This window comes from Nocardioides endophyticus (genome assembly GCF_039543845.1).
Lineage (GTDB): Bacteria > Actinomycetota > Actinomycetes > Propionibacteriales > Nocardioidaceae > Nocardioides > Nocardioides endophyticus.
On the sequence record NZ_BAABKN010000015.1, the window covers coordinates 334716 to 391312 of the forward strand.

A 56597-nucleotide genomic window follows, 5' to 3' on the forward strand; every position below is an offset into this window, starting at 1 on the left:
TTCCTGGTGTACGGCGCCGACGGCGAGGTCTACGAGTCGGACGGTCCGGTGTGGGACGAGACGCGGGTGCAGCGGTCGCGATGACCGGGCTCGAGATCGTCGAGCTCGACGTGCACGACGACGAGGCGTTCGACGCCTGGCACCACGCGTACGAGGCTGCTGAGCGGGCTTCGGGACCCGACGTCGCCGCGCCCTGGCAGCTCGAGGAGGTTCGGGCGCTCATGCAGCGCACGGGTCAGCGGTCCTGGGACGGTGGCTACTCCGGGGCGGTCGAAGGGCGCCTCGTGACCGTCGGGTGGATCCGGCTCTCACTCCTCGACAACACCGACCGCGCCCAGTTGGCCGTCTACACGCCTCCGGAAGCACGTCGTCGCGGCTATGCGACCGCGATGCTCGCCCACCTCGAGGCGGTCGCTCGCGAACGCGGCCGCACAACCATGTCCGGCGAGAGCTCCTGGCCGTACGCCGTGGGCCCGTCCGGCGCCGGACAGCCGGGTCCCGAGTTCGCGCGGACCGCCGGCTACGCCCTCGCGCTCGGCGACGTGAAGCGCCGACTCGAGCTGCCCGTGCCTGACGAGCTCCTGGACCGGCTCGCGGTCGAGGCGGCCGGCCACCACGAGGGTTTCACCTTGCACTCGTGGGTCGGCCCGGTCCCCGACGAGCTGGTCGACGGGTGGGCCCAGCTCACCGGGACCCTGATCACCGAGGCGCCCACCGGCGAGCTCGACGTCGAGCCGGAGTACGCCGATGTCGCAACCGTGCGCGAGGGCGAGGACCTACTGGTCGCCCAGGGACGCACGAAGTACAACACCGTCGCGCTCGGCGCCGACGGCGACGTGGTCGCGTACTCCGACCTCGTGACCACCGTGCACGAGCCGGGCAGGGCCTACCAGTGGGGCACGCTGGTCCGCCAGGACGCGCGGGGACATCGGCTCGGGCTGGCCGTCAAGGTCGCCAACCAGCAGCTGCTCCAGCGCGAGCGACCCGACGTGCGAGAGCTGATCACCTACAACGCCGAGGTCAACAGCCGGATGATCGGCGTCAACGAGCGGCTCGGCTTCGTGCCGGTGGCTCGGCTCGGGGAGTTCCAGAAGGTGCCCAGGAGATAGACCAGTGAAAAGGGCTCCACCGGCTGACGGGAGACGGGCCGGTCAGCCGGTGGAGCCCCAGGCCCCTGCCTGTCTTGGGCGCAGGCAGGGGCGGTCTGGTGGGTCAGGACTTGGACGTGGTGGCGTCCGAGTCGAGGGTGAGCTTCGCGGTCTTGGCGTCGCCACCGCTCGTGTAGGTCACGGTGACCTCGTCGCCCGGACGGTAGGACCGGATCGTCGCGACCAGAGAGTCGGGGCCGGTGATCAGCCGGTCGTCGACCTTCGTGATCACGTCGCCCTTCGCGATGCCCGCCTTGTCGGCGGTGGATCCGGCCGTGACGTCCTGGACCGAGGCGCCCTGTACGACCTCCGCGCCCTCCTTGCTGGCGACGGGGCCGACGGAGATGCCGAGGCGGGCGTGGGTCGGGGTCTCGCCCTTGCTCATCTGGTCGACGATCGGGAGCACCTCGTCGATCGGGATCGCGAAGCCGAGGCCGATCGAGCCGGCCTCGCCCTCGCTCGAGCTGGCGGTGCGGATCGAGGAGTTGATGCCCACGACGTTGCCGCTCATGTCGACCAGCGCACCGCCGCTGTTGCCGGGGTTGATCGCGGCGTCGGTCTGGATGGCGGGGTACGTCGTGCTGTTGCCGGCGCCGTCGGAGCCGACGTCGACCGGGCGGTTCAGCGCGCTCACGATGCCGCTGGTGACGGTGGAGTCGAGACCGAACGGCGAGCCGATCGCCACGACGCCCTCGCCGACCTTGAGGTCCTCGGACTTGCCGATGGTCGCCGGGGTCAGGCCCGAGACGCCTTCGGCCTTGATGACCGCGGTGTCGGTCAGCGGGTCGGCGCCGACGACGCTCGCCTTGGCAGAGGAGCCGTCGTTGAAGAAGACGGTCATGGTGCCGCCGTCGCCGGCGATCGCCGCGACGTGGTTGTTGGTGAGGATCTCGCCGTCCGAGCTGAGGATGATCCCCGAGCCGGAGCCGGCACCCTCGCTGCCACTGACGTCGATCTTGACGACCGACGGGAGCACCTTGGCCGCGACCTGCTCGACCGAGCCGTCGGCGACGGGGGACTCGGGGGTGTCGACGACCTGGGAGGTGCTGTGGTCACTCGGGCCGGCGGAGCCGCCGGAGGCGTCGTCGTCGTACGCGTTCCAGGCGGCTGCGCCACCGACGCCGGCTGCGCCACCGACGACCAGGGCGGTCGCGACGACCGCGGCGGCCAGGCCGGCGCGACGGGGACGCTTCTGGGCCGGGAGGGTCGCGGTCTGCGGGGCGGCGGCGTACGGCGAAGCCGGGGGGCCTTCCGGGCGGGGACCCTGCGGGGCAGGGTACGAGAAGTACGGGTTCTGCGGTCCTTGCGGGGGAGTCGTCGGCTGGTCGGTCATGCCTCCACTGTGTGGGCGTTGCCTGTGATCAACCTGAGACGTCCCTGGACGCGCTAGAAGAATCGGTCTCGGTCGCCAGCGTCATCTTCTTGAGCAGCGCCGCCAGGGTGGCGCGCTCCTCGTCGTCGAGAGCGTGCACGATCTCGTGCTCGGTCCGGCCGCGCAGGTCCATCGCCCGGCGCCAGATCGCGGCTCCGCTCCGGGTGATCTCGATGCTGACGCGGCGCCGGTCGTCAGCATCGGCGCTGCGCTGGATCCAGCCCGCGTTCTCGAGCGCGTCCAGGCGGCCCGTCATGCCGGCGTTGCTGATGCCGAGGTCGGCGGCCAGCGCCGAGGGGCTCGCGAGGCCGGGGGTGTCCCGGATCATCAGGTGGTGGAGGGTGTCGTACTCGAAGTCCTGGAGCCCGACCTCGACCAGGGCCTGCTGGGTCGTCAGCTTGAAGTACTGCTTGAGGCGGCCGATCCGGACCACGATCGCCTCGACGTCGTCCTCGAACGCGACGTCGATCCAGTGGTCGCGCCAGCGCGCGACGTGTCGGTCGGTCCAGTCCTCGCCTTCGGTCACGGGAAAATGCTACTCCCTTCGGTGGCGAATAGTTCGCCAGCGAAGTAATATCCGGCGGGTGCACGATCGTCTGCCCGCCTTCCGCCACCGGGACTTCCGGTTCCTCGTCGCGGGTACGGCGTCCAGCTCGCTCGGCAACGCGATCACCCCGATCGCCCTCGCCTTCGCCGTGCTTGACCTCGGCGGCTCGGCCACGGACCTCGGCCTGGTCGTGGGCGCCTTCGCGCTGGCCGACGTCGTCACCGTGCTCTTCGGCGGCGTGCTCGGCGATCGGCTGCCACGCAAGCTGATGATGGAGGGCTCGGCGGCCGGCAGTGCCCTGACCCAGGCGGTCCTCGCGGCGTCGTTGATCGCGGGCTTAGCCACGATCCCGATGCTCGGCATCGTCGGCGCGCTCAACGGCTGCCTGTCTGCGCTCAGCCAGCCGTCGTCGCGGGCGATGACACGCGAGACCGTCCCGCCCGAGCACCTGCCCTCGGCGGTCTCGGCCCGATCGCTTCTCCAGACAGGTGCGGCCACGGTCGGGTACGCCGTCGGCGGCGTCCTGGTCGCGGTCGCCGGCTCGGGCTGGGCCATCGGCGTCGACGCGCTGACCTTCGCGATCGCGGCGTACTGCTACTCCCGGCTCCGGGTGCCGCACACCCGCGCGGACGGACCACGCGCCTCGATGCTGGCCGACCTCGGCGACGGTGCGCGCGAGGTGCTCTCGCACCCGTGGCTGTGGCTGCTCATCGGGCAGGCGATGCTCTACCACCTCTTCTACGGCGGTGCGCAGACCGTGCTCGGCCCGATCGTGATCGGCGACGAGTTCGGTCGCTCCTCCTGGGGGCTGGCGATGGGCACGCTGATGGCCGGTTTCGTGGTGGGTGGCCTGGTGTGCCTGCGCTGGCGTCCGCGCCGCAGCCTGCTGATCGGGACCATGCTGCTCAGCCTGACCGCGCTCTTCCCGATCGCGATGGCGCTGTCCGACCAGCTCTGGGCAGTGCTCCTCGGTGCGTTCCTGCACGGCTTCGGGCTCCAGGTGTTCGACGTCTTCTGGGACCTGTCGATCCAGCAGAACGTCGCGCCCGACAAGCTGGCCCGGGTCTACTCGTTCGACATGGTCGGCTCGTTCGTGGCGCGTCCGCTCGGGCTCGCGCTCACCGGTCCGATCGCGGTCCTGGTCGGCTACCAGGAGTGGCTGCTCGTCGTCGGTTGCGTGATGGGCGCCTCGTCGCTCCTGGCGCTGACGTCAGCCGACGTACGTCGTCTCGTCCGCGATCCTGCGCCGGAAGTCGACCCGGAGCGGGTCGCGGCCTGACCGTCGGAAACTCAGATTTCCCGCAAGGTTGGCCGGCGAGCGCCGGTTCAGTTGTCGGCGCGTCGGTATTGCTGCCAGGGTTGAACCCAACGACCTAGCTGGGGGGTTACCGTCGTGGGGGGAACTGCTGCACGCCAGCGCGCTGTCAGCGCGCTGAGGGTGCCGATCATCATGTCCGTGGTCGCGTCCGCGGCGCTCGTGGCCGCCGTCGCGCCGCTCAATGGCCGCGCCGACGCGACCACGACATGCACGTCCGGCGTCACCACGTCCAACGCGTTCGGTGCCGCCACTGGCTGGACCGAGTTCGTCGAGGGCAACGGCACGCGCGGCTCCGAGTCCGAGGGCGCCATCGCGTACGGCGGCAACCACACCGCGGGCGGCATGACCGTCGGCACGCGGCTGCCCTCCGGGTTCGCGGCGTCGTCGCCCGCGCTGGTCGTGGCGGGCACGCAGGGCAGCTACAACCTGCAGAAGGGCAGCGCCTACCTCTCGCCGGAGTCGGGCGTGAACTTCAACGGCGGGTCGGGCACCGGCTACCTCACCGGCAACCCGATCGACTTCGCGACGGCCTTCGGCCACCTGCGGACGCTGTCGATCCAGTGGGGCGCGGCTGCCGCGACGGGCACGGTCTCGGCGGGCGTGACCGGTGGCAACAACGCGCTGGTCCTGTCGGGGTCGAGCGCCTCGCTCAACGTGTTCAACCTGTCGACCAGTGACGCCGCCGCACTGGCGAGCGGCCGGCACCTCGGCCTGAGTGTCCCGGCGGGCTCCGTCACGATCATCAACGTGCCGGGCGCGACGCCGACCATCGGTGGGCAGGCCTGGCTGGGCAGCGGCTCGAGCTGGGGCCAGGCCAACGACAACAACATCAAGGACGACTACGCGGGCCTGGTCTGGAACTTTCCCCAGGCCAGCACGGTGACCGTCAGCTACGGCTCGGCGTTCCCCGGCACGATCCTGGCGCCCAACGCCGCGGTCACGATCGCCTCGGCCGGCCACACGATCGGCCAGGTCGTCGCGCAGAGCTTCGTGTCGGGCTTCGAGACCCACCAGAACCTCTTCCCGGGCGAGGCCTGCGTCCCGTCCCCGCCGAGCACGCCTGGCACCTCCGACGTCACGATCACGAAGTCCGCGTCCAGTGCAACGCCCTCCGGCGGTGCCACGGTCACCTACGCGCTGACCGCGACCAACATCGGCAACGCCACCGCGACCGGCGTCGTGATCCGCGACGACCTCCCCGCCGACGTGACGTTCGTGTCGGCCCAGTCGCCGTGCACCCAGTCCGGCGGTGTGGTCGCGTGCAACGTCGGCTCGCTCGCGGCCGGTGCCTCGGTGAGCAAGACGATCACCGTGACGGCCAACCCGATCGCCGGGGCCGGCGCCAGCTCCGACCCGCAGGCGACGCACTGGCTGACGCCGTACAAGGCGGAGGCCCAGGTCGACCTCGAGGCCGGCCAGCAGCGCACGATCGCGCTGAGCTGCCACAGTGGCGACTACCTGAGCGACGGCCAGTTCCGCGTCGACCACGTCGACCAGGGCACCGGGACGATCCGCGACGTCAAGATCCTCAGTGCGCGAAGCGACAGCGCGTCGTCGTGGAAGGGCGTCATCCGCAACGACGCCGCCGGTCGCGCCCAGGCCAAGGCGTTCATCGTGTGCCTGCCGAAGCAGACCGAGGCCAACGGCGGCCACAGGCACAGCCTCTCGGTCGACACGGCCGTCGTGACGACCTCAGGGTCGTACGGCGTGGGCCGGTCGACCGCGAGCGTCACCTGCCCGGCCGGCACCGTCCCGGTCGCGCCCGGCTACGACCTCTCCTCGGCGAGCGCCGAGCTGGCCGGCTCCGAGCACACGTCGTCCGTGCCGCGGAAGTGGACCTTCACGATCGACGCGACGGCCCCGGTCACCGCGACGTTCTCTGCTCGCTGCCTGCGTACGACGGTCGACCCGGTCAACGGCCACACCCACGAGCTCAAGCTCACGCACGTGGTGCAGACCGTGTCGGTGCCGGGCACGACCGCGGCCGAGGGCAACGAGTTCCAGGTCATCTGCCCCGACGACGCGAAGGGCGTCGTGGCGACGTTCGACCTCCCGCCGGGCGTGCACACGTTCGGCAACGACCCGCGCCTCAAGGCGCGCGCGTTCCGCCTGTTCAACGACACCGGGATCGCGCAGAACGCGACGGTCGACCTCGTCTGCCTGCACGACCGGACCGGCACCGAGCGGTCGGGCTCGCCCTCGCCGGTCGAGGTCGTCAACGTGGCGACCGTGACGTCGACGTCCGCCGACGCCAATGCGACCAACAACGCGGCGAGCGCGACGATCACCGTGCAGCCTGGTGGCGCGACCGTGGCCGCGAGCGGGTTCCTCCGGATCAAGGGCTCGAAGGCGAAGGTCGCCGTGCTCTCGTCGCTCAAGGGCAAGGGGCACGTCAAGGTCAAGGTGGGCAAGAAGGTCGTGGCCACCGGCAAGGTGAAGCTGCGAGCCGGCAAGGCCACCGTCGCCACCCTGAAGCTGTCGAAGAAGGACAAGCGGAAGGTCGCCGAGGCCGGCACCGTGCGGGTCGTGGTCGACCCGGCGCGTGGCAGGACGATCACCACCAAGGTGAAGGTGCGCCGCTGACCAGACCGGCCGCTCAGACCGGCAGGCCGCGCCTGCGCAGCTCGGCGCGCAGCGTGTCCGCGTCGGTGAACACGATGGCGTCCATGCCCAGCCCGGCCGCGGCGTCGACGTTCGCCTGCCGGTCGTCGACGAAGACCAGGCGCTCCAGCGGCAGCCCGCTGCGCTCGGCGACGATCTCGTAGGCGCGCGGGTCGGGCTTGGCGGCCGAGACCTCGCCGGAGACGACGACGTCGTCGAAGAGGGCGAGGAAGTCGAACCGGGCCGGTGCGTGCGGGTAGAGCTCCGCGGACCAGTTCGTCAGGCCCAGCAGCGGTACGCCGCCGGCGTGCAGCTCCCGGACCACGTCACCCATCCCGGCGACCTCGCCGAGCAGCGAGTCGGCGAAGTGTGCCCGGTACGCCAGCGCGTGCTCGACCCAGTGGGGGTGCGTGCGGCGTACGGCGTCTTCGGCATCGCCCCAGCTGCCGCCGGAGTCCGGGCCGTGGTTCCAGGCCATGAAGTCGAAGTCGGCGGCGTCCAGGAAGCGGCGCGCCTCGACCGGGCCCACGCCCGCCGCGATGGCGGCGTACGGGTCCCAGTCGATCAAGACGTTCCCCAGATCGAAAACGACCCCGGACGGCGTGCCGTCCGGGGTCGTCTCGTAAATCTCGGGGTGAGCTCCGCTCACTTCCAGCGCTCGGACGCCGGCACGAATTCCAGGCCGCGGTCGCCCATGTAGAGCTGCTTCGGGCGCGCGATCTTCTGCTCCTTGTCCTGGACCAGCTCGGACCACTGGGCCAGCCAGCCCGGGGTGCGGCCGATCGCGAACAGGACCGTGAACATCTCCGGCGGGAACTGGAAGGCCTCGTAGATCAGGCCCGAGTAGAAGTCCACGTTCGGGTAGAGCTTGCGCTTGATGAAGTACTCGTCCTCGAGCGCGATCTTCTCGAGCTCCTTGGCGATCTCGAGGAGCGGGTTGACCCCGGTGACCTCGAAGACGTCGTCGCAGGCCTTCTTGATGATCGTGGCGCGCGGGTCGAAGTTCTTGTAGACCCGGTGGCCGAAGCCCATCAGCTTCTCGTTGCCGTTCTTCACGCCCTCGATGAACGCGGGGATGTTCTCCTTGGTGCCGATGCGCCGCAGCATCCGCAGCACCGCCTCGTTGGCTCCGCCGTGCAGCGGACCGTAGAGGGCACCGACGCCGGCCGCGACCGCGGAGTACGGGTCGACCTGCGAGGAGCCGACGGAGCGGACCGCGTTGGTCGAGCAGTTCTGCTCGTGGTCGGCGTGCAGGATGAAGAGCACGTCGAGGGCCTTCACCAGGCGCGGGTCGGCCTCGAACTTCGACTCGCTCATCTTGAAGAGCATCGACAGGAAGTTGGCCGTGTAGCTCAGGTCGTTGTCGGGGTAGACGTACGGCTTGCCCTGCGCGTGCCGGAACGCCCAGGCGCCCAGCGTCGGCATCTTCGCGATCATCCGCACGATCTGGATGTGCCGGTTCTCGGCGTCGCTGATGTTGCGCGCGTCGGGGTAGAACGTCGACAGGGCCCCCACCGACGCCATCAGCATCCCCATGGGGTGCGCGTCGTAGCGGAAGCCCTGCATGAACGACTTGACGTTCTCGTGCACGAACGTGTGATAGGTGATCTCGTGCACCCACGCCTCGTACTCCGCCTTGCTGGGGAGCGTGCCATGGATGAGGAGATAGGCGACCTCGAGGAAGTTGGACTTCTCGGCCAGCTGCTCGATCGGGTATCCCCGGTACTCCAGGATCCCCTTCTCGCCGTCGATGTAGGTGACGGAGCTGCGACAGGACGCCGTGTTGACGAAGCCCGGGTCGTAGACCGCGAGCCCCGGGGAGTCGTCGCCTGCCTTGATCTTGCCCAGATCCGCGGCCTTGATGGCGCCGTCGGCGATCGGGACGTCGTACTCCTGTCCGGTGCGGTTGTCACGGACGGTGAGAGAATCAGTCACCCTCTCAACTTAGTCGGCGCTGTGTCGGCATGCGAACCCGGTGTCCGTAGATGGCACTGTGATGTTTTCGTCAGCGGCAATTCGACACCGTCCGTACGGCGCCCGTACTCTTGTCAGTCGCGCCTCCTGCCGCGCTCCGACCCCGCCACGGGATCGGGGTGCAGACCCGAACGCTCTGCTCATCACGAGCGGCGAGCCGGGCAGTGTTCGTCAGAGGGCGTCGCATCATCACCCGTGCGGCACAGGGTCACACGGGACCTACGAACGAAGGAAGTTCCTCCGTGCGCACGTACGCCCCCAAGGCCGGCGACATCACGCGTGAGTGGCTCGTCATCGACGCCACCGACGTGGTCCTCGGCCGCCTCGCTGCTCAGACCGCCAATCTCCTGCGCGGTAAGCACAAGGCGATCTTCGCTCCCAACGCTGACACCGGTGACTTCGTCATCATCATCAACGCTGAGAAGGTCGCGCTCTCCGGTGACAAGAAGGTCACCAAGATGGCCTACCGCCACTCCGGCTACCCGGGTGGTCTGTCTGCCACTCCGATCGGTGAGGTCCTCGAGAAGGACGCCCGCAAGGCCATTGAGAAGGCCGTGTGGGGCATGCTGCCGAAGAACAAGCTCGGCCGCCAGGTCCTCAAGAAGCTGAAGGTCTACTCGGGTCCCAACCACCCGCACCAGGCCCAGCAGGCCACTCCGTACGAGATCAAGCAGATCTCCCAGTAATCGCCCCCATCTCGAGCAGAGTTCTGTCGAGAAAGTCTGAGTGAGGAACATCCATCGTGGCTGACACCACCGAGGTCGAAGAGACCTACGAGACCGACGAGCAGGGCATCGCCTACAGCTCCGAGAGCGCTCCGTCCGCTGACACCCCCGCCCGTCCGGCGACCATCGCTCCTGCTGCGGCCACCGGCCGTCGCAAGGAGGCTGTCGCCCGCGTCCGCATCGTCCCCGGCACCGGCCAGTGGACGGTCAACGGCCGGACGCTGGACAACTACTTCCCCAACAAGCTGCACCAGCAGGTCGTGAACGAGCCGTTCGCCAACCTGCAGCTCGAGGGTCGGTTCGACGTCATCGCCCGCATCCACGGCGGCGGCATCACCGGTCAGGCCGGCGCGCTGCGCCTCGGCGTGGCTCGGTGCCTGAACGCGATCGACACCGAGACCAACCGCCCGTCGCTCAAGAAGGCCGGGCTGCTCACGCGTGACGCCCGCGTCATCGAGCGCAAGAAGGCTGGTCTCAAGAAGGCCCGCAAGGCGCCTCAGTACTCGAAGCGCTGACGCACTGCGTATGCCGCGCATCTTCGGCACGGACGGGGTCCGGGGTCTGGCGAACGGTCATCTGACCGCAGAGCTGGCCCTGGACCTCTCCGTGGCCGCAGCCCGTGTCCTGGCAGACCGCGGCGAGTTCGAGGGCCATCGCCCACTCGCCGTCGTCGGCCGGGACACACGTATCTCGGGACAGTTCCTCGAGCACGCCGTCGTGGCCGGGCTGGCCTCGGCCGGCGTCGACGTCCTTCGTCTGCGGGTGCTGCCGACCCCGGCGGTCGCCTACATGACCCAGGCGCTCGGTGCCGACCTCGGCGTCGTCATCAGCGCCTCGCACAACCCGATGCCCGACAACGGCATCAAGTTCCTCGCCAGCGGTGGGCTCAAGCTCGACGACGCCGTGGAGCGGGACATCGAGAAGCACCTCGACGAGCCGTGGGAGCGACCGCTCGGCGGCCACGTCGGCCGCGTCACGCCGTACGCGACCCCGGTTCAGGAGTACGTCGACCACCTCGTCGGCACCCTCTCCCAGCCGCTCACCGGGATCAAGGTCGTCCTCGACTGTGCCCATGGGGCGGCGTCCGAGGCCGGTCCGATGGCGTTGCGCGCCGCCGGCGCCGAGGTGATCGCGATCAACGCAGAGCCGGACGGCCTGAACATCAACGACGGCTGCGGCTCCACGCACCTCGAGCCGCTGAGAGCCGCCGTGCTCGAGCACGGTGCCGATGCGGGATTCGCCCTCGACGGCGACGCCGACCGGTGCCTGGCCGTGGACGGCTCGGGCGAGATCGTCGACGGCGACCAGATCATGGCGATCCTCGCGGTCGGCATGTCCGAGTCGGGTCACCTGCCCAAGAACACGGTGGTCGCGACCGTGATGAGCAACCTCGGCTTTGTGCAGGCGATGAAGGCCAACGGGGTCGGCGTACGCCAGACCAAGGTCGGCGACCGCTACGTGCTCGAGGCGATGCGCGTCTCCGGCTACGGCCTCGGCGGCGAGCAGTCGGGCCACGTGATCATGAGTGAGTACGCCACCACCGGTGACGGCACGCTCACCGCGCTGCACGTGCTCGAGCGGATGGCCGTCACCGGTCAGTCGCTGCAGTCGCTCGCGTCGGTGATGCGTCGCCTCCCGCAGGTGCTGATCAACGTCCCCGACGTGGACAAGGCCCGCGCCGACGAGGACCCGATCGTGGCGGCCGCGGTCGCCGAGGAGGAGGCCGCGCTCGGTGACACCGGCCGGATCCTGCTCCGCCCCTCGGGCACCGAGGACCTGGTGCGGGTGATGGTCGAGGCCACCACGGCCGACGAGGCCCGGTCGGTGGCCGAGCGGCTCGCCGACGTCGTCAAGCGGCAGCTCAGCCTGTAGGGAACCGTAGCGGCGCGCTGGCCACGGCTCGTGCGGGCTCCGGGGACACGCGGACGCTGCATGCCGCGAGCTGGATGATCGTCGTCCAGATGCGACGCGTCGATCCTGGGTAGAACGTCTGGCATGACCCGCAACCGCGTCGCGCTCGTGCTCGGAGCCGTGGCCGTCCTGACCGTACTGGCGACGGCCGCGCTCGCGGTCTCGACGTACGTCGGCGACGACTCGTCGCCGGTCGCCGAGCCACTGGTCGTCACCGACCCGGTGTCCGGAGCCAGCTTCGAGGTTCCGGGGGAGGGCTGGGAGGTCCGCGGGCCGCGCAGCCGGATCTACTACGCCGATGACGACGGCGGTCGTCCGGCCGCCGTGGTGTCCGGCGCGGCGGTCTACCGGGACGGCTACTGCGACGAGGAGCCGGGCGACTCCAACCGGGGGTTCGCGGGGTTCACGGACCAGCCGTTCGAGGCCTGGGTCGCGAGCCTGACCGATGATGATGGATCCTGGACGACGGGGGACGATCGTGAGGAGATCGAGCTCGCCGACGGGACTGCCGCGACGCTGAGGTGGACCGGCTTCTTCGGCGGCGAAGGGAAGTGTCCCGCCTCCGGGATCGAGGTCGCGATGGTGCGGGCCGGCGAGGTGCGGGTGGTGCTGGTCGCCGACAGTCAGGGCCAGGGCACGCTGTCGCACGACGAGATCGTGCAGATCCTGCGTAGCCTGCGGCGCTAGAGCTTCCTGAGCCGGACGTAGCGGACGGAGTGGTCCCGGTCCTTGCGCAGTACCAAGGTCGCTCGCGACCGGGTGGGCAGCACGTTCTGGGACAGGTTGGGCCCGTTGATCGTGTTCCAGATCCGGGTCGCCTCGGCGATCGCCTCGTCCCGCGACAGCGCGCCGTACTTGGCGAAGTAGGAGCCGGGGTCGCGGAACGCCGTCTCGCGAAGGCGCTGGAAGCGCTCGACGTACCAGTCCTTGATGTGCGAGGTGCCGGCATCGACGTACACCGAGAAGTCGAAGAAGTCGCTCAGGGTCAGGCCGCTGCGGCCGTCCTCACGCACGCGCGCCGGCTGCAGCACGTTGAGGCCCTCGATGATGACGATGTCGGGGCGCTTGACGACGATCTTCTCGCCGGGGATCACGTCGTAGGTCAGGTGCGAGTAGACCGGGGCCTCGACCTCGTCCTTGCCGGACTTGATGTCGACGACGAAGCGCATCAGCGCACGGCGGTCGTAGGACTCCGGGAAGCCCTTGCGCTGCAGCAGCCCGCGCCGCTCGAGCTCCGCGTTGGGGTAGAGGAAGCCGTCGGTGGTCACGAGCGCGACGTTGGGGTGCTCGGGCCAGTGGGCGAGCATCTGCTGGAGCACGCGGGCGGTGGTCGACTTGCCCACGGCGACGGAGCCGGCCAGGCCGATGACGAACGGCGTACGCGTCGGCTGCACCTGGTGCAGGAACTCCTCCTGCTGGCGGTAGAGCCCGCCCGCTGCCTCGACGTACAGGCTCAGGAGGCGCGAGAGCGGCAGGTAGATCTGCTGGACCTCGTCGAGGTCGAGCTGGTCGCCGAGGCCGCGCAGCTGGCGGATCTCCTCGGCCGAGAGGGGGTTCTCCACCTCGTTGGCCAGGGCCGCCCAGGCGGAGCGGTCGAGCTCGATGTACGGCGAGGACTCCCGAGTCGGCTCGTCGGCGGCGCCGGGCCCGCCGTGGGAAGACATGCGCCAGATTGTTGCAGTCGACCTGGGCGGTCGGGTGGGCGGTGCCCGGTCGTTACAGTGAGGCCCATGTGCGGGATCGTGGGGTACGTCGGGGAGAGGCAGGCCCAAGACGTTGTCATCGAGGGTCTGCGACGGCTTGAGTACCGCGGTTACGACTCCGCCGGGATCGCGCTCGTCGCCGAGGGTGTCATCGCGTCGGACAAGCGCGCCGGCAAGCTCGCCAACCTGGAGAAGGCGATCGTCGGCCAGCCGTTGCCGGCGGCCACGATCGGCATCGGCCACACCCGGTGGGCCACTCACGGGGCGCCGACGGACGTCAACGCTCACCCGCACAACGGTGACACCGGCCGGGTCGCTCTCGTGCACAACGGCATCATCGAGAACTTCGCCGAGCTGCGCGCTGAGCTCGAGACGCAGGGCCACGTACTGCTCTCCGAGACGGACACCGAGGTCGCGGCCCAGCTGCTCGAGCTGCTGGTGATCTCGGGCCTCGACCTGACCGCGGCGATGCTGCAGCTGGTTGCGCGGCTCGAGGGCGCCTTCACCCTCGTCGCCGTCGACGCGCAGGACCCGTCGCAGGTGGTCGCGGCTCGCCGCAACTCGCCGCTGGTCGTGGGGATCGGGGACGGGGAGAACTTCCTCGGGTCCGACGTCTCGGCGTTCATCGAGCACACCCGTGAGGCGATGGAGCTCGGCCAGGACCAGGTCGTCACGATCACCAGGGCCGGGGTGTCGATCGTGAACTTCGACGGCACTCCCGCCGAGGGCCGTCGCTACCACGTCGACTGGGACCTGTCGGCCGCCGAGAAGGACGGCCATGACTGGTTCATGCGCAAGGAGATCCACGAGCAGCCGCGGGCCGTGGCCGACTCGCTGCTCGGGCGCCGTACGCCGGAGGGGCACCTGCACCTCGACGAGATGCGGCTGTCGGACCAGGAGCTGCGCGACGTCGACAAGGTCATCATCATCGCGTGCGGCACGTCGTTCTACGCCGGCATGGTGGCGAAGTACGCGATCGAGCACTGGACGCGGGTGCCGGTCGAGGTGGAGCTGGCCTCGGAGTTCCGCTACCGCGACCCGATCCTCGACTACTCCACGCTGGTCGTCGCGATCAGCCAGTCCGGCGAGACCGCCGACACCCTCCAGGCGATCCGGCACGCGCGCACGCAGCGCTCGAAGGTGCTCGCGATCTGCAACACGAACGGCTCGACCATCCCGCGGGAGTCCGACGCCGTGATCTACACGCACGCCGGGCCCGAGATCGGCGTCGCGTCGACCAAGGGCTTCCTGACCCAGCTGGTCGCCTGCTACCTGCTCGCGCTCTACCTCGCCCAGGTGAAGGGCACCCGGTACGGCGACGAGATCGACCAGGTGATGCGGCAGCTCGAGGCCATCCCCGAGCAGGTGCAGCGCGTCCTGGACGACGCTCCCGCCATCTACGAGATGGCCGCCGACCACATCGACACCCGGTCCGTGCTCTTCCTCGGTCGGCACGCCGGCTATCCGGTCGCCCTCGAGGGCGCGCTCAAGCTCAAGGAGCTGGCCTACATCCACGCCGAGGGCTTCGCCGCCGGCGAGCTCAAGCACGGGCCGATCGCGTTGATCGAGGACGGGCTGCCGGTGCTGTGCGTCGTGCCGCCCGCCGGTCGCGACCAGCTGCGGGACAAGATGGTCAGCGGCATCCAGGAGGTGCGGGCCCGCGGGGCACGCACGATCTGCCTGGTCGAGGACGGCGACGACGCGATCACGCCGTACGCCGACGTGATCATCCGCCTGCCGCGCGTCCCGGTGCTGCTGCAGCCGCTGGTCGCCGTCGTACCTCTCCAGCTGTTCGCCTGCGAGCTCGCGACCCTGATGGGCCACGACGTCGACCAGCCGCGCAACCTCGCGAAGTCCGTCACCGTCGAATGAGTCGGCCGTGATCATCGGGGTCGGGATCGACGTCGTCGACATCGAGCGGTTCGGGGAGTCCCTGACGCGCACACCGGGGTTGTCCGCTCGGCTCTTCACGCCGGCCGAGGCCTCGCGGCCTCTCGCGTCGCTGGCGGCGCGGTTCGCCGCCAAGGAGGCCCTGGCCAAGGCGCTGGGCGCCCCCGTCGGCCTGCACTGGCACGACGCCGAGATCGTGTCGGAGTCGTCGGGGCGGCCGGTGATGGAGATGCGCGACTCGGTCCGCGCCCGCGCCGACGAGCTCGGGGTCGCGTCCGTGCACGTCTCGCTCTCCCACGACGCCGGCATCGCGTCGGCTGTGGTGGTGCTGGAGTCCTAGACGGGTCGTGAGTCTCAGGGGGCGCCCGAGCGCCCCCTAGGCCACACGACCTGGTACGCCGAGCCGCCGGAGGTCTGCGCCGAGGCGGTCCTGCTCGTCGCGGACCTCCCGTGAGGTGCATCGAACCACGATGCGGTTCGGGTCGGTGATGCCACGCTGACGGGCGATGTCGTCCTCCCAGTGCTCGACGTCCATGTGGAACGCCCCGTCGACCTCCAACACGAGCACCCGACCATCGCCGATGTCCCACTCGCAGTCAGTGAAGCGCGGGCGGCCGAACCCGTCGCGCCGCTGCACCTGGCGGTCCGGTGGTCGCAGTCGCTGCGAGCGGCACAGCCGGAGGATGTCGAGCTCGGCCACCGAGTGCGATCCGCCGGCGATGTCGCCAATGACCTGGCGGAACATCTTCGCCCACCGAAGCGGCTGCATCTGCTCGACGGTGACGATGAGCCGCCCGGGAGTGGTGAGCCGCTGCTGCACCGCTGCGGCCACCACCCCCTGTGCGGTCCGTCGACTGGGTTGGTAGGCGGCGAAGTGCAGCACCGCCGGTTCGATTCGCCAGGCAGGCACGCGTTGAGCCGGGTCGACCATCAACGGGATCGGTCGCCGGGTCCGCACGAACCGGATGCCGTCCGGCTCGTCCTCCAAGATCAGCTTCTGCGGAACGACAACCGTGATCAGCTCCCGGTGCCAGTGGCGGAGCCCGCACACATCCGCGGCCGTGAGGTCGCCGAGCGCCGACCGCGGCCCCGCGTGCAGGACGCCCAGCCACATCAGCTGCTCGCGGCTGAGCGGGCCGGTCGTCGTACTCACCACCATCGACGAGCGCTCGACCCAGCGCTCGGCCGACACCTGGTTGCGTACGCGGTATCGGTCGACGCCCAGATGGTTGAGCTGGCGACGGCTCACCAGACCCGCTTGGGCGTCGGCGAGGACTTGCCAGGGTCGATGACGCATAGCAGGACCCTCCCCGAGATCGACGATCCGCCCCGCTGCTCATCCACAGGCATCGGGGTCGTGAGCCTGACGGGGCGGCGGGGCGCCCGCTGGGACTCACGACCCGGATAGCGTGGGCGGCATGAGGCGGGCGCACACGGTGGAGCAGGTGCGGGCGGCCGAGGCGCAGCTGATGGCGCGGCTGCCCGAGGGGGCGTTGATGCAGCGCGCGGCGGCAGGGCTGGCGTACGCCGTGATCGACCTGCTCGGGTCGGCGTACGGGCGGCGGGTGCTACTGCTCGTCGGCTCGGGCGACAACGGCGGTGACGCGCTGTACGCCGGAGCGCTGCTCGCGCGGCGCGGGGCGCAGGTGGAGGCGTGGCTGCTGTCCGACCACGCCCACGAGGGCGGGATCGCGGCGCTGCGGGCGTCCGGTGGCCGGGCCGTGCTACCCAGCGAGCGCGCCAGCGCACTCTCAGCTGCACGACCCGAGGTGGTGGTGGACGGGATCGTCGGGATCGGCGGGCGCGCGGGGCTGCGGCCCGAGGCCCAGGACGCGCTCACGATCCTCGAGGGCATCGCGGTGGTCGCCGTCGACACGCCGAGCGGCGTGGACGTCGACACCGGCGAGCTCGATGGGCCACACGTGACGGCGGACCTGACCGTCACGTTCGGCACCCACAAGATCGCGCACCTCGTCGACCCGGCCGCCGCCGCCTGCGGTGTCGTGCACCTCGTCGACATCGGACTGCAGCTGCCACAGCCGGCGATCGAGGCGCTCCAGCCTGAGGACGTCGCGGCCCTGCTGCCGCGCCCGCAGCCCGACGCCCAGAAGTACGCACGCGGCGTCGTCGGCATCCGCGCCGGGAGTGCGCAGTACCCCGGCGCCGCCCTGCTCAGCGTCGCCGGCGCCAGCAGCGGGCTGGTCGGCATGATCCGGTACGTCGGGCCGGCCGAGGTCGCCGACCGCGTCCGCGTGGCCCATCCCGAGGTCGTCGGCGCTGGGCGGGTGCAGGCCTGGGTGGTCGGCTCCGGCGGCGGCGAGCGCGCGGGCGACGAGCTCGCAGCGGTGATCGCCGACGGCGTCCCGCTCGTGGTCGACGCCGATGCCCTCGCGCACGTCGACGGCCCGCTGCCCGCCGACACGGTGCTCACCCCCCACGCCGGTGAGCTCGCCGCCATGCTCGGTGTCGACCGCGCCGACATCGAGTCCCGCCCGCTCGAGCACGCACGCCACGCGGCCACGACGTACGGCGCCGTGGTGCTGCTCAAGGGTCGCCACACCCTGATCGCCACGCCCGACGGTCGCGTCCGCGCCACGACGACCGGCACCCCCTGGCTCGCCATCGCCGGAGCCGGGGACGTGCTCGGCGGTCTGATCGGTGCGCTGCTCGCCGCGGGCCTCCCGGCGTACGACGCCGCCTCGGTCGGGTCCTGGCTGCACGGTGCGGCCGCGACCCTCGCCAGCGGCGGCGGCCCCCTGGTCGCGAGCCAGGTCGCAGCGTCCATCCCGGCAGCCGTCCGGGGGCTGCTCGACCGGTGATGGGACAATCGAGCCCATGAGCCCCCTGCCGGCAGCCCGTGCCGAGATCGTGGTCGATCTCGACGCGATCCGGCACAACGTCCGCCAGCTGCGCGAGCTGACCGGGGTGCAGATGATGACAGTGGTCAAGGCCGACGGCTACGGGCACGGCATGCACGAGGTCGCGCGAGCGGCCCGAGAGGCGGGCGCCGAGTGGATCGGCGTCGCCACGATCGACGAGGCCCTCGCTCTGCGCGCGGGCGGCGACACCGGGCGCGTCCTGTGCTGGCTGACCGTGCCGGGCGAGGACTACGCCGCCGCGATCGACGCGGACATCGACATCACCGCCTACTCCCTGGCCGAGCTCGACGAGATCGAGGCCGCCGTCGCGGTCGCCGCTCGCCCGGCTCGCGTGCAGCTCAAGGTCGACACCGGCCTGTCGCGGGGCGGCGCCCCGATGGCGACCTGGCCCGAAGTCGTCGCTGCGGCACGCACTGGCCAGCAGGACGGCACCTGGCAGGTCAGCGGCATCTGGTCCCACTTCGCCGCCAGCGACGAGCCCGACCACCCCGCCAACGACGCCCAGGAGGCGGTCTTCAGCGAGGCGCTCGCGATCGCCGAGCAGGCCGGGCTTCGGCCCGAGGTCCGGCACCTCGCCAACTCAGCGGGCGCGATCCTGCGGCCGTCGGCCCGGTTCGACCTGGTGCGGGTCGGGCTCGCGTCGTACGGCCTCGACCCCGCGCCCGGCCACACGCCCGACCTCGGCCTGCGCCCGGCGATGACCGTGCGCGCGACGCTCGCGCAGACCAAGCCGCTCGCCGCCGGCGCCTCCGTCTCCTACGGCCACACCTGGACCGCTGAGACCGACACCACGGTTGGCCTGGTGCCAGTCGGGTATGGCGACGGGGTGCCCCGTCACGCCAGCAACGTCGCCCAGGTGCTCGTCGACGGCAAGCGCCGCGCGATCCGCGGCCGGGTCTGCATGGACCAGTTCGTCGTCGACCTCGACGGCGACCTGCCCGCCGCCGGTCACGACGTCGTCCTCTTCGGCCCGGGCCACGACGGCGAGCCGACCGCCCAGGACTGGGCCGACGCGAGCGGCACGATCTCCTACGAGATCGTCACCCGGATCGGAGGCCGGATGACCCGGAGGTACGTCGACTCATGAGCGAGCTCAGCATCATGCACAGCGTGTCCCGTGCCTCATGCGTGCACGGAGCGAAGCGAGTACGCGCATGAGCATGCGTGGGCGGGTGATCGGAGCGGTCACCGTCGGCGCCGTCGGCCTCGCGGCCGCCGGCGCGGGCGTCGGAGTCAACCGGCAGCGACGGCGGATCGTCGGGCGCGCGCCGGGCGACGTGCCGGCCTTCGGGTCGCTGCGGTCGGACCCGGTGACGGTGGTCGCCGACGACGGCACCCCGCTGCACGTCGAGGTCGACGAGCCGGACCAGCCGACACGCGGGCGGTCGCGCAAGGCGAAGCCTCCGCTGACGGTGATCTTCGCCCACGGCTACGCCCTCGAGCTGGACTGCTGGCACTTCCAGCGCGAGCACTACCGCGGGCAGGTCCGCACCGTCTTCTACGACCAGCGCTCGCACGGCCGTTCGGGCCGCTCGCCGGTGGGCAACGCCACCATCGATCAGCTCGGCCGCGACCTGCTGAGCGTCATGGACGCCGTCGCGCCCGAGGGACCGGTGGTGCTGGTTGGTCACTCGATGGGTGGCATGACCGTGGTCGCGCTCGCCGAGCAGCACCCCGAGCTCTTCGGCGACCGGGTCGTCGGTACGGCGCTGATCTCGACCACCGCCGGCGGGCTGGAGCCCAGCCGGATCCTCTTCCCGATGGTGCCGGCGTGGGGGAGCGCCGGGCCGGTCGGCCGCGCCATCTCCACGCTGGCCCGGACGCACAAGATCGTCGATGGCGCTCGTCGTGCCGGGAAGGACGTGGCCCTCGTCGCCACCGCTCAGCTGGCCTTCGGTGACGAGGTGCCGGGCAGCTACGTCGAGTTCGTCAACCGGATGCTGTCGGCGACGCCGTTCGAGGTGGTCGCGGAGTTCTTCCCCGGCTTCTCATCGCTCGACAAGTTCGACTCCGTCGAGGTGCTGGCGAAGGTGCCGACTGCGGTCATCTGCGGCACCGACGACAAGCTCACCTCGATCGGGCACAGCCGCAAGCTGCACTCGCGCATCGACGGGTCCACGTTGCTGGAGTGCCACGGTGCCGGCCACATGGTGATCCTCGAGCGCCAGTCCGAGGTCAACGGCGAACTGGACCGGCTGCTGGCCGCGACCGGAGCAGAGGACGCGCGGTGACGGTCGAGATCACCCGCGTCGGCCCCGAGTCGGCGCCTCAGGTCCTCGCGGTCGTCCGGGCCGCGTTCGAGGCCCGCCCGCCGCTGGACCCGCCGGCGGCCGCGCTCGTCGAGACCGAGCAGACGATCGCCGACAAGCTGGCCGGCCACGGCGGGCTGCTGGCCTGCCTCGACGGCCGCCCGGTGGGTGCTCTGGTGCTCGACCTGGTCGGCAGTACGACGTACCTGCGCCGGTTCGGCGTCCACCCGGATGCCCAGGGCCACGGCGTGGCGGCTGCGCTGATCGACGCCGCCGTCGAGGCGGCCGGGACCTCCGAGGACCTGACCGTCGTCGCCCGCGAAGAGCTGCCGCAGACGGTGCAGTTCTGGGAGCGGCAGGGGTTCCGCGAGATCCGCCGGGAGTCACCCAACGTCGAGCTGCGCCGGCCGCTGCGCACCCACGTCTTCCAGGCACCTGACGCCGACGCGATGCGCGGGCTGGGCCGGTCGCTGGCCGGCCAGCTCACGCGAGGCGACCTGATCGTGCTCAGCGGTGAGCTGGGCGCAGGCAAGACCACGTTCACCCAGGGCCTGGGCGCCGGGCTCGGCGTACGCGGCGACATCACCTCGCCGACGTTCGTGATCGCGCGGGTGCACCCCTCGCTCGTCGGCGGGCCGGACCTGGTGCACGTCGACGCCTACCGCCTCGGCGGGCTCGGGGAGCTCGACGACCTCGACCTCGACACCTCGCTCGACGACGCCGTGACGGTCGTCGAGTGGGGTGAGGGGCTGGCCGAGGGGCTGGCCGAGTCGCGGCTCGAGGTCGCGATCGTGCGGGGCGACGCCCCCCACGACGAGCTCGATCCGCGCCGGGTCGAGCTCACCCCGGTCGGACCGCGCTGGCACGCGCTGTCCTTCCGGGGGTTGGGTTAGCGCTACAGCCCCGTGATGCCTTCGTTGCCGTAGCCCTCGGCCTGCTCGTCGAAGTTCTCGTGCTCGAGCAGGTGCAGGATCGGTACGCCGAGGCGGCGCCGTGCCTTCGACGTCCAGTCGAGGTGGAAGAACTCCGAGACGACGTGGGGACGGGTCAGGATGATCGCCTCGCGGCCGTCGACCTCGGCGACCTTCGCCGCCAGCGCGTCGATCGGTGGGTCGGTGACGATCTGGCCGCGCGCGATCGCGCCGCTCTTGGCGAGGGCGTCGAGGGTCTGCTTGAGCTCGGTGTTGGTCCGGTCCTCGCAGTCCTTGCGCACCGCGTCGAGGTCGACCTCGCTCATCGGCATCGTCGGCGACGCGAGCATGTCGCCGGCGGTCAGCGACCCCATCGCGGACTCGATCCGCGCCGCGGCATCCTCGAGAGGCAGCAGCACATGGTAGGTGACCTGCTGGTCCAGGCCCTCGTGGAGCGAGTGCACCTGGCCGGCGTCCTGCTCGCTGAGTGCCTGCTCGATCAGGAGGACGACGTCGTAGTCCTCGCCCGTGTTCCGGGGCCCTGCGTTCTCGGACATGTCTGCCTTCCTAGTGGACGCTCAAGATCCTAGCCAGGTCGTAGCTCACCGGCTCATCCAACTGCTCGTAGCCGCACGACTCCGGGTCGCGGTCGGTGCGCCAGCGGCGGAACTGGGCCGTGTGCCGGAACCGGTGCCCCTCCATGTGGTCGTAGGCGACCTCCAGCACCCGCTCGGGGCGCAGCGGGGTGAACGACAAGTCCTTGCCCTGGCTCCAGCGGCTCTGGGTGCCCGGCACGCGGTCGGGGTTGGCCGTCAGGAACTCCTCCCAATGGCCCCACGGATGGTCGCTGATGTCGCAGACGAGCGGCTGCAGCTCCTCGATCAGCTCCGCCCGACGTACGGCAGTGAAGCTCGCGCTGACGCCGATGTGCTGCAGCTGTCCCTCGTCGTTGTAGAGACCGAGCAGCAGGCTGCCGAGCAACGGCTTCTCGGGGGTGCTGGTCTTGTGCTCGCGGTAGCCCGCGACGACGACGTCGGCGGTGCGCTCGTGCTTGATCTTCAGCATCGTGCGGGCGTTCGGCTGGTACGGCGCATCCAGGGGCTTGGCGACCACGCCGTCGAGCCCGGCTCCCTCGAATTGGTGGAACCACTCCTCGGCCTCGGCCGGGTCGGCCGTCGTCCGGGTCAGGAAGCACGGGCCGGCGAGGCCGCCGAGCGCCGCCTCGAGAGCCCCCCGGCGCTCGACGAACGGCCGCTCGGCGTACGACTCGTCGCCCAGGGCGAGCAGGTCGAAGGCGACGTACGACGCGGGCGTCTTCTCGGCCAGCATCGCGATCCGCGAGGCGGCCGGATGGATGCGCTCCTGCAGCACCTCGAACTCCAGGCGCTCCTTCCCGCCCGAACCGAGTGACACGAAGATCTCGCCGTCGAGCACGCATCGCTCGGGCAGCTGCTCTCGCATCGCGGCCACGACCTCGGGGAAGTAGCGGGTCAGGGGCTTGGTGTTGCGGCTGGCGAGCTCGACCTCGTCCCCATCCTTGAAGACGATGCAGCGGAACCCGTCGAACTTCGGTTCCAGTAGGACGTTCGGAGCTAGCGCAAGCGCCTTCTCCAGGGTGGTCGTCTTCGCCAGCATCGGTCGCACTGGCGGCATGACTGGAAGGTCCACGCTCATGACTCTAGTTCCGCTGAGGGTGGCCGCTCGTCGGGAGAGTCCCGCGGAGCGGTGTACGAGGTGATCCCTTCGGGGGTCAGGCGGTGCTGGTTGCCAGGCTCGGGATCTCCTCTTCGTTGGTGTTGGTCTCGGTGGTGGTCCGGCTGCGGGTCAGTCGTCTAGTCCGAGGTAGCGGCGTCCTTCGGCCCATTCATCGTGTTGTCCGGCCAGGACGGCGCCGACGAGCCGGATGATCGAGGGTCGGTCGGGGAAGATCACGACGACGTCGGTGCGTCTGCTGATCTCGCGGTTGAGCCGTTCCTTCGGATTGGTCGACCAGACCTGGCGCCAGACGTCGTAGGGGAAGCGGTGAAGGTCAGGATGTCGGTGCGGAAGTCCTCGACGTGCGCGTCGAGCTCGGCCGACATCGTCGAGACCTGGGACTTCGAGAGCCCGTGATGCCGAGCGACTGGGCCAGCTCGTTCATCCGCCGGGTGGAGACACCCAGGAGGTAGCAGGTCGCCACGACGCTGGTCAGCGCCTTCTCAGCCCTGGTCTTGCGTTCGAGGAGCCACTCGGGGAAGTAGGAGTCGTCACGCAGCTTGGGATCGCGAGATCCAGGGTCCCGGCACGGGTGTCGAAGTCGCGGTGCCGGTAGCCGTTGCGCTAGTTGTAGTTCCTACAGAGGTTGTGATCAGCGCGGCATGTGCTGAGAGACGAGGACCTCCGGTATCGAAGGGGTTACCACACCAACCCTCGATGACCCGGAGGTCCTCGTGACTCACGCTAATGCCCCGTTCACCCCAGAAGGTCGCCGACGCCTCGCTGAACTCGTTGTCTTGCACGGCTGGTCTACACGTCGCGCCGCGGAGCGGTTCCAGTGCTCACCAGCGACCGCAGCGAAGTGGGCCGCCCGCTACCGCGCCGGCCTGGCGATGAGCGACCTGTCCTCGCGACCGCACACCACGCCGACCCGCACCAGCGCCAGGCTGGAACGCCGCATCATCAACCTGCGCGTCACCCGACGCTGGGGACCTCACCGGATCAGCTACCACCTCGGCGTGCCCCGCTCCACGGTCGGACGCGTCCTGGGCCGCTACCGGATGCCGCTGCTGGCCCACCTCGACCAAGCCACCGGACGCGTGGTCCGACGCCCCCACCCGGTGCGCTACGAACGGACCCGTCCCGGCGAGTTGGCCCACATGGACATCAAGAAGCTCGGCCGGATTCCCGCCGGCGGCGGCCACCGGATGCTCGGTCGCACCGCCGGCAACCGCAACAACAAGAGGACCCGACCCGGATACGCCTTCCTCCATCACGTCGTCGATGACCACTCGCGCTACACCTACTCCGAGATCCTCAACGACGAGAAGGCCTCCACCGTCATCGAGTTCTGGCGCCGAGCAGTCGCAGCGTTCACCGACATCGGAATCACGATCGAGGCTGTGATGACCGACCAGGGCTCGGCCTATCGATCCCGCGCGTTTGCCGCCGAGCTCGGCACCACCCGCCACCTCTGGACCCAGCCCTACCGGCCCCAGACCAACGGCAAGGTCGAACGCTTCAACCGCACCCTGGCCGCCGAATGGGCCTACGCCACGACCTACCTATCCGAAGAAGACCGCGCAGCGACCTACCCCGACTGGCTCCACTTCTACAATCACCACCGACCCCACACCGGCATCGGCGGCGCAGTCCCAGCCAGCCGCGTCCACAACCTCACGGGGAACTACAGCTAGTTGACCCGCCCCGGTGAGGACTCGCCACTTGGCTTGCCTGCTGATTCGGCACGAGCCGCACCTTGGAAAGCGAAACGTTTGTCTCACTGTATGGCCCTTATGCCAGCGGGTCTTGTGACGTTCAGCACACATCTCGTACGGTCCGAACATGACACGTGTCGAAACGTTTGCGCATGCTGGCTCCAGTTCGGTCTCGCGGCGTCGAGTGCTCAAGGTTCTCGGCGCGACCGTAGCGGCAGCGTCCGTCGCCGGACTCGGCGACGGCCTGCTCACGCCGGCAGTTCCTGCTGCTGCCGCCCTGGCCTGGCAGCCGCCTCCGGCCTACGACCGCATCGTCGGTCTGCTCTGACAGTCACCGACCGAACAAAGGAACCCGATGGCACCCACTGTGTACGACGTGACGACCTGGCCCGGAGCGACCGTGTCGCCCTATACCGACATCGGCTTGGTGATCAACCAGATCATCGCCGACATCAAGTCTCAACAGACCAGCCAGACCACCCGGCCCGGAGCCGTCATCTACATCCCCCCGGGGCACTACACCCTGCAGACAACCGCCAACATCGACATCGGGTTCCTCACCATCAAGGGCTCCGGTCACGGCTTCATGTCCGAGGCGATCCGCGACGACGTCAATCACTCGGCTTGGGTCGAGACGTTGCCCGGTTCGAGCCACGTCCAGATCGCCAACACCAATCAGGTCGGTTTTCTCGTCGACCGTGCGACCGACCCGGGGGCGAACGGGAGGCTCAACTCCGTCATCTTCCAGGACTTCTGCATCGACGGTGTCAGCAGCTCCAAGCCCTACCTCCCCGGAAACGGTAAGACGGGCATCAAGGTGCAGTACGACACCGACTCGGTCCGTGTCGAGGGCATGGGTTTTGTCTACCTCGCCACCGCCCTGACGATCCGCAACGCCGACGCGTTCAACATCACCAACAACTTCATCGCCGAATGCGGCAACGCCATCCAGATGATCAGCAGCTCCATCGTCGGCAAGATCACCAACAACTACCTGATCAGCGCCTGGGCCGGGAACTCGATCTTCATGGAGAACAACGAGAACTGCGTCATCAGCGGCAACAGCCTGCTGTGGGGAGCCCGCATGCAGTTCAAGAACGTCAACCGGGCGGTGATCACCGGCAACAAGTTCGTCAGCAACTTCTCCGGCATGATCGTCCATGAGACCGCCTGCCACGAGCAGCTCATCTCAGGCAACCACTTCAGGCGGATCTTCGGCGATGGCGGCCCAGCACGCAACGACGACCTCTACGGCATGGTCCAGCTCAACGGCAACGACAACTCAGTCACCGCGAACACCTTCTCCTTCGACGTCCCGGCGGCAAATGTCGTCCCCTCGGGTGCGACGCCGACCGTCGTCCTGGTCAAGGGCGGCGCCAGGAACTTCTTGGCGACCAACAAGCTCGTCTCCAACATCTCGGTCCGTCACGTGTTAGATCCGAGCGCCAGCGCCACGAAGGTGCTGTGGTCCGGAACCTCGTCCCAGCTGCAGGACCTGACTGGCGGCAACATGTCCTTCGTCGCCACGCCATAGAGCAAGGGACGGGCACGACGAAGCGCATCGTCGTGCCCGTCAGACTCCTGAAGTCAGTCCATGCGATTCCTAGACGAGGGACCAGGCAGTGGCGGTCCCGGAGACCGGGAGCCAGGTGGTGCTCGGCTCGATCGGTCCTCCTAGGATGCCGTCGGCGGTGGAGATCTCCAGGGTCGGTCCGTCGACGAGGACCCGCACTCTTCCTCCCGACCAGGGCATCGTCCAGGTCTCGTGGCCGGGGCGCTCGAATGTCACGAGGCCGTTGCCGGTCGAGATGCGAACGGACTTGCCGGTCTCGGAACTCAGAGTCAGCTGGTCCGCCTCGGCCGACGGAGTCCACTCGAGGTCGATCGCCGTGGTGGACTCGCCCGGTGCGATCTCTGGGCCGCGGCGATCCGCGAGCTGTGGGTGCGGGAGTGCGACGAGGCGACCGTTCTCCACCGAGAGCAGGTACGGAACGCTGAGGCAGCTGGCCCAACCCTCCTGTGAGTCGGTGACGCCTCGCATCCAGAACATCAGGCACGGACGGCCCTCGCGGTCGCGGAAGAACGACGGCGCGTAGTACGACCCGCCGAAGCTGAGACGACCCCAGTCGAGCGGCGCGAACCGTCCGTCCTGATAGGAGTATGAATCGCCGATGCCGTAGCCGGCGTAGTGGAGGACGTCGTCATCCCAGACCGAGCTCACCATGACCCAATGGCCGTCGACCTCGAAGATCTGTGGACACTCCCACAGTGCGCCCATCCAGACAGGCTCGACCTCATCGGTCGACCGCGCCAACGCCACCCCGTCGTAGACCCATTCGGTGAGGTCGGTGCTGGTGTAGGTGAGCGCGAGGGCGTCACCGGACCGCGAGGCTGCGCCGATGAACATTCGCCAGCCGCTCTCCTCGGAGATGACGAATGGATCGCGGTAGGCGATGAGGTCGAGGTCTTCGGGGGGACGGACGACGATGTCGCCTTTCGACCACGTCTCCCAGGTCTCGTCCTCCGGTGTTGCTACCCGTACCCGCCCCAACCCCAGATTCGGTTGGGCGACCGACGTGTAGAGGATCCGGGCTCCCGCCTCGTCCTGGACGAGGCTCCCGGTCCAGATGCCGTCGTCGCCGTCGCCTGGTGCGATCGCGACACCGTGTCGGGTCCAGTTCAGTAGGTCCGGACTGGTGGCGTGTCCCCAATGGCAGTTCGGCGCCCAGACCAGGCTGTCCGGCACGTACTGGTGGAACAGGTGGTACTGCCCATCGTGGAAGGTCAACCCGTGGGGGTCGTTGATCCACCCGGTCTCGACCGTGAAGTGGAAGCTGGGGCGCATGGCGGTCACTCCTGTCCTGCGTCGTAGCCGCGGCGGAGCGCGCGGGCCTGCTCGACGTTGCCGCGTTCCCATTCGTCAACCTGCTGTCGGCGTTCCTCGCGGAGCTGATCGCGGGCCGCGACGAACCGCTTCATCCGTTCCTCCGCCTGTCGGCGGGCGGCGCGCTGCTCATCGGTGAGCGGTGGGAGCGGTGCCTCGATGACACGGTCAACAGGACGGAGCGGCAACCGGTCCTCTACGTCCGGCACGGTCAGGACCGGTGACGGCAGGGTCTGGTACCAGTAGGCGGTGGACGACCAGTCGTCGGAGAGGTGGTTGCCGTGTCCGTGCTCGAAGGTCACCTTGATCCGCTTCTCGAACCGGATCGGATCGACCATGTGGAAGCGGTAGCTGTGGTGGAAACCGGGCACGTCCTCCTCGTGCACGATCGTGCCGTTGAACTGGTAGGCGTTGCGCTGCATGCCCCACGCGTGCCCGAAGTAGTCCTCCATCCCGGTGCCGTGCAGGCTGGGCGGCCAGGTGTCGTCGTCGATGAAGATCATGTCGTCGCCCTCGCCCCACCACGATCCCTGGAAGTGACGCACCGCGAGCGTGCAGCCCACGTAGTGGCCGCGCCCCTCGGTCTCCAGCGCGACGTAGTTGTCGGCGCCGTCGAGGTTCGCGACGGTGGTCTCGATGCTGTTGGCCTGCAGGTCCGGACCCCAGCCGACGTTGGGCAGCGCGCGCTTCCAGTGGGCGTGGAAGTAGACAGTATCCTCGGGCAGCGGAGCCGGGGACAGCTCGTAGTCGATGTAGAAGTACTGCAGGTACGGGATGTCGTTCTGGTTCTCCACGACGACGCGTGCCCGCTTGCCGAACGGCATCCTGAAATACGAGTTGAACGCAGCGCTACCGCCGAACGTGTGCAGCTCGGGCTCCTTGGCCGAGACCGACAGTGGCAGCGAGTCGTAGCTGCCCGACAGGGAGTTCATCAGACCGAAGAAGTCGCCGAGGGGCGCAATGACACTGGGAGTCTCCTGGTCGTCCCAGTAGATCTTCAGCAGTACCTTGCGGTAGTAGTCCGGGTCTACCGCTTCCCAGCTGACTCCGAGCGCGTTGTGGATCTCGAGCATCGGCACGCCGACCACGGCCGGGTCGATCTGTCCGGGGCCGGGCTGGATGCGGCAGGACTGCGTCATCCAGATGTGGGTGATGAAACCCGGTCCTTCAAGGTCCGCGAGGGTGCGCTCTTCCCCCGGCATCACGATCCAGTTGTCCCGGTTGCGGCCGGTCTGGTCGTAGCTCGACGCCCGGGCGGTCCGCCCCGGGCGTGCCCTGGTGAGGTCTCCCAGGAGGCCGCCGGGAGCGAAGTCTGCAGTCATGATCGTCCTTTCGTACGGGCGAGTCGCCCGGTCGATGCGCGCCAGATGCATCGAAACGTTTGCGCGTGGCGCATCGTATGCATGCGGACGTACGTGACGCAACGCACGTGATGCCGCGGTATGTTCGCGGCTAACAACAGCGCCGGGGGTGCCTGGTGCCGACCCAGGAAAACGTTTGAACGGAGGCCCATGGCCACGATCGTGGAGGTCGCCCGCTTGGCGCGGGTGTCGACCTCGACCGTCTCCCACGTGCTGAACGACACACGCAACGTCGAGCCCGCGACCCGCAAGAAGGTTCTCGACGCGATCGAGAAGACCGGCTACCGCCAGGACGCGGTCGCTCGAGCCATGCGCCGATCCAAGACCGACAGCATCGGACTCGTGGTCTCCGACGCCGGCGAACCGGCGTTCGCCGAGATGGTCCACGGGGTCGAGCACGCGGCCGCTGTCCAGGGCCTGACGTTGGTGCTCGCCAACTCCTCCGAAGACACGGATCGCGAGACCCGCGCTGTCCGCACACTGCTCGCCCGTCGAGTCGACGGCCTGATCCTCGCCCGGTGCCCGGTCTCTTCGACAGAGGTGGAAGAGACGATGTCGTCCCAGGGGCCGCCCGTCGTGCTGCTCGACCGAGTCTTCGACGGCGCGCCCTGTGATCAGGTCGGGGCCGACAACCGCGAGAGCATGCGACGTCTTTCCGCGCACCTTCTCGACCGGGGACACCGGAGCTTCGTCGTCGTCGCCGGCGACACCCGCGTGCCCACCCTGATAGAGCGGCTCGCCGGCTTTCGAGATGCCGTTCTCGGGATAGAGGCCGAGTCCAGTGTCGTGCTCGAGGGCACCGACAACGACACGATCAAGCGCGGGCTCCGCCACGCCCTCGCCGACGGACGGTCGACCTGCGTCATCGCCGCGAGCAGCCCGCTGGCAGTGGCCGCGCTGGAGTGCATGCGCGACGCGGAGGTCTCGGTTCCCCGCGACATCGCCTTCGCGACCTTCGACGGGTTCAACCACTCCGACCTGTTCCAGCCGTCGATCACCACTGTCAGGCAGCCGGCTTTCGAGATGGGCGCCGCGGCGGTCGGGATGCTCATGGAGAGGCTGGCCGCACCACAGACCAGTCCGCGGATCACTCGGTTGCAGCAGCGCCTCGAGCTGCGCTCGTCGAGCGAGGGCTACGTCTTCAGACGGCCCTGACAGGGATCGCCGACGGGTGCTTGACACCTGTGATGGGCGCCACGTACCTTCGGCGAAACGATTCGCGCAAACGTTTCGATGATCTCGGTGACTACACCTCTCACCTACTCACCTCTCGTAAGGAAAAGCCATGTTTGGTCGCAACTTCGGCAGCCGGCGCCGGCGCCGCCTCGTCGGGGCCGTGCTGACGGTGACGTCCCTCGTCGCCCTCGCTGCGTGCAGCAGCGCCAGCGACTCCGAGAGCAAAGACGGCAAGACCACGATCACACTCTCGATGCAGAACCCCGACGTGAAGACCGCGGACCCGGCCACCTGGGCGATCGTCCAGGCGTTCGAGAAGGCCAATCCCGACATCCACGTCGAGGTCAGTGGTCAGGCGGTGGCCGAACACCTGCAGAGCCTCTCCATCGCGGCCCAGAGCGACACGCTCCCCGACGTGTTCTGGGTCTACAAGGCGACAGCCGAAGAAATGCTCGATGCCGGCAAACTCATGGACCTCAAGCCGACTCTCGACGACCTCGGTATCACCGAACACCTCCCCGAGAGCACCGTCAGCAACTTCACCGCCGACGACAAGATCTACGGCGTCCCCTACCAGGGTCTGCTCACCGGCCTGTGGATCAACAAGAAGATCCTCGCCGACAACGGCCTGCAACCGCCGACGACCTTCGACGACCTCGTGAACGTCGCCAAGACGCTCGACAGCAAGGACATCGTGACGATCTCCGATGGTGCGAACCAGTCATCGTTCAGCGTCTGGTCGTTCCTGGTCTGGCTCGACCGGTTCGGCTTCGAAGAGAAGATCGATGGCATCCTGGACGGCTCCGAGAAGTACGACAACCCCGCCTTCGTTCGGATGTACGAGCACATCGCCGAACTCCGCGACGCCGGAGCCTTCGCGTCCAACGTCTCCACGCAGACCTACCAGCAGGCCGTCGACCAGTTCCTCAACGGCAAGGCCGCCATGCTTGACTCCGGCGTGTGGGCGTCCAGCGCGATCCAGGACTCCTCGGTCGCCGCCGACACCGTCTTCTGGAACGGTGCCACGTTCGACGACGGCGTCGGTGAGCAGGACATCGTCATGAACGTCGCCTCGGCGCCCCTCGTGGTCGACCACAGGGTCGCCGACAACGACAAGAAGCTCGCTGCAGTCAAGAAGTTCCTCGAGTTCTACTACAGCGATGAGGCGCAGCAGCTCCTGGTCGACAACGGCCAGCCTCCTGTCACCGACTACGAGCCGGAGATCGACGCCGCCAAGCAGAGCGCCCTCAAGTCGGCGCTGGATGTGGCCGCCGACCCGAACCTGAGCAGCCCCCGGTCGCAGCCCGACCTGCTGGTCTCCACCGCCGTGTCGAGCGCGATGTACGACAGCATCTACGGCGTCATCCAGAAGCAGCTCTCTCCCGAGGAAGCAGTCGACCTCGTTCAGAAGGCACTCGACGCCGAGTGAAATCTCGGGGTGCGCCCGCTCGACCCGGGCGCACCCCGAGCCGCCGGGTCCGCGGTCGTGCGGCCCCACCGAGATGAGAATGGGTTCAACGATGGTCTGGGTCAGCTCTCGCTGGAAGATCGCTCTGATGCTCGCGCCCGCCCTGGTGCTCTTCACCGCGTTCTTCGTCTACCCCGTCGGATACGCGATCGCCTACAGCTTCACCGACTCCGCCGGATTCGGGGCCGCCAAGTTCGTTGGCCTCGACAACTACGTAGCGCTCAAGGACGACCCGTTCTTCTGGCAGTCCCTGCGCAACACCGTGGTCATCCTGGTGGTCAGCCTGGTCATCCTGGTCCCCGCATCATTCGCCCTGGCGCTCCTGCTTCGGCGCAGGATCAAGGGCGGCGGCGGCCTCCGCGCGCTCGTGTTCGGACCGGCCATCATCGCCCCGATCCTGGTCGGCCTCATCTGGGTCTTCATCCTCGACCCCAAGATCGGGCTCTTGAACCGGTTCCTGGAACCCCTCGGCATCGGGCCGATCCAGTGGATCGGCGGTGACACCTTGACGCCGTACTCCGTCTCACTGGTCTTCATCTGGAGCAGCATCGGCTTCGCCATGACCATCTTCTATGCCGGCCTGCAACTCCTCCCCGGCGACGTGATGGAGGCCTCCCAACTCGACGGCGCCTCGCCATGGCAGCAACTGCGGTACGTCACCATCCCGATGATGCAGGAGACCTTCGCGATCGTGGCGGTCCTGATGATCACCAACGTCTTCAAGATCTTTGAGCTCGTGTACATGCTCACCGGCGGCGGACCGGTACACCGGTCGGAAACCCTCGTCAGCTACATGTACTTCGTCACGTTCACCAACCAGCGCTACGGCTCCGGCATGGCGATCGCCGTGGTCATCTTCGTCCTCGGCGCACTCACCTCCCTCGCCTACCTCGCGATGGCTCGCCGCAGGAGCCTCGCATGACCCAGACGACGACTGACACGGATACGACAGACGACGTGACTACACACCCTGCAACCTCGCGACGCCGCACAGGCCCGACGACATCAAGACGACCACGCAAGAAGGGCCTGATCGCCGCCGGCATCGCGGCCTACTTGGTGACCTTCCTCATCGTGCTGCCGATCCTGTGGATCGCGCTCCTGTCCTTTCAGCCGAGCGACACCATCCTGTCGGACCCGTTCTCGGTGAAGACCCTGACGTTCGAGAACTACCGCAACGCGATCGCGGCGCTCCCCTTGGTGCAGATGTACAAGAACACGATCATCGTCGCGGTGATCTCGGTGTCGGTCGGGGCGGTGGTCTCTTTCATGGCGTCGTACGCCCTGACCCGCATGGTGTTCCGACGCCGACGCGCCCAGTCCTCGGTCCGGTTCTATCTACTCGCCGGACTGGCCGTCCCGGTCTACGTGCTCCTGTTCCCGATCTACCGCCTCGACCTCGCGCTCGGGATCTTCGGTACCTATGCCGCGCTGATCCTGCCGTACATCGCGGTGTCCATCCCGTTCAACACCTTGCTGCTGACGGGGTTCCTCCGCGACTTTCCTGCCGAGCTGGAGGAGGCGGCGATCATGGACGGGGCGGGTCTGTTCCGCATCTGCTGGTCCGTCGTCCTGCCGACGATGCGACCGGTGCTCGCGACGATCCTGATCTTCAACGTCGTCTATGTCTTCAACGAGTTCCCGTTCGTGTCGATCCTGATCAACGACCCTGATCTCGCGACGGTTTCGCTGGCCGTGTCGAAGTTCCAGGGTCAGTACACCGTCGACTACGGCGGCATGATGGCTGCGGCCACGCTCGTCCTGCTTCCGCAGCTCGCCATCTACGCCTTCTTCCAGCGTCACGTGATCGCCGGCCTCACCGCCGGCGCCGTCAAGGGCTGAGCCACATGAGCGACCAGCACCGGACCGGCGACCTACAGCGCCAGGAGGACGTGCACGGCGGCGCAGTCCTGGTGATCGGGGAGTCCCTGATCGACGTTGTCGAGACCCGCGCCGACGGAGTATTCGAAGCCCCCGGAGGATCGCCACTCAACGTCGCGATCACGCTCGCCCGCCTGGGCGTCGAGACACACCTGTTGACGGCTCTGGGCCTCGACGATCGCGCCGCCAGGATCGAAGCGCACCTCGACGCCTCCGGCGTCACCCTCGTCGAGGGTGCGCACAGCCTGCCGCGCACGTCGACCGCCACTGCCCGGATGCAGGAAGACGGCTCGGCGCGATACGAGTTCGACGTGGCATGGTCCCCGGCCGTCACGGCGCTCCCGCCCGTCCGCGTAGTACATGCCGGGTCGCTCGGACTGTTCGTAGAACCTGGAGCCCAGCTCGTACGTCGCCATCTCGAGACCACGGCACCCTCGGTACTCGTGACTCTGGACCCGAACATCCGGCCCTCCCTGCTCCCAGAACACGCCACCGTGCTGAACGGATTCGAGAAAGTGCTTCCGCTTGCGCACGTGGTGAAGCTGAGCGATGAGGACGCCGACTGGCTCTACCCTGGCCTCGACGAACGTCAGCTCATACGGCACCTCCTCGATAGAGGACCGGTGCTTGTTGCCGTCACCCGAGGTGCCGACGGTTGTGTCCTGGCCTGCCGGGACGCGTGGATCGAGGTCCCGGCCGTACCGGTCGAGGTCGTCGACACCATTGGGGCGGGCGACTCGTTCATGGGCGCGCTGATCCATCAACTACTGCTCCGGGGCCTGGCCGCCGATCTCGTCTCCGGGCAGCGCTTGTGGCCCGAGGAACTGGTGGCCATCGGAAGCGCCGCCGCCGACGTCGCCGCGGTCACCGTCACTCGTCCCGGCGCGGACCCGCCCTGCCTCGCAGAACTGAGAGCTACGTTCGGTTCGTGACCGCCAAGGTGTCCACGCCGCTCGTGCACCAGTAGGGAGCGGCGGCGCTCCATGCCCGGCCAGATCACGGCCACGCGCGTACGGGCCGCTGGGCGGGATGTGTCGGGTGGATCTTTGGGGTCAGCGGCTGACGGTGATCGCGCGGTTGGCGGGGCCGTCGATGCCGGAGGCGAACGTGCCTCGGTGGCTGATGGTGAACAGGTAGTACTTCCCGCCTTGGAGGTAGATCTGGGGTCGTTCGGTCTGATCGGTCACGCAGTTGGCTGAGAGGATGGGGGGTAGGAAGTGCCACTTGGTCAGCTGTCGGTTGTCGGCAACTGCGAGGCCGATGTTGGCCATCTGGAGAATGGCGCCGGTGTCCATGACGGTCTCGAGGTCTTCGGCGTGTGGGTCGCCCGGGCGGTAGCCGAGGTCCTGGTTCGTGCAGCTGCGGCTTCCGCGCTGGCCGGCGCTGTTTCCTTCGAAGACCATGAAGGTCTTGTTCGGGTAGCGGGGGTCTTGGAAGGTGAACGGGTCGCGGAAGTTGTAGAACGGGTTCTGTGCCCCGGTCTGGTACCACTGACCGTCGGCTTGGAGAAGGTCGCGGACGCGGTTGAAGCCGGTGAACCAGACACCGTCCTGGCACTGAGGACCAGGTTTCACCTAGCGGTGCCGCAGATTCAGCGTTCAAACTCGTGGGTTGCACCGATGGTCGCTACCCGACTGGCTGAATACTGGGAGCGTGTCTCGCCTCCGCGTGCCGGATCTGCGGCCTTCCGTGCTGCGCCGACGAACCATTCGGCTGGTCCTGTCCCGGCGTCAGAACCTGATGCCCGACATCACGACGCTGCGTCGGCTCCCGGCCTCCTCGACGTTCCCCGTGCAGCGCAACGGTATCGACCCCGTGCCGCAACTCTGCGAGACCCGCGACCGCGGGCCGGTCACGAAGCTGACGAGCCTGATGGGCGTGGACATCTGGCTAGTGACTGGCTTCGAGGAGGCACGAGAGGTTCTTGCCGACCTTCACCGCTACAGCAACGACATGCGCCACGTGCTCGGCAACCGGCCGCGCACCGCGGCCGAGAGCATCGGTGGGCTCGGGATGACCGACCCTCCTGACCACACCCGACTGCGTGGACTACTCACGCCGGAGTTCACCAAGCACCGTTTGGGCCGTCTTCAAGGCAGCATCGACGAGATCGTGGCCGAGACTCTCGACGACGTCGCAGCACGCGGGCCCGACGTCGACCTCGTCCCGCACTTCGGGTTCGCCATCCCGTTCCGAGTGATCTGCGAACTCCTGGGGCTATCGGTCGAGGACAGGGCGCCGTTCCACGAGCTCGGGATCGCCCGGTTCGACCTCAGCAACGGCGGGGCCGGTGTCTTCGGCGCCGCGACCGAGTCACGTAGCCTCCTGATCGAGGCTGTTCGCCGCCAACGACGAGATCCGAGGGGCGGCCTGATCGGTGCCCTCATCAGGGACCACGGAGACGATTTCGACGACGTCGAGTTGGGCGGGCTCGTTGACGGATTGTTCCTCGGCGGCTACGAAACCAGCGCCAGCATGTTGTCCATGGGCGCCTACGTGCTGCTTCAGCAGCCGGACGCCTGGGAGACCATGCGCACCGGCACAGCCGCAGAGGTCGACGGCGTCGTCGAGGAGCTGTTACGCCTGCTCTGCCCGGTACAGCTCGCCTTCCCCCGCTTCGCTCGCGAGGACATCGAGCTCGGCGGACAACACGTCGACAAAGGCGACGTGGTCCTGGTGTCCCTCTCAGCAGCGAACCGCGACCCGCGCACCATCCACGACCCCGAACAGTTCACGCTGCACAGCGACCGCACTGCCCACCTCGCCTTCGGCCACGGACTGCACCGCTGCGTCGGCGCCGAGCTCGCCCGAATGGAAATCCGCACGGCACTCACCGGTCTCGCACAGCGCTTTCCCGACCTCGCGCTCGCACCCGGGAGCGAGCCCTCGTTCCGCGAACTCTCCATCGTGCACAGCATCGACTCCCTGCCGACCCGCCTCGCGATTGCGAAGCCCGCGCAGTCAGCTTGAGCAGCCCAAGCGACCTGCGAAGCAGACGTTCCGTCATCTCCATTGCCGTTAGGAGAACCTGACGGCACTAAGGGGGGAGCCGGCAGTCGTCTCGGCACAGCTCGAGGGCCTCGGCCGGGCGGAGGTCGGCGAAGTACAGGCAGGCGAAGTAGGCGGCGAGGGCCGGGAAGCGTCCAAGGACACTCTGGGCCTGGGCTGTTTGACGACGAGCCCGCGGCGCAGCCAACTGGGTTCTCGGTCGCACGCGAGCAGCAGCAGGTGCTAACAGCACAGCAGGCTTCGGCCGGTGTCCACCGTTCGTCGGGCACCCGAGCGGTTGGCTTACGCACCAACAGCTCGCGGTCTAAGCGCGAGCTCAGCCGAGCGATCATGTCGTCGTGCGGAGGTGGCGCCAGCACGGCGCGGCGGTGTCGGCTGACAGTGAGCGGGTGTGACGTTGGTCGGGGCGACGCGCCACTGCTAGGGTTGATTCTAACAAGCGACCGATTGAGATGGAATCTTCCAAGATGCTGGCTGTACAGATCGACTCACCGGGCCCGATCTCAGCGCTACGGGTGCGGTCCATCGTCGCGCCGATTCCGGGAACGGACGAGGTCGCCATCGATTTGATTGCCAGCTCGCTCAACCCCGCTGACATCAAGATCCGCACCGGTGCCGTAGTCCCGGCGACCGGAAACTACCCGTACACGCTCGGCTACGACCTCGTCGGAACAGTCGTCGCAACGGGCCTGGACATTGCCGATCTGGATCTCGGTGACCGTGTCCTCGCGATGTCGGCCGTTGCACTGACGGGTCGGGGAGCATGGGCCGAGCGGGTCTGCCTGCCACGCGCCGCAGTCGCTCGCCTCTCTGACGACTTGGAGGCGAGCATGCTTGCTCGGCTCCCCCTCATCGGACTGACTGCGTACCAAGCTGTCCGCCGGGCAGATCCAGCCGCCGACGAGTCCGTCCTGGTTGCGGGAGCAGCGGGCTCCGTCGGACGATTGGTTGTTCAGCTGCTGCTGCACCGCGGAGCGAGGGTTCATGCTCTGGTTCGCACACCCGACCAGGTTGGGCTGCTTCCCGAGGATGCGCTGCTGACTCACCACGTCGGCCAAGCGCCTACCGGAATCGCCGACGTTGTGATCGACGCCGCTGGCGGCGACTTTGCCACCGCACTCGTCGAGAAGGGCCGTTACGTCGGCCTCGTCCCCGACCAATTGCCGTCGCGAGATGCTCTCGCAGCGCGCGGCGTGCGGCGCGATGTAGTAATCACCCAGGAGTCCGGCGCCGACCTCGCCAACCTCGTCGACCTCGTCCGTCGAGGCGTCCTTACCCTCCCGCGCTCACGCTGCTTCCCACTCAATGAGATCCACGCGGCACACAAGGAGTACGAACAAGATGGTCAACGAAACGTCGTCCTCACCAGCCCCCGTCGATGAAGCCTCGCCTGAGTTGAAGTTCGAGCACCTCGAGATCGAGCTCGACGCTGAACTTGCTCTCGTGTGGCTGGCCCGGCCGCCGGTGAACTCGGTGTCGCAAGAGATGTACCGCGAGATCCGGCGCCTGTTCGCCGACCCCGGCGCACACCTACCCGGCGCCAAGGCGATTGTGCTCGCCGGTCGTGGGCGGCACTTCTGCGCCGGCAACGACCTCCACGAGTTCGGAACCCTGACTCCCGAGAACTCCGACGAGCGGATGGCCGAAGTCCGAGCCGCCTTCTTCGCAATCCAGGACTGCTCGATCCCCGTCGTCGGCGCCGTCCAAGGGGCTGCGGTTGGCACTGGCTTGGCAATCGCCGCTTCCTGCGACTTCGTGATTGCCGCGGATGACGCACGCTTCGGTACCCCTGAGCTCGGCGTCGGCATCATGGGCGGAGCGCGCCACCTTGGCCGCCTGGTCCCGGAGCCAGTCGTGCGATGGATGTACCTCACCGGAGACCCCATCGACGTACGGCGCCTCGAGGCACTCGGTTCCGTCATCGAGGTGACGACTGCCGAACAAGTCGTCGAGCGGGCTCGCGAGCACGCCGGCCGGATCGTCCGGCACAGCGCGGCCGCAATCAAGATGGCCAAGCGCAGCCTCAACGCGATCGAGACCATGGACCTCCAACCCGGGTACGCCTTCGAGCAGAGCCTGACCCGAGAGCTGTCCGGGCACCCGGACTCGCTGGAGGCTCGGCGTGCGACCCTCGAACGGCGGCAGCCGACCTATACCGATTGAACGGTACTTGGCTCCTCACATCAGCTCCGCGACTGAGTTTGTCGGCTCGCCGACTCAGCTCGTCGCTCCTGGGCGCGGGGAGATCCAGAGGCCTTCGGCCTCCGCGATCATTGTCTCCGCGTCCCGGATCTCGCCACGGATGAACCGTTTGCGACCCTCGATTCCGGCGATCCACGTCCGGCACGACAGGTCGGTGTCCAGCCGAGCCAGACTGCGGTAGTCCACTCGCAGGAACGCCGTCCGGGCGACGCCGCCGCGGACGTCGCGGTTCGCGATCATGCCTAGGGCATCGTCGAAGAAGAGGCTGATCGCGCCACCATGGACCGCGGCGGTCCCGCCGAATCGCGGGCTGAACCGGACGTGCCCGCTGATCTGCGCCTCGTCCTCGATCTCTACTGCGAATACGGGGGTGAGACCCCGCTCGGCGGGCTGGAATCTCGGGTTGCCGAGGGCGTGAGCCGGCGCCGCCACGTCCTCGGGCAGATCGTCGATGCCCCGCAGAGCATCGAGAGCGCTGGCTAGATGCCCAGCACACTGATCCATCTGCTTTCGCTCTGGGGCGACGGTGGCTAAGCGGTCCAGCACGCGCAACACGAGGTCGACCGCACCGCGGTAGGCCACTGGGTCCAGGCTGCCCGTTGACGTGCGGTTCTGGGACCGGACGTGGCTGGCGTACTCGGCGTCATGGGGGCGCATCATGTGCCTTTCAAGGTATCTAACGAGCGAACGATTTATTTGGCAGAATCTCTTGACCCCGCTCCGCCTTGTGACCTACGTTACCTAACGGCCGCTCGATTCATAAGGCGATAGCTGGAGAGGGAATGATGGAACAGGCGGAAGCACGGCTGTTTGATGCGGTGGCGCTGCGGGGGACGACCCTGCGCAATCGCACCGTCGTCTCCCCGATGTGCCAGTACTCCGCGACCGATGGGATCGCTGACGACTTCCACCTCGTCCACCTCGGCCGGTTCGCTCTGGGAGGCTTCGGCCTGGTCATGGCTGAAGCGACCTCGATCAGCCCCGAGGGCCGGCTCACCTACGGAGACCTCGGCCTGTGGGACGACGGGCAGGTCGCACCCCTGCGCCGGATAGTCGACGTCGTACACGCCGCGGGTGCCGCGTTCGGCGTCCAGCTCGCGCATGCCGGCCCGAAGGCGGCCACGCTGCCACCATGGATGGCCGAGTCGGCTCGGCCGGCGCACGCGAACTGGGAGATCCGTTCGGTCACCGACGAGCCATATCTCGACGGCTGGCAGCGGCCGGTCGCCCTCAGTCGCGACGACCTCGACCGGCAGATTGAGCAGTGGCGGGCCGCCGCCCTGCGCGCCAACGCAGTCGGCGCCGATGTGGTCGAGCTGCACATGGCCCACGGCTACCTTCTGCACGCTTTCCTCTCGCCGCTGAGCAACACTCGCAGCGACGAGTTCGGCGGTTCGCTCGAGGCGCGGATGCGATTCCCCCTGCAGGTGGTCGATGCCGTGCGAACCGCCTGGCCGGACTCCAAGCCGCTTCTCGTGCGCGTGGCAGCTGTGGACAACGGCGCCGACGGCATTGACATCGAGCAAACCGTCGCGTTCGCGGCACGGCTCCGGGATGCTGGCGTCGACGTGATCGACTGCTCCTCGGGGGGCTACGGAGGTGCCTACGTACACCCCATCGTGCCCGGCTACCAGGTCGCCTGGGCGGCCGAGCTGCGGGCTCGGGTCGGCCTCCCGACCGTGGCGGTTGGACTCATCACCGACGCGGAGCAGGCCGACGCCATCGTGCGCCACGGTCAGGCCGACCTGGTCGCCCTCGGCCGCGAAGCGCTCGCGGACCCCAACTGGCCGGTCCACGCCCGGGAGCAGCTGGCTCAGTACGACGGAGAGGACCGCTTCGACCTCCACCCGCTGCAGAGCCGCTCCTGGCTCGCGAAACGACAACGACAGCTGGACCGCTCGCGCGCCACCGAGCAGACGAGGAAGGGCAGTCAGTGATGGACACCCGAGAGCCGACCCCGGCCCAGCAGCTCGAGGAACTGTGGGTCCGCACCAAGTGCATTGAGCTGGGCGCTCGCTACTGCCACGGCGTTGACCATGGAGACCTTGAGACGTTCCTGTCGATCTGGCACCCCGGGGGGGAGTACATCGTCGGCAAGCGGACGGGCCGGTTCGCCGGGCACGCCGAGCTTGCGACCGCACTGGACTTCGTCCGTGGCGCGTTCGCCTCAACCCACCATTGGACGACGAACCACCTGGTGACCCGAACTGCGGACGATGCTGCCACCGGCGTCAGCGACTCCTTCGCCATATGCGTCGACCACTCCGACAGGCCAAGCCTGGTCGCGGCGACCTACGACGACGAGTACCGCCTCGGCAACGGCGAGTGGAAGATCCTGCGCCGCACCGTGCGCAGGTGGCTGGTCTCGGAGGGAATCGAGGTGCCGCTGAGGCACCCAGCATCGGAAGGAGTGCGTTCGTGACGTTGCTGTTGAACGCCATCTCCGAGGCAGCGGTCCTCGCGCCGCTCGCCGTCGGGCTGAGCGTGATCTACCGGATGAGTGGGGTCATCAACTTCGCTGCCGGCGCGGTCGCGATCACTGCCGCCTACACCAGCGTCGAGCTGGGCAACGGCCCGGTCGGTGTCATTGTCGCTCTGCTGGTCGGTGCCCTGCTCGGTGTTCTCATGTACGCGACCACGATCCTGCCGGGCAAGTTGCTGGGCGCGCCGCACGTCGCGATGACCCTGGCCACCTTCGGGTTCGCCGTCGTCCTCGAAGCCGTCGGACACCGTGTGTTCGGCGGGGTCTCGACGGCTGCCGACCCCTGGCTGCAGGGTTCCGTCGAGGTGCTGGGCACGACCCTCACCTACCAGCGCCTAGTCGTCATCAGCATTGGTGTCGTCATCTCCGTTGTGGTGATCCTGCTCTTCGACCGCACCATGATCGGTCGCACGATGGAGGCCTGCGCCGCCAACGAGCCGCTGGCCCGCCTCTACGGGACGAGTGCTGGCCGCTATCACCTGCTGGCATGGGCGATCGGCGGATTCTGCTCGGCCGCGACCGGAGTCCTGCAGGTAGCGATCGCCGGCGTCTCTGTCGCCTTGTCGATGCACCTGTTGCTCCTTGCGCTGGTGGCTGCCGTCGTCGGTGGAATCCGTGGCCTGCGCTCCACGGCGCTCGGAGTCCTGCTGGTCGCGGCGTTGGGTGCGCTCGTCGCGCGGTATCTGACGACTGAGTTCATCCTGACGCCGATCTTCGTGCTGCTCCTCGTCGCGCTGTACCTCCGCCCGCAGGGCGTCTTCATCAGCTCGACTACGTCGGAACGGGTGTGACCGAAATGTCCTTCCTGAGCAAGACACTGCTGCGTCCCGACCTTGCCGTCCATGTCGCCATCCCGGCAGCGCTGCTCGCGCTCTACGCCTTCGCATCCGGCGACTCCTACATGACCTATCTCGCGACGGCGGGCGCGATCTCCTATGTGCTGACCGCGAGCTTCAACCTCGTCTTCGGCTACGCCGGGATCTTCTCACTGGCCAGCATCGCCTTCTACGGCATCGGCGCCTACGCCAGCGTGTACGCCGAGAACCAGTGGGGGATGCCGTTCTGGCTGTCCTTCCCTTTCGCGATGCTGGTCGCGTCGGTCTTCGCCGCGATCCTGATCTTCCCCACCAGCCACCTCCGAGACATCTTCATCGCGATCGTCACCCTCGGATTCGCGGTCACCGCCATCGAGGTCTTCGCCCAGTGGGACGAGGTGACCGGAGGTGCCGGAGGCATCTACCTCATCGATCCACCCTCGATCGGCTCGCACACCTTCCTCGGCGGCGACCCCTCCTACCTGCTGTTCAGCCTCTTCGTGGTCTGGGCTGTGGGTGAGCTGACCTGGCGGATCTCCCGCTCCGGGTTCGGCCGCAAACTGATCGCCCTGCGCGAGACGCCGCGAGCCCTCGCGGCCTCGGGCGTCAACGACGCCAAGATCCGGTTCGCCGTCTTCGTCCTCTCCGGAGCGCTCGCGGGCCTCGCCGGCGCCCTCTATGCGCACTTCCAGCTCATCATCTCCCCGGAGGCGTTCTCCATCTCGCGGCTGATCGAGCTCCTGCTGGCCACGGTCATCGGCGGCGCCGGGACCTTCCTCGGGCCCTTCCTCGGGGTGCTCGTCCTCATCCTCATCGACGAGGTCGGCGCCCGCATGGGTGACCTCGAGCCGATCGTGTACGGCGTCGCAGTCATCGTCCTGATGTCCGTGGGCCGTCACGGAGTTGCCAATCTGCTCGCACGAGCCTGGCAGCAGTGGTCGCCGGTGCGCCCCACCGTGTCATCCGCGACTTCCGCGACGGTGTCGAAGCTCGACGAGGAAGTCTTGACCCCAGAGGGCCTCGACTCGAGCCGGCCGCTCCTCGTCGTCGAGGACGTCACGGTCCAGTTCGGCGGCGTCCGCGCCGTCTCGGGCGTGACGCTCGCCCTCCAGGCCGGGGAGGTCGTCGGCATGGTGGGGCCCAACGGCGCAGGCAAGACCAGCCTCTTCAACTCGATCACAGGCGAGGTCACCCCGACCTCGGGCGACGTCCTCTTCGCAGGCCGCAGCATCCTCAACGACGCACCCCACCAACGTCGCAAGCGAGGTATCGGGCGGACCTTCCAGCTCCCGAGCCTCGTGCCGGACCTCACTCTGGTCGAGAACGTGATGCTGGGCGGGGAGATCCGGGCCCGCGCCGGACTGCTGCGACAGAGCCTCTTCTCCCGCGTGGCCCGCGCCGACGACCGCAGCCGACGCGCTGAAGCGCTCGCGCTCCTTGACGAACTCGGCCTGGGCGATCGTGCCCGCGGTCGCGCTTCGGACCAGCCCTACGGAGTGCAACGGCTGACCGAGATCGCCCGCAGTCTGATGCTCAGCCCTGCTCTGCTGATGCTCGACGAGCCAGGCGCCGGACTGACCGAGGACGAGCGCGGACATCTCGCGGGCGTCATCGAGCATCTGCGACGGCGTCACCTCACCGTCATCGTCATCGACCACAACGTCTCTTTCGTGGCCAGCATCAGCGATCGCATGGTCGTCATGGACAGCGGCGAGCTGATCGCCGACGGCGCGCCGAAGGACGTCCTCCAGGTCGAACGCGTGGTCGGTGCCTATCTGGGATCGGAGGCGGCCGCCCATGGCTGAGCAGCTATTGAAGGTCAACAAAGTCGATGCCGGCTATCGCCGCGGTGCCCACGCCATCCGCGACATCAACCTCGGTCTCCACGCCGGCGACGCGCTCGGCGTCGTGGGGATGAACGGCGCCGGCAAGTCCACCCTCATGGCCACGATCGCCGGGCGCCTGGTCCCGGAGAACGGGACCGTGGAGCTGGAAGGCCGCGACCTGGGCCGCATGTCACCCGATCGTCGCGCCCGCCAGGGCCTCGTCCTCCTCCCGGAAGGACACCAGGTCATCGGCGCCCTGACCGTCGAGCAGAACCTGCTGGTCGCGTCCGGCGCGCGGACCTTCCGCGGCGCACGCCGCAGGTTGGCCGCTGTCGCCGACCTGGTCTATGGACTCTTCCCCATCTTGGCCGACCGCGCCGACCAGCTCGCGGGTCTCATGTCGGGCGGCGAGCAGCAGATGCTCTCGATCGGCCGCGCCCTGGTGACCGGCCCACGGCTGCTGCTACTAGACGAGCCTTCGCTCGGCCTTGCGCCGGCCGTAGTCGACCGGATCTACGACGCTCTGACCGACCTACGACGCGAGCAGCTCTCTCTCGTCGTGGTCGAGCAGAACGACACCAGGTTGCGAAACCTGTGCAACAAGATCGTGGTCCTGAACTCGGGAGTCGTGACGCTCAGTGCCGCGACGGAGGACACGGATAAGGACGCCATCCGGAGGGCCTACTTCGGAGCGTCCCATCTACCTGGCGACGCCGTGTTGGCGTCCCACGAGGCCGAAGGAGACAGTCATGTCCAAGGTTAGGGCCAAGAGCCGTTTGTCGGCGGCCGCCGCGCTTCTCGTCGCTGGCGCGATGATGCTGACCGCCTGCGGCAGCAGCGACGATGGTGGCGGCAGCGACGACGGCGCCATCGTCATCGGCATGCTCGCCCCTCTCACCGGCGCGGCAGCCGTGACCGGCGAACAGATGGCTGACGTAGTCAAGATGGCCGTCGAGGAGATCAACGCCGACGGAGGTGTCGAGGGTCGCGACCTCGAACTGAAGGTCTACGACGACAAGCTCACGGCCGACGATGCCGCCAAGGCTGCGCAGCGCGCGATCACCGTCGACAAGGTCACTGCTCTGGTCGGCACCCTCGCGAGCGCTTCCGCGCTCGCGGTGCGCGAGGTGGCGGAGCGGAACAAGGTCCCTTTCCTGGTGCCCGCCGCTTCGGCGACCGAGGTCACCGAGGGCTCCGAATACGTCTATCGGGTCACCGTCGACATCGAGCAGCTCGCCACCGCCACCATCGGCATCGCCCAGCCGCTCAAAGCCCAGTCGGTCGCCCTGCTCTACGACAACGGCGCCGTCGGCCAGGGCTACGCCGAGATCGCAAGTGACCAGGCCGGCGGGCTCGGGATCGACGTCAAGGCAATCCAGTACACGACCGGCGCTTCCAGCATGGCGTCCGTCGTCCAGGAGGCCAAGCGCGACAATCCCGACGCCGTCATGATCGCCGGCTCCGCTGGCGCCGACTACGGACTCATCCTCAAGTCGATGGTTGAGGAAGGCCTTGACGTGCCCGTCATGGGCCTCACTACCATGATCGGCCCTGACGCGGTCTCTGTCGGCGGCGACGCCTACAACACGCTCCCCGGCCTGTACGTCGCGCTCGCTAGGGACCCGGAGAACCCCCGCTATCAGGAGTTCACCGAGCAGTACGCCGAGAAGCACGACGGAGAAGCCGGCGTTAACGACTTCGCCGCACAGTCCTACGACGCCGTGCACATCCTCCAGCAGTCGCTGGAGGCCACCAGCGGCAAGGGCGGGGAGGCCCTGGCTGATGCGCTCAACGACCTGGAGCCCTACCCGGGCGTCTCGGTCCCGGAAGATGCGACCATCTCCTTCGCGGACGGCCACGATGGGTTCGCGGCTGTCACGATGAACGTCTTCCAGTACACCGACGGCGCGCTCAAGCCGTCTACGCTCGTCCTGGAATGACGTGGAGGCGGCGCAGCGGTTGCCCCAGGCAGGCCCGCCGCTGCGCCGCTCCACGGAACGCACGAAGAGAGGCATGGCGTGAGAATCGCAGGATCCAACCGAGACGAGACCTGGAATCGGGTACGCACCGCCGGTGTGGACCTGCTGTACCGGCACGGCTTCGAGGCGATGAACACCCGCCAGCTCGCCGAGGCGGCTGGCCTCAAGCCCGGGTCGCTCTACTACTACTTCTCCAGCAAGGAAGAGTTTCTGCACCGGCTACTCGTGGACCTGCTCGAGGAGATCGTGACTGACCTCGAAGAGAGCCTCGAGGGACTCACCGCTCCGGTCGAGCGACTCGACGCCTACATCCGAACCCTTGTTCGCTGGCACGTCGTGCGGCGCGAAGAGACCTTCATCGCAAGCATCGAGGTCCGTTCGCTCACCTCGGACCGGCAGGAGTCCTACATGCAGCTGCGTGACCGCTTCGATGTCATCCTGGGAGAGATCCTCCGAGATGGCGCGGACCAGGGCGTCTTCTCGTTCCAGCACCCCGGGGTCCTCCGCAACGCGATCCTCTCGGCCGTCACGGCGATCTCGACCTGGTACGACCCGTCCGGGGCACTTGGTCTCGACGTGCTGACCAACGACTTCGTGGAGCTTGCCCGCCGGATGGCGGGCGGCAGCCCCACCCCTGTCTGACCCAGGGCGATGGCGGCCGGCATCACTCGCCGTACCGCGTCTGCCTCGTGTCCGGCGACGGTTGACCCCGGCAGTCGTGCGCTGTAATTTACAAAACGAGCGCCCGTTAGATTTTAATCTAGTGAAGGGCGCCAAGTTCAAGGAGATCGGCGATGGAGCTTCGACAGCACAAGGGCACCCGGCTCGGCGCAGGGATGCGAACCTTCGACCCCCACGACGTCCAGCGCTTCCGCGGCGACGGGCAGTGGCGCGACCGGACCTTCCTTGATGACTTCCTCGACCACGCCGGCGCCAGTCCGGACAAGGCAGCCGTCGTCTCCTATGTCCAGGGCCGCACGCTTCCGGAGACTGTTACCTACGGCCAATTGCGGGCTTACGTCGACCGGTTCGCTGCAGTGCTGGTGGGGCTCGGCGTAGAACGCGGGGACGTGGTCTCGATCCAGGTTGCGAACGGCTGGGAGGGCCCGGCCCTGGCGTTGGCGACGATGCGGGTCGGCGCTGTCCCCAACCCAATCCCCATCATCTACCGGGAGCACGAAGTGCGGCACATGATGGAAGACGCTGGCACCAAGGTCTACGTCTCTCCTCAGCGGTTCCGTGGATATGACTTCGAGGAGATGGCCCTGCGCCTGCATCGCGAGGTCCCGTCGCTGACACATGTCTTCTTCACCGACGGCGACGCCACGGTCGACGCCGAGCACGACTTCGCCCGACACTTCATCGAGCCCCGCCGCGAACTCGCCCCCAAGCTCCCAGCCATCCTTGAGGCCTTGCGGCCAGGCGCCGACGACCTCGCGATGCTGGTCTTCACCTCGGGCACCACAGGCAAGCCGAAGGCGGCTCTACACACCTTCAATACGGCCTGGTCCGGTTACCGCAACGTCATCGTGGACGCCCTCGATCTGACCTCTGATGATGTCGCATTCATGGCCTCGACGCTCGGCCACCTGACCGGCTTCATCCACGGCATGCTCGTGCCGCTCTCGATGGGGCAGAAGGTGGTCTACCAGGACCTGTGGGACGTCGACGGCATGCTCGACATGATGGAGACCGAAGGACTGACCTGGACGCTTTCGGCCACGACCTTCGCACTCGACATGGTTGACGCGCAGCGCCACCGCAACCGTCCGCTGGCCAGCAAGCTGCGGGCCTTCGCCTGCGGAGGTGCTTCCATCCCGCCCGGGGTGGCCGTGGACATGGACCGAATCTTCGCCACCAGCCTGGTTCCGCTCTGGGGCTGTTCGGAGACGGGCATCGCGAGCATCCACCACCTCGGATCCAGCGTGGAAGTCCTTGACGCCAGCGACGGCTACCCGGTGCCGTGGCAGGAGACGCGAGTCGTCGACGAGACCCTGGCCCCGGTTGAGGCCGGGACGATCGGCAACCTGCAGGTGCGTGGCCCCGGCGTGTTCGCCGGCTACCTCGGGCGCGCCGACCTCACCGAGGGCGCATTCAGCCCCGATGGCTGGTACGACACCGGCGACCTGGGGAAGGTGCTGCCCGACGGTGCCATCCGGATCGAGGGACGCAGCAAGGACATCATCATCCGTGGTGGGCAGAACATCTCTGCGGTGGAGATCGAGAGCGCGCTCTACAAGCACCCCGCCATCCAGGATGTAGCGGTGGTCTCCTATCCCGACGACCGGCTGGGGGAGAGGGTTTGCGCAGTGGTGGTGCCGCGCGAAGGTGGCGCAGCCCTCACCTTGGAGGACGTCGTCGCGTTCCTCGATGCCGCCGGGATGGCCAAGCCGTTCTGGCCGCAGCGTCTGCTGGTGCTCCACGACCTGCCGCGCACCGCATCAGGCAAGGTCCAGAAGTTCGTGCTGCGCAAGGGCCTGGCCGAGGAGGCGGGCAAGCCGCCGCATGACCGCCCCCAGTCCCCGGCGCAGTCCGAGGTGCAGCCGCAGGGACAGCCGTGAGAGTCGACGCCCCGATCTACGTCTCGGGGGTCGCCCAGGAGATCGTGGGCCGTGGTAGGCCGGCCCCGGCGTACATGAATCTGCTGGCTGCTGCCGCCGTCGGTGCGGTCGCGGATGCCGGGCTGGAACGCTCTGCCATCGACGGGCTCGTGCTGTCCTCGTCGATCCCCCAGCCGTTCGAGCGCAACCCCGCCGAGGTGGCCGAGTACCTCGGTCTCGGCTCGGTCTACACCGCCATGGCTCCTTACGGGGGCCGCCCGGCCACTGACGTGCTGAACATCGCGAGGTCCGCCATCCGCGCCGGCCTCGCCACCAACGTTCTGGTGTTGTCTGCGGACAACTTCGCCACAACGCTCGGCCTCGAGGGCGCGATCGAGCTGTACATGAAGAGCTTTGACGGCATCTACGAGCGCCCGTTCGGACCACTCATCCCTACCGCCTTCGCGCTCATGGCGGCCCGGCACATCCACGAGTACGGCACCTCGGCGCAGCAACTTGCCCAGGTTGCGGTCAGCATCCGCAAGCACGGACTCCTCAACCCCCATACCGAGGTGTCTGGGGAGCTCAGCGTGGACTCGGTTGTCAACGACACCGTCGTCTCAACCCCACTGACCCGCTCGATGCTGGCGTTGATCTCCACCGGCGGCGCGCAAGGGTTCGTCGTCTCTCGCGAACGCATCGACGACCGCTCGGTCACCCTCGCCGGATACGGGGAGGCCAGCGCGTTCATGAGCCTGTCCCAGGCGCCTAGCCTGGTTCGCTTCGACCACATCCGCCGCGCCGCCGACCTCGCGCTGCGCGACGCGGAGATCACGCTGGATGATATCGACTTCGTCGAGTTCTACGACCCAGCCACGATCGTCCCGCTGATCCTGCTGGAGTCCATCGGCTTCTGCGATCCCGGGCAGGGCGGTGCGTACGTCGAGGGCGGTGCCATCGAGCTCGGCGGTCGGCTCCCCATGAACACTCATGGCGGCACCCTTGCGTTCCGCCACCCAGGCATGGGTGCCGCTCTCGACTCGGTGGTCGAGGCGGTGACCCAACTGCGCGGGGAGGCCGGACCTCGACAGGTCGCGAACGCCCACCGCGGCCTGGTCCATGGCCAGGGCAGCTGGCTGGCCAACAACGGCTTCGTGGTCTTGGGGAGGGCCTGATGAACACCAGCGAAGAAGGCGCCCCCACGCTGCCCGGTGAGGACTCGGAGGACGCCGTGACCATCAAGCCCGTCAGGGCCGTCGACCCCCAGGCCGATGCAGCCACCGTGTTCTGGGACGGCTGTGCCCGTCGAGAGTTCTGGCTGCAGCACTGCACGACGTGCGATGCCTGGCAGTTCTACCCGCGCAGCCTCTGCTCGCACTGTTGGGCACCGACATCCGCCCTCGAATGGCGGCGCCCTGGGGGTGGCGCTGTCGTGGAGTCGTTCAGCGTCGTGCACCGCGGCAGCGGGGCGTTCGCCGCACATGCCCCGTACGTCGTGGCGCTGGTCCGCTTCGACGAGGGACCGGTGATGATGTCCCATATCGTCGGGCTGGACATCGACCTTGGATGCGGCGTCGGTGCCGTCGGTGACGTCACGGGGATCGGTGCAGTGGCGATCGGCGACCGAGTTGAGCTGGAGTTCGCCGAGCTCGCCGGACGAACCGTGCCCGTCTTCCGGGCCGTTGGAACCGGTGTCGGCTGATGAGCGAGACAGTACTGATCACCGGCGCCAGCACGGGACTCGGCGAGGGTATGGCACGGGTCTTCGCGGCCCGGGGTGCCGATCTCGTGATCACTGCACGGCGACTGGGCCGGCTCGAGGAGCTGCGCTGTTCGATCCAGCAGCAGCACCCCAGCCGAACCGTCACGCCGTTTGCTCTCGACGTTACCGACCATGACGCCGTGTTCGAGGTGTTCGAGGCCGCTGCCGAGCAGTCGGGTCGCCTCGACCGGATCGTCGTCAACGCCGGGTTGGGCAAGGGCTCTGCCTTAGGCGCAGGGCGATTCAGTGGAAACCGTGACACGGCGCTGACCAACTTCGTAGGCGGAATCGCCCAGTGCGAAGCGGCGATGCGCGTCTTGTATCGCCAGGGCAGCGGACAGCTCGCGGTCATCTCCTCGGTGGTCGCCGGCCGCGGCATGCCCGGACCCATGAACGTCTATGCCGCGTCCAAGGTGGCGTTGAACCATCTCGCCGCCGGCATTCGCAGCGATGTCCGTGCCCAGGGCCTCCCTATCGCCATCTCGACCATCCGCCCGGGCTACATCGACTCCGAGATGCAGACCCGGACCGGTCGTCGCCACTGGCTGCTCACAGATGCCGATGTCGGGTGCGCGGCCATGGTCGACGCCATCCAGCGCGAGGTGCGCGACGCCTGTGTCCCGCGATGGCCCTGGTCGGCCTTTGCCGCCGGGCTGCGGGTCCTGCCCATGCCTATCGTGCGCCGACTGCTCTGAGCATCGCGCACCTGATGAGAAGAGCCTCTGATGAGCTACCAATACGTCCGCCTCGAGCGTGTCGGCGCGACCGGTGTCGTCACCATCGCCAACCCACCGGTCAACGCCCTCCACCCCGATGTCGCCGCGGACATCGAGAGCGCCGCCCGGCAGGTGGAGAAGGACACCTCCCTGCGGTCCATGATCCTCACCGGTGAGGGTCGCTGCTTCGTCGCTGGCGGAGACATCCGGTACTTCACGGAGATCGACCGACGCGGCGCCGCCGACATGGCGCTGCGGGTACAGCGGATGCAGAACGTGCTGTTCGACCTGCGCGTCCCGGTGATCGCGGCCATCAACGGCCACGCACTCGGCGGAGGTCTGGAGCTGTTGCTCTCGTGCGACTTCGCCCTAGCTGAGGAACAGGCCAAGATCGGGGTCACCGAAGTGCAGCTCGGTCTGATCCCCGGCGCCGGCGGCACTCAGATGCTCTTTTCGGCGCTGCCGTTCGGCACCGCCAAACGGCTGCTGTTCACCGGCGACCGTCTCACTGCCGCTGAGGCGGCGCGGTGGGGGCTGGTCGACCAGGTCTGCGAGCAAGGCACATCCGTCGAGGTCGCCCTCGACATCGCCAAGCGGATCAACTCCGCTGGACCACTTGCGGTCGAGGCGGCGAAGCGTTCAGCGAACTTCCGTCTGCGTCACTCGCTCGACGAAGGCCACCGACGCGAGGTCGACATCTTTTCAGCTCTCTTCGAGACGACCGACCACCGCGAGGGGATCACCGCCTTCCTCGAGCGCCGCAGCCCCAACTACGAGCGGAAATGATGACCGTGCACAGCGGCGTCGCCGTCGTCACCGGAGGCGGTGGAGGACTTGGAGCAGCCACCTGTCGGCGCTTGGCGTCTGACGGCTGGCGAGTTGTTGTCGTCGACATCGCCGAGGACGGAGCTGCCGCAGTGGTCGACGCGATCGTCGCCGACGGCGGAGTAGCTGTTCCCGCAATCTGCGACATCAGCGAACCCCGACGCGTCAAGGACCTTCAAGATCAGGTGCAGGCGGCATGGGGCGAGCCGGCGACCGCGCTGGTCAATCTAGCCGGAGCGGTCCGCAATGCGGTCCTCTCGAAGGTCACCGACGACGACTTCGACCTCGTGCTGCGCACCCATCTCTACGCGACTATGCACACGGTGCGAGCGTTCGCTCCTGGCATGAAGGCCGCCGGTCGCGGTCGGATCGTCAACACCAGTTCGGTCGCGGCGCGCGGCGTCGTCGCGGGCCTCAGCTACAGCTCGGCCAAGGGCGGCATCGAGGGTCTGACGCGCTCCGCAGCCGTCGAGCTCGCTCGCAATGCGATCACGGTCAACTGCATCGAGCCCGGCGTCATCGCAACGGGGATGTTCCTCGGCACCCCCGCTGACTTCCAAGACGCGCAGGTCGCCCAGATCCCCGCGGGACGCCCGGGCCAGCCCGAGGAGATCGCCGCAGCCGTCTCCTTCCTGGTTTCACCCGACGCGGGCTACATCACCGGTCAGACCCTGACCGTCTGCGGCGGTCTATCGGTCGGCGCACTGCGCTGAAGGCCCGCTCGACTTCTAGCCACGCGCTGAACCACAACCCGACCCGATCGAACCTTGACTCCCTGTCCCGCACTTGACACAATATCGAACGAGCGCTTGATTCTTTTGAGGGGTAATCACATGAGACTTGCCGTCGTCCACATCAACGCGGAGCGTGGATCCGAGCCCTACACCGAGATGGTCACCGAGGTCTTCGACCGGGTGAAGCGGCCCGAGACCGAGGTCGTCCACCGGTGGGCCAAGCTCAAGCGCGCCTCGGACACGGTGTTCAGCTATCCGTACTTCCTCAACGCGGTCGATGTCGCCCACAACATCCTCGACGCCGGCCGTGAGGGCGTCGACGGTGCGATGGTCGCCTGCAGCGGCGATCCTGGGATCCTCGAGGCACGGACCCTGGTCGACATCCCGGTCGTCGGACCCTGGGAGGCGACACTCCACCTGGCGAGCTCCTACGCCTACCGCTTCGGCGTGGTCACCGTCGAGGACCGGGCTTGGGCCGAGACCTGCCACAGCCTGATCGCCCGCAACGGCCTGCTGGACCGGTGTGTCGGAGTCCAGCGCATCGAGACCCCGTCGGCCAAGGCGTTCACGCAGGGCTTCCTCGACCCGGATCTCATCGTCGAGGACGTCCGCCGTCAGGCCGAGAAACTCGCCGACGCCGGTGCCGGCGCCATCGTGATCGGGTCGGCCGGCCTGAGCACCATGGCCGCCGCTGCCGGCCTGCACAGCATCGGCGACGGCATCCCAGTCTTCGAGACCCTCAGCGTCGGCCTGAAGACCCTCGAGATGCGCGTCGACCTGACCCAGAAGGGCGGTCTGCCCCCGATCGGCCGAACCGGCTACACCCAGCGGCTCGCCGACAGCGACACCGACCGCGTCCGCGCCCTTTTCGGGCTCTGAGCGCGACGACAGAGGAGAACAAGGTGGTAAACGATTCCGTAGCGCAGTCCCTGCTGACCGAGGACGAGCGCGAGTTCCAGGCTGTGGTCCGACAGTTCATGGACAAGCATGTAAAGCCCATTGTTCGGGATATGGAGCGCGCCGGTCGGCCCCCGGCAGACCTGCTCAAGCTCATGGGTGACCAAGGGCTCCTTGGGTGCTTCGCACCCGAGGAGTACGGCGGCGGGGGCGGCAGCCTGATGACGCGAGCAATCGTGGCCGAGGAGACCGCCCGCGTCGATGCCGGCCTCGACGCGACCCTGTTCGTGAACATGAGCCTGATCGCCCGCCACTTGATCAAGCGCGGCACCGAGGAGCAAAAGCGAAAGTACTTGGTGCCCCTCATCGCCGGCACCTCGTCCGCTTCGATCTGCCTGACCGAGGCGCACGGCGGATCAGACGCGCTCAGCCCGAAGACGACCGCCCGCCTCGACGGCGACGAGTGGGTGATCAACGGCTCCAAGACCTTCATCACCAATGCCCCGATCGCCGACGTCTTCATGGTCTTCGCCCGAACCAGCGGTGAGAGTCGACGCGCCCGCGGCGGCACCGCGTTCCTGGTCGAGAAGGACACTCCCGGCCTGTCGGTCGGCAAGCCGTTCGACAAGCTGTCCTTGCGCAGTTCGCCCACCGCTGAGGTCTTCTTCGATAACGTCCGCGTGTCTCCGGCACAGGTGCTCGGCGAGGTCGAAGAGGGCTTCTACTACATGTTGGAGGGCCTCGACCTCGAGCGCGTCTTCGAGGGGGCGTCCAACACCGGCATCGCCCAGGCCTGCCTCGAGTTGGCCGTCGAGTACTCCAGCCAGCGAGAGGTCTTCGGGGAGAAGCTCTCCTCGTACCAGCTGACCGCCGACAAGATCGCTCGGATGGCCACCGGCGTGGAGATGTCGCGGGTGATGTTCTACCACCTCATCCGTGAGCTCGAGCGTGGTGAGCAGGTCACGCGCTCCTCGGCCATCATCAAGCTGTACAGCTCGCAGGTCGCGGTCGAGGCCTCCCGCGAGGTGGTCCAGATCCTCGGCGGCTACGGCCTGATGGAGGAGTACCCGGCTGCTCGCCTCTACCGCGACGCCAAGCACCACGAGATCGGTGCAGGCACCAGCGAGATCATGAAGACCATCATCGCGCGTGAGACCTACAAGGCCGCTGGTGCGGGGAACTGAGGACGTCGCCATGTACTCCGAGTATGAGCGCATCGACGTCACGGTCACCGATGGCATCGCCACGGTCACCCTCGACAACCCGCAGAAGCTCAACGCGACCGACGCCCGCCTGCACACGGAACTCTCGACCATCTTCGTCGACCTGCAGCGCGACTCCGGAGTCGACGTGGTCGTGCTGACCGGTGCCGGTCGGGCGTTCTCTGCCGGGGGGGACATCGACTGGATGCAGGACGCCATCGACAACCCGGAGAGCTTTGAGCAGACGGTCGTGGAGGCCAAGCAGATCATCTTCTCCCTCCTCGACCTCGAGAAGCCGATCGTCGCGAAGGTCAACGGTGCCGCCGTCGGCCTCGGCGCGACGATCGCACTCTTCTGTGATGTGATCTTCGCCGCCGAGACCGCGGTCATCGGCGATCCGCACGTCTCGGTGGGTTTCGTCGCTGGCGACGGCGGCGCTGTCATCTGGCCACAGCTCGTCGGCTACGCCCGAGCCAAGGAGTACCTGATGACTGGGGAGCTCATCCCGGCAACGAAGGCCGCCGACATGGGCCTCATCAACCACGCCGTCCCCGCCGAGTCCCTCGACGCGAAGGTCGACGAGTTCGCACAGCGCCTGCGTTCGGGCGCAACCAAGGCGATCCGCTGGTCTAAGGTCTCGGTCAATATCGGGCTCAAGCAGCTGGCGCACTCCATCATGGACACCTCGCTTGCGTATGAGGCGCTGTCCAACCGGACCGCCGACCATGCCGAGGGCGTCGCGGCCTTCCGCGAGCGTCGCGAGCCCGAGTTCCAGGGCCGCTGATGAGCCTCGACACCAATACGTACCTCAGCGAGGACGCCCTCGAGCTCCGCGAGATCGTGCGCCGCTTCGTGGCTGAGAAGATGACGCGATCCGACGCGGCGGCATGGGACAAGGTCGCCGAGTTCCCCCGGCCGGTCTTCGACAAGCTCGCCGAGCTCGGTGTGATGGGCCTCGCGATTCCCGAAGAGCGCGGAGGAGTCGGACGCGACATCCACGCCACCCTCATGGTCATCGAGGAGCTCTCGAAGCGCAGCATGGCCATGGCCATCCCGTACATCATGGCCAGCTGCTACGCGGGCATGACTGTGGTCGAGTGCGCCTCGGAGGAGCAGAAGGAGACCTGGCTGCCTGAGATCGCCGCGGGTCGGATGCTGTTCGCCTACGGGTGGACCGAGCCGGACGTCGGCGCAGACCTCGCGAGCGTGAAGACGACCGTGCGCCGAGACGGAGACGAGCTCGTCATCAACGGAGCCAAGCGGTTCTGCACGGGTGCTGGGATCAGCGACTACATCTACACCCTCGCGAACTCCGACCCCTCCGGGGAGCGGTACCGCAACCTCAGCCTGGTCCTGGTACCGCCGGACGCCCCGGGCGTCACCATCACCCCTATCGACGCCATGGGCATCAAGGGCAGCAAGACGACCGACGTCACCTTCGAGGACGTGCGAGTCCCCGCCAACCTGCTCATGGGAGGCGAGGAAGGATGGAACCGCGGCTGGTCGATGATCACCGGCACCGGCCTGGACGTGGAGAAGCTCGAGGTCGCCGCCATGGCCCTCGGGCTCGGGATCGCTGCCTACGAGGACGCCCTGGCCTACGCCGAGCAGCGTGAGCAGTTCGGCGTTCCCGTGGTCAAGCATCAGTCGGTGGCCCACACCCTGGCCAACATGCGGGTTCAGCTCTACGCCTCTCGGCTCGTCCTCGACGACGCCGCCGAGCTCGCCAACCGCAACGAGCGCTGCGGAGTCCAGACCTCGATGGCCAAGCTCTTCGTCACCGAGGCCTGCAAGCAAGTCGTCCTTGACGCGCAGACCATCCTCGGCGCCTACGGGTACGTCGCCGACTTCGACGTCGAGCGCTACGTGCGCGACTCGCTGCTCATGCCGATCATCGGCGGCTCGTCCGCGATCCAACGCAACAACATCCACAACTGGTCGCGCCGGCGCTGAGCGCCCCCGCGGCGACCGGACTCTGAAAGGAACCCCATGCGCAAGGCAGTCATCGTCGACATCGTGCGAACCCCCGCCGGCCGCGGCAAGGCGGGAGGAGCCCTTTCGGAGTGTCACCCGGTGGAGCTACTGCGCACCGTGCTGACCGCTCTCGTCGACCGCACGGGCATCGACCCCGTCTTGGTCGACGACGTCATCGCCGGCTGCGTCGGCCAGGCCAAGGAGCAGGCCGTCAACATCGGAC

General features: G+C 68.1%; 55 protein-coding genes and 1 pseudogene (2 of these 56 cut by a window edge). 43 read left to right on the top strand and 13 right to left on the bottom strand.

What is annotated here, in order from left to right; genetic code table 11:
* Positions 1-84 carry the 3' end of an ABC-F family ATP-binding cassette domain-containing protein gene (locus tag ABEA33_RS14195; protein WP_345527441.1) on the top strand. It extends 1611 nt beyond the left edge of the window, so the window shows 84 of its 1695 coding nt (coding positions 1612-1695); its start codon lies off the left edge, out of view; the stop codon is at positions 82-84.
* Positions 81-1109, top strand: a complete 1029-nt coding sequence (locus ABEA33_RS14200; protein WP_345527443.1) for a GNAT family N-acetyltransferase — start codon at positions 81-83, stop codon at positions 1107-1109. The genes ABEA33_RS14195 and ABEA33_RS14200 overlap by 4 nt, the downstream gene beginning before the upstream one ends.
* 103 nt (positions 1110-1212) lie before the next feature.
* On the opposite strand, the gene ABEA33_RS14205 is transcribed toward ABEA33_RS14200, so the two are convergent.
* Together ABEA33_RS14205 and ABEA33_RS14210 are read right to left on the bottom strand one after the other, a co-directional pair.
* Positions 1213-2481: a S1C family serine protease gene (locus ABEA33_RS14205; RefSeq protein ID WP_345527445.1), complete on the bottom strand. Its 1269-nt coding sequence runs from the start codon at positions 2479-2481 to the stop codon at positions 1213-1215.
* 28 nt (positions 2482-2509) lie between these two features.
* Complete coding sequence (locus ABEA33_RS14210) at positions 2510-3046, bottom strand: MarR family winged helix-turn-helix transcriptional regulator (protein WP_345527447.1); 537 nt, start codon at positions 3044-3046, stop codon at positions 2510-2512.
* 58 nt (positions 3047-3104) lie between these two features.
* Here ABEA33_RS14210 and ABEA33_RS14215 point away from each other — a divergent pair, with 58 nt between their 5' ends.
* Both ABEA33_RS14215 and ABEA33_RS14220 read left to right on the top strand, forming a co-directional pair.
* Positions 3105-4346, top strand: a complete 1242-nt coding sequence (locus ABEA33_RS14215; protein ID WP_345527449.1) for an MFS transporter — start codon at positions 3105-3107, stop codon at positions 4344-4346.
* A gap of 114 nt (positions 4347-4460) precedes the next feature.
* Positions 4461-6968: a choice-of-anchor A family protein gene (locus ABEA33_RS14220; RefSeq protein WP_345527451.1), complete on the top strand. Its 2508-nt coding sequence runs from the start codon at positions 4461-4463 to the stop codon at positions 6966-6968.
* A gap of 13 nt (positions 6969-6981) precedes the next feature.
* Here the strand turns inward: ABEA33_RS14220 and ABEA33_RS14225 are convergent, their stop codons facing one another.
* Together ABEA33_RS14225 and ABEA33_RS14230 are read right to left on the bottom strand one after the other, a co-directional pair.
* The gene (locus ABEA33_RS14225) at positions 6982-7554 is read right to left on the bottom strand and encodes an HAD-IA family hydrolase (protein WP_345527453.1); all 573 of its coding nucleotides are present in this window, start codon (positions 7552-7554) and stop codon (positions 6982-6984) included.
* Between the two features lie 77 nt (positions 7555-7631).
* The gene (locus ABEA33_RS14230) at positions 7632-8921 is read right to left on the bottom strand and encodes a citrate synthase (RefSeq protein ID WP_345527455.1); all 1290 of its coding nucleotides are present in this window, start codon (positions 8919-8921) and stop codon (positions 7632-7634) included.
* Positions 8922-9202: 281 nt separating this feature from the next.
* Here ABEA33_RS14230 and rplM point away from each other — a divergent pair, with 281 nt between their 5' ends.
* From rplM to ABEA33_RS14250, 4 genes are all read left to right on the top strand, one after another.
* A complete protein-coding gene (gene rplM / locus ABEA33_RS14235) occupies positions 9203-9646 on the top strand; it encodes a 50S ribosomal protein L13 (protein WP_028644855.1) in 444 nt (147 codons plus the stop codon).
* Between the two features lie 56 nt (positions 9647-9702).
* Positions 9703-10200 (top strand): 30S ribosomal protein S9, encoded by a 498-nt coding sequence (gene rpsI / locus ABEA33_RS14240; RefSeq protein WP_345527456.1) that lies wholly within the window; start codon positions 9703-9705, stop codon positions 10198-10200.
* Between the two features lie 10 nt (positions 10201-10210).
* Positions 10211-11557, top strand: a complete 1347-nt coding sequence (gene glmM / locus ABEA33_RS14245) for a phosphoglucosamine mutase (RefSeq protein ID WP_345527457.1) — start codon at positions 10211-10213, stop codon at positions 11555-11557.
* A 123-nt stretch (positions 11558-11680) separates the two neighbouring features.
* Positions 11681-12283, top strand: a complete 603-nt coding sequence (locus ABEA33_RS14250; RefSeq protein WP_345527458.1) for a DUF8017 domain-containing protein — start codon at positions 11681-11683, stop codon at positions 12281-12283.
* On the opposite strand, the gene coaA is transcribed toward ABEA33_RS14250, so the two are convergent.
* Positions 12280-13260 (bottom strand): type I pantothenate kinase, encoded by a 981-nt coding sequence (coaA, locus tag ABEA33_RS14255; protein ID WP_345527459.1) that lies wholly within the window; start codon positions 13258-13260, stop codon positions 12280-12282. The genes ABEA33_RS14250 and coaA overlap by 4 nt on opposite strands.
* A gap of 66 nt (positions 13261-13326) precedes the next feature.
* Between coaA and glmS the strand changes: the two genes are divergently transcribed.
* Positions 13327-15171, top strand: a complete 1845-nt coding sequence (gene glmS, locus ABEA33_RS14260) for a glutamine--fructose-6-phosphate transaminase (isomerizing) (protein WP_345527460.1) — start codon at positions 13327-13329, stop codon at positions 15169-15171.
* A gap of 7 nt (positions 15172-15178) precedes the next feature.
* Complete coding sequence (locus tag ABEA33_RS14265; protein ID WP_345527461.1) at positions 15179-15529, top strand: holo-ACP synthase; 351 nt, start codon at positions 15179-15181, stop codon at positions 15527-15529.
* A 36-nt stretch (positions 15530-15565) separates the two neighbouring features.
* Here ABEA33_RS14265 and ABEA33_RS14270 read toward each other — a convergent pair whose 3' ends face one another.
* Positions 15566-16486: a hypothetical protein gene (locus tag ABEA33_RS14270; RefSeq protein WP_345527462.1), complete on the bottom strand. Its 921-nt coding sequence runs from the start codon at positions 16484-16486 to the stop codon at positions 15566-15568.
* 121 nt (positions 16487-16607) lie between these two features.
* Between ABEA33_RS14270 and ABEA33_RS14275 the strand changes: the two genes are divergently transcribed.
* The 4 genes from ABEA33_RS14275 (at position 16608) to tsaE (ending at position 21210) form a co-directional block, all read left to right on the top strand.
* The gene (locus tag ABEA33_RS14275) at positions 16608-18008 is read left to right on the top strand and encodes an NAD(P)H-hydrate dehydratase (RefSeq protein WP_345527463.1); all 1401 of its coding nucleotides are present in this window, start codon (positions 16608-16610) and stop codon (positions 18006-18008) included.
* Between the two features lie 16 nt (positions 18009-18024).
* Positions 18025-19155 (top strand): alanine racemase, encoded by a 1131-nt coding sequence (gene alr, locus ABEA33_RS14280; RefSeq protein ID WP_345527464.1) that lies wholly within the window; start codon positions 18025-18027, stop codon positions 19153-19155.
* Between the two features lie 67 nt (positions 19156-19222).
* A complete protein-coding gene (locus ABEA33_RS14285; RefSeq protein ID WP_345527465.1) occupies positions 19223-20299 on the top strand; it encodes an alpha/beta fold hydrolase in 1077 nt (358 codons plus the stop codon).
* The gene (gene tsaE, locus ABEA33_RS14290; RefSeq protein WP_345527466.1) at positions 20296-21210 is read left to right on the top strand and encodes a tRNA (adenosine(37)-N6)-threonylcarbamoyltransferase complex ATPase subunit type 1 TsaE; all 915 of its coding nucleotides are present in this window, start codon (positions 20296-20298) and stop codon (positions 21208-21210) included. Before ABEA33_RS14285 ends, tsaE begins: the two co-directional genes overlap by 4 nt.
* Positions 21211-21212: 2 nt before the next feature.
* On the opposite strand, the gene ABEA33_RS14295 is transcribed toward tsaE, so the two are convergent.
* The 3 genes and pseudogenes from ABEA33_RS14295 to ABEA33_RS14305 form a co-directional block, all read right to left on the bottom strand.
* Positions 21213-21785, bottom strand: a complete 573-nt coding sequence (locus ABEA33_RS14295; RefSeq protein WP_345527467.1) for a hypothetical protein — start codon at positions 21783-21785, stop codon at positions 21213-21215.
* A 10-nt stretch (positions 21786-21795) separates the two neighbouring features.
* Positions 21796-22896, bottom strand: a complete 1101-nt coding sequence (locus ABEA33_RS14300; RefSeq protein WP_345527468.1) for an ATP-dependent DNA ligase — start codon at positions 22894-22896, stop codon at positions 21796-21798.
* Positions 22897-22978: 82 nt separating this feature from the next.
* A pseudogene (locus ABEA33_RS14305) lies at positions 22979-23547 on the bottom strand (transposase); the annotation flags it as partial.
* 110 nt (positions 23548-23657) lie between these two features.
* Here ABEA33_RS14305 and ABEA33_RS14310 point away from each other — a divergent pair.
* The 3 genes from ABEA33_RS14310 to ABEA33_RS14320 all read left to right on the top strand — a co-directional run bounded on the left by ABEA33_RS14310 (position 23658) and on the right by ABEA33_RS14320 (position 26175).
* Positions 23658-24620 carry an IS481 family transposase gene (locus ABEA33_RS14310; RefSeq protein WP_345527469.1) on the top strand — a complete coding sequence of 321 codons (963 nt, stop codon included), beginning with the start codon at positions 23658-23660 and terminating at the stop codon, positions 24618-24620.
* 148 nt (positions 24621-24768) lie between these two features.
* Complete coding sequence (locus tag ABEA33_RS14315; protein ID WP_345527470.1) at positions 24769-24969, top strand: hypothetical protein; 201 nt, start codon at positions 24769-24771, stop codon at positions 24967-24969.
* 27 nt (positions 24970-24996) lie between these two features.
* Positions 24997-26175: a right-handed parallel beta-helix repeat-containing protein gene (locus ABEA33_RS14320; protein WP_345527471.1), complete on the top strand. Its 1179-nt coding sequence runs from the start codon at positions 24997-24999 to the stop codon at positions 26173-26175.
* A 69-nt stretch (positions 26176-26244) separates the two neighbouring features.
* Here the strand turns inward: ABEA33_RS14320 and ABEA33_RS14325 are convergent, their stop codons facing one another.
* Together ABEA33_RS14325 and ABEA33_RS14330 are read right to left on the bottom strand one after the other, a co-directional pair.
* Positions 26245-27486, bottom strand: coding sequence for a glycoside hydrolase family 32 protein (locus tag ABEA33_RS14325; RefSeq protein ID WP_345527472.1), 1242 nt, complete (start codon positions 27484-27486; stop codon positions 26245-26247).
* A gap of 5 nt (positions 27487-27491) precedes the next feature.
* Positions 27492-28847 (bottom strand): glycoside hydrolase family 172 protein, encoded by a 1356-nt coding sequence (locus ABEA33_RS14330; protein WP_345527473.1) that lies wholly within the window; start codon positions 28845-28847, stop codon positions 27492-27494.
* 189 nt (positions 28848-29036) lie between these two features.
* On the opposite strand from ABEA33_RS14330, the gene ABEA33_RS14335 reads away from it, so the two are divergent.
* From ABEA33_RS14335 to ABEA33_RS14355, 5 genes are all read left to right on the top strand, one after another.
* Positions 29037-30041: a LacI family DNA-binding transcriptional regulator gene (locus ABEA33_RS14335; protein WP_345527474.1), complete on the top strand. Its 1005-nt coding sequence runs from the start codon at positions 29037-29039 to the stop codon at positions 30039-30041.
* Between the two features lie 130 nt (positions 30042-30171).
* Positions 30172-31491, top strand: a complete 1320-nt coding sequence (locus tag ABEA33_RS14340; protein WP_345527475.1) for an ABC transporter substrate-binding protein — start codon at positions 30172-30174, stop codon at positions 31489-31491.
* Between the two features lie 91 nt (positions 31492-31582).
* The gene (locus ABEA33_RS14345; protein ID WP_345527476.1) at positions 31583-32452 is read left to right on the top strand and encodes a carbohydrate ABC transporter permease; all 870 of its coding nucleotides are present in this window, start codon (positions 31583-31585) and stop codon (positions 32450-32452) included.
* Positions 32453-32487: 35 nt separating this feature from the next.
* Complete coding sequence (locus ABEA33_RS14350; protein WP_345527477.1) at positions 32488-33372, top strand: carbohydrate ABC transporter permease; 885 nt, start codon at positions 32488-32490, stop codon at positions 33370-33372.
* A 5-nt stretch (positions 33373-33377) separates the two neighbouring features.
* On the top strand, positions 33378-34343 hold the full coding sequence (locus ABEA33_RS14355) for a PfkB family carbohydrate kinase (protein WP_345527478.1): 966 nt from the start codon (positions 33378-33380) through the stop codon (positions 34341-34343).
* A 120-nt stretch (positions 34344-34463) separates the two neighbouring features.
* Here the strand turns inward: ABEA33_RS14355 and ABEA33_RS14360 are convergent, their stop codons facing one another.
* Positions 34464-34985, bottom strand: a complete 522-nt coding sequence (locus ABEA33_RS14360) for a glycoside hydrolase family 68 protein (protein ID WP_345527480.1) — start codon at positions 34983-34985, stop codon at positions 34464-34466.
* 79 nt (positions 34986-35064) lie between these two features.
* Here ABEA33_RS14360 and ABEA33_RS14365 point away from each other — a divergent pair, with 79 nt between their 5' ends.
* From ABEA33_RS14365 to ABEA33_RS14375, 3 genes are all read left to right on the top strand, one after another.
* Complete coding sequence (locus ABEA33_RS14365; RefSeq protein ID WP_345527481.1) at positions 35065-36381, top strand: cytochrome P450; 1317 nt, start codon at positions 35065-35067, stop codon at positions 36379-36381.
* Between the two features lie 506 nt (positions 36382-36887).
* Positions 36888-37802: an NADP-dependent oxidoreductase gene (locus tag ABEA33_RS14370; protein ID WP_345527482.1), complete on the top strand. Its 915-nt coding sequence runs from the start codon at positions 36888-36890 to the stop codon at positions 37800-37802.
* 13 nt (positions 37803-37815) lie between these two features.
* Positions 37816-38583, top strand: a complete 768-nt coding sequence (locus tag ABEA33_RS14375; protein WP_345527483.1) for an enoyl-CoA hydratase-related protein — start codon at positions 37816-37818, stop codon at positions 38581-38583.
* Between the two features lie 54 nt (positions 38584-38637).
* Here ABEA33_RS14375 and ABEA33_RS14380 read toward each other — a convergent pair whose 3' ends face one another.
* The gene (locus ABEA33_RS14380; protein ID WP_345527484.1) at positions 38638-39282 is read right to left on the bottom strand and encodes a PaaI family thioesterase; all 645 of its coding nucleotides are present in this window, start codon (positions 39280-39282) and stop codon (positions 38638-38640) included.
* A 125-nt stretch (positions 39283-39407) separates the two neighbouring features.
* On the opposite strand from ABEA33_RS14380, the gene ABEA33_RS14385 reads away from it, so the two are divergent.
* From ABEA33_RS14385 to ABEA33_RS14470, 18 genes are all read left to right on the top strand, one after another.
* Positions 39408-40559: an NADH:flavin oxidoreductase/NADH oxidase gene (locus ABEA33_RS14385; protein ID WP_345527485.1), complete on the top strand. Its 1152-nt coding sequence runs from the start codon at positions 39408-39410 to the stop codon at positions 40557-40559.
* Positions 40559-41044 (top strand): nuclear transport factor 2 family protein, encoded by a 486-nt coding sequence (locus ABEA33_RS14390; protein WP_345527486.1) that lies wholly within the window; start codon positions 40559-40561, stop codon positions 41042-41044. Before ABEA33_RS14385 ends, ABEA33_RS14390 begins: the two co-directional genes overlap by 1 nt.
* Positions 41041-41895 (top strand): branched-chain amino acid ABC transporter permease, encoded by an 855-nt coding sequence (locus ABEA33_RS14395; protein WP_345527487.1) that lies wholly within the window; start codon positions 41041-41043, stop codon positions 41893-41895. The genes ABEA33_RS14390 and ABEA33_RS14395 overlap by 4 nt, the downstream gene beginning before the upstream one ends.
* 5 nt (positions 41896-41900) lie before the next feature.
* Positions 41901-43724, top strand: coding sequence for a branched-chain amino acid ABC transporter ATP-binding protein/permease (locus ABEA33_RS14400; protein WP_345527508.1), 1824 nt, complete (start codon positions 41901-41903; stop codon positions 43722-43724).
* The gene (locus ABEA33_RS14405) at positions 43717-44508 is read left to right on the top strand and encodes an ABC transporter ATP-binding protein (RefSeq protein WP_345527489.1); all 792 of its coding nucleotides are present in this window, start codon (positions 43717-43719) and stop codon (positions 44506-44508) included. The genes ABEA33_RS14400 and ABEA33_RS14405 overlap by 8 nt, the downstream gene beginning before the upstream one ends.
* Entirely contained in the window at positions 44495-45685 is a 1191-nt protein-coding gene (locus ABEA33_RS14410) for an ABC transporter substrate-binding protein (RefSeq protein ID WP_345527490.1), read from the top strand. Before ABEA33_RS14405 ends, ABEA33_RS14410 begins: the two co-directional genes overlap by 14 nt.
* A 78-nt stretch (positions 45686-45763) precedes the next feature.
* Complete coding sequence (locus ABEA33_RS14415; RefSeq protein WP_345527491.1) at positions 45764-46366, top strand: TetR/AcrR family transcriptional regulator; 603 nt, start codon at positions 45764-45766, stop codon at positions 46364-46366.
* Between the two features lie 152 nt (positions 46367-46518).
* A complete protein-coding gene (locus ABEA33_RS14420) occupies positions 46519-48285 on the top strand; it encodes an AMP-binding protein (protein WP_345527492.1) in 1767 nt (588 codons plus the stop codon).
* Positions 48282-49439 (top strand): thiolase family protein, encoded by a 1158-nt coding sequence (locus ABEA33_RS14425; RefSeq protein WP_345527493.1) that lies wholly within the window; start codon positions 48282-48284, stop codon positions 49437-49439. Before ABEA33_RS14420 ends, ABEA33_RS14425 begins: the two co-directional genes overlap by 4 nt.
* A complete protein-coding gene (locus ABEA33_RS14430; RefSeq protein WP_345527494.1) occupies positions 49439-49966 on the top strand; it encodes a Zn-ribbon domain-containing OB-fold protein in 528 nt (175 codons plus the stop codon). Before ABEA33_RS14425 ends, ABEA33_RS14430 begins: the two co-directional genes overlap by 1 nt.
* Complete coding sequence (locus ABEA33_RS14435) at positions 49966-50721, top strand: SDR family oxidoreductase (RefSeq protein WP_345527495.1); 756 nt, start codon at positions 49966-49968, stop codon at positions 50719-50721. The genes ABEA33_RS14430 and ABEA33_RS14435 overlap by 1 nt, the downstream gene beginning before the upstream one ends.
* A gap of 30 nt (positions 50722-50751) precedes the next feature.
* Positions 50752-51528: an enoyl-CoA hydratase/isomerase family protein gene (locus tag ABEA33_RS14440; RefSeq protein ID WP_345527496.1), complete on the top strand. Its 777-nt coding sequence runs from the start codon at positions 50752-50754 to the stop codon at positions 51526-51528.
* A complete protein-coding gene (locus ABEA33_RS14445; protein WP_345527497.1) occupies positions 51528-52280 on the top strand; it encodes an SDR family oxidoreductase in 753 nt (250 codons plus the stop codon). Before ABEA33_RS14440 ends, ABEA33_RS14445 begins: the two co-directional genes overlap by 1 nt.
* Positions 52281-52400: 120 nt before the next feature.
* Complete coding sequence (locus ABEA33_RS14450; RefSeq protein ID WP_345527498.1) at positions 52401-53180, top strand: aspartate/glutamate racemase family protein; 780 nt, start codon at positions 52401-52403, stop codon at positions 53178-53180.
* A 23-nt stretch (positions 53181-53203) separates the two neighbouring features.
* Entirely contained in the window at positions 53204-54382 is a 1179-nt protein-coding gene (locus tag ABEA33_RS14455) for an acyl-CoA dehydrogenase family protein (RefSeq protein WP_345527499.1), read from the top strand.
* Positions 54383-54392: 10 nt separating this feature from the next.
* Complete coding sequence (locus tag ABEA33_RS14460; RefSeq protein ID WP_345527500.1) at positions 54393-55184, top strand: enoyl-CoA hydratase/isomerase family protein; 792 nt, start codon at positions 54393-54395, stop codon at positions 55182-55184.
* Positions 55184-56353: an acyl-CoA dehydrogenase family protein gene (locus tag ABEA33_RS14465; RefSeq protein ID WP_345527501.1), complete on the top strand. Its 1170-nt coding sequence runs from the start codon at positions 55184-55186 to the stop codon at positions 56351-56353. The genes ABEA33_RS14460 and ABEA33_RS14465 overlap by 1 nt, the downstream gene beginning before the upstream one ends.
* Positions 56354-56389: 36 nt before the next feature.
* Positions 56390-56597 carry the 5' portion of a thiolase family protein gene (locus ABEA33_RS14470; RefSeq protein ID WP_345527502.1) on the top strand. It continues 986 nt past the right edge of the window, so only the first 208 of its 1194 coding nucleotides appear in the window; it begins with the start codon at positions 56390-56392; the stop codon falls past the right edge of the window.

Excerpts from the sequence above, each read along its gene's own strand:
- ABEA33_RS14370 (WP_345527482.1), top strand. The coding sequence starts at position 36,888 with ATGCTGGCTGTACAGATCGACTCACCGGGCCCGATCTCAGCGCTACGG.
- ABEA33_RS14345 (WP_345527476.1), top strand. The coding sequence starts at position 31,583 with ATGGTCTGGGTCAGCTCTCGCTGGAAGATCGCTCTGATGCTCGCGCCC.
- ABEA33_RS14325 (WP_345527472.1), bottom strand. The coding sequence starts at position 27,486 with ATGCGCCCCAGCTTCCACTTCACGGTCGAGACCGGGTGGATCAACGAC.
- ABEA33_RS14410 (WP_345527490.1), top strand. The coding sequence starts at position 44,495 with ATGTCCAAGGTTAGGGCCAAGAGCCGTTTGTCGGCGGCCGCCGCGCTT.
- ABEA33_RS14435 (WP_345527495.1), top strand. The coding sequence starts at position 49,966 with ATGAGCGAGACAGTACTGATCACCGGCGCCAGCACGGGACTCGGCGAG.
- ABEA33_RS14450 (WP_345527498.1), top strand. The coding sequence starts at position 52,401 with ATGAGACTTGCCGTCGTCCACATCAACGCGGAGCGTGGATCCGAGCCC.
- ABEA33_RS14275 (WP_345527463.1), top strand. The coding sequence starts at position 16,608 with ATGAGGCGGGCGCACACGGTGGAGCAGGTGCGGGCGGCCGAGGCGCAG.
- glmM (WP_345527457.1), top strand. The coding sequence starts at position 10,211 with ATGCCGCGCATCTTCGGCACGGACGGGGTCCGGGGTCTGGCGAACGGT.
- ABEA33_RS14380 (WP_345527484.1), bottom strand. The coding sequence starts at position 39,282 with ATGATGCGCCCCCATGACGCCGAGTACGCCAGCCACGTCCGGTCCCAG.
- ABEA33_RS14315 (WP_345527470.1), top strand. The coding sequence starts at position 24,769 with ATGACACGTGTCGAAACGTTTGCGCATGCTGGCTCCAGTTCGGTCTCG.
- ABEA33_RS14420 (WP_345527492.1), top strand. The coding sequence starts at position 46,519 with ATGGAGCTTCGACAGCACAAGGGCACCCGGCTCGGCGCAGGGATGCGA.
- ABEA33_RS14340 (WP_345527475.1), top strand. The coding sequence starts at position 30,172 with ATGTTTGGTCGCAACTTCGGCAGCCGGCGCCGGCGCCGCCTCGTCGGG.
- ABEA33_RS14205 (WP_345527445.1), bottom strand. The coding sequence starts at position 2,481 with ATGACCGACCAGCCGACGACTCCCCCGCAAGGACCGCAGAACCCGTAC.
- ABEA33_RS14390 (WP_345527486.1), top strand. The coding sequence starts at position 40,559 with ATGGACACCCGAGAGCCGACCCCGGCCCAGCAGCTCGAGGAACTGTGG.
- ABEA33_RS14250 (WP_345527458.1), top strand. The coding sequence starts at position 11,681 with ATGACCCGCAACCGCGTCGCGCTCGTGCTCGGAGCCGTGGCCGTCCTG.
- glmS (WP_345527460.1), top strand. The coding sequence starts at position 13,327 with ATGTGCGGGATCGTGGGGTACGTCGGGGAGAGGCAGGCCCAAGACGTT.
- ABEA33_RS14445 (WP_345527497.1), top strand. The coding sequence starts at position 51,528 with ATGACCGTGCACAGCGGCGTCGCCGTCGTCACCGGAGGCGGTGGAGGA.
- ABEA33_RS14335 (WP_345527474.1), top strand. The coding sequence starts at position 29,037 with ATGGCCACGATCGTGGAGGTCGCCCGCTTGGCGCGGGTGTCGACCTCG.
- ABEA33_RS14400 (WP_345527508.1), top strand. The coding sequence starts at position 41,901 with ATGTCCTTCCTGAGCAAGACACTGCTGCGTCCCGACCTTGCCGTCCAT.
- ABEA33_RS14405 (WP_345527489.1), top strand. The coding sequence starts at position 43,717 with ATGGCTGAGCAGCTATTGAAGGTCAACAAAGTCGATGCCGGCTATCGC.
- ABEA33_RS14285 (WP_345527465.1), top strand. The coding sequence starts at position 19,223 with ATGAGCATGCGTGGGCGGGTGATCGGAGCGGTCACCGTCGGCGCCGTC.
- ABEA33_RS14330 (WP_345527473.1), bottom strand. The coding sequence starts at position 28,847 with ATGACTGCAGACTTCGCTCCCGGCGGCCTCCTGGGAGACCTCACCAGG.
- ABEA33_RS14295 (WP_345527467.1), bottom strand. The coding sequence starts at position 21,785 with ATGTCCGAGAACGCAGGGCCCCGGAACACGGGCGAGGACTACGACGTC.
- ABEA33_RS14460 (WP_345527500.1), top strand. The coding sequence starts at position 54,393 with ATGTACTCCGAGTATGAGCGCATCGACGTCACGGTCACCGATGGCATC.
- ABEA33_RS14385 (WP_345527485.1), top strand. The coding sequence starts at position 39,408 with ATGGAACAGGCGGAAGCACGGCTGTTTGATGCGGTGGCGCTGCGGGGG.
- alr (WP_345527464.1), top strand. The coding sequence starts at position 18,025 with ATGAGCCCCCTGCCGGCAGCCCGTGCCGAGATCGTGGTCGATCTCGAC.
- ABEA33_RS14355 (WP_345527478.1), top strand. The coding sequence starts at position 33,378 with ATGAGCGACCAGCACCGGACCGGCGACCTACAGCGCCAGGAGGACGTG.
- coaA (WP_345527459.1), bottom strand. The coding sequence starts at position 13,260 with ATGTCTTCCCACGGCGGGCCCGGCGCCGCCGACGAGCCGACTCGGGAG.
- ABEA33_RS14430 (WP_345527494.1), top strand. The coding sequence starts at position 49,439 with ATGAACACCAGCGAAGAAGGCGCCCCCACGCTGCCCGGTGAGGACTCG.
- ABEA33_RS14465 (WP_345527501.1), top strand. The coding sequence starts at position 55,184 with ATGAGCCTCGACACCAATACGTACCTCAGCGAGGACGCCCTCGAGCTC.
- ABEA33_RS14320 (WP_345527471.1), top strand. The coding sequence starts at position 24,997 with ATGGCACCCACTGTGTACGACGTGACGACCTGGCCCGGAGCGACCGTG.
- ABEA33_RS14270 (WP_345527462.1), bottom strand. The coding sequence starts at position 16,486 with ATGCGTCATCGACCCTGGCAAGTCCTCGCCGACGCCCAAGCGGGTCTG.
- ABEA33_RS14440 (WP_345527496.1), top strand. The coding sequence starts at position 50,752 with ATGAGCTACCAATACGTCCGCCTCGAGCGTGTCGGCGCGACCGGTGTC.
- ABEA33_RS14200 (WP_345527443.1), top strand. The coding sequence starts at position 81 with ATGACCGGGCTCGAGATCGTCGAGCTCGACGTGCACGACGACGAGGCG.